The following is a 55,336-nucleotide window of genomic DNA, read 5'->3' as shown; positions in this document are numbered from 1 at the left end:
GCGCCGGGCCGCGCGCCGACCTGGTGGCTGGTTCCACACGACCAGGAGCCCGGTCAACGCGGTCGCGGCGGCCGCGCCCTCGGCGATGGCCGACATGGTCTTCTCCGGGTACCAGAACGGCTCGTACATGTTCGGCAGCGGACCGAAGGCGCCGACGTCCACGTAGCGGTAGACGAGCACGGCCGCGACACCGGCGCCGGCCACGACGAAGGCGATCAGCCAGGGGTAGCGGCGGCGTCGCACGGCGAGCAGGAGCAGGGCGGCGAAGGCCGAGGCGGCGGCTTCGGCCCGGAAGAGGTCGCCCTGGCTGACGGTCGCCCCGACCGGGTCGTAGGACGGGGCGAGGTCGGCGTGCACGTAGGCGTCGATCGCCAGGCCGGCCACCGTGAGCAGGCGCAGCAGCCACAGCGCGGTGGCGGCGTAGGACACGTGGTGCCCGAGGGCGCGGACGTGCGCGGTGGAGGCCACGGGGTGTCTCCTCTCTCCCTTGTGCTTTCGACGGGTTCGGGGCTTCGCGGTTCGAGCCCCGGCTGTGGGGGTGCGGAATGGCGCGGCCTGCGTCAACCGTTGTTGATCTTGTTCCCGCTCGGGTCGAGGACGTACCAGCCGGCGCCGAAGGCGGTGGACCCTTCGCCGTTCGTGTCGCCGGGGCGGTGGTCGCCGGCGAAGTAGTAGAGCGGGTGGCCGTGGTACGTGACCTCCATGCTGTGGTCGGCCCGGGTGACGGTACCGAGGTCGGCGGCACTGACCCCGGTGCCCGCGTGCGGAGTGCCGGTGGTGGTCAGCGGGGGCCAGGCGGTGGCGCAGGTCCCGTCGCAGTGGGAGGCGGTCGGGGTGTCCTTCTCGAAGAGGTACAGCGTGCGGCCCTGACTGTCCGTCAGGATCGTGCCGAGCTTCGAGTCATGGACGGCGACCACGGCCGCGGCGGCGGTCGGTGGGGCGGAGGCCTTCGGCGCGGAGCCGTACCCGCCACCGCTCCCGCCACCACCGCAGGCTGCGGCTCCGAGGGCCAGGGCGGGCAGCGCGGCGGCTGCCCAGGCGAGACGTCGCATGATCGACGCTCCTTCCGGCGGGCCGCAGGCTCCGGTCGGGTGGCCTGTAGGGCGGCCCACACCTGGGTACGCACCGGATCCCGTGACGGTTCACCCGTCTGCCGGGGCGTCCTCGATGCCGGAGATCGGCCGGGTGACCCGGCCCACCGGCCGCACCGGGCCGAGCGCCCCGCCACCGCGGCCCTGACGTGCGCTCCCGGTCACCCCGATGCTCTATCGTGCCCCGGTCGAGTGGAGCGAGGAGCGTGCGCGTGATGGCGGGTCAGCAACTGCGGCGGCGGCTGGGTGTGGGCGATGCGGTGGTGATCGGGCTCGGGTCGATGATCGGGGCCGGGGTGTTCGCCGCCTTCGGGCCGGCTGCGCGGGCGGCGGGGTCGGGGCTGCTGCTCGGACTCGGGGTGGCGGCCGTGGTGGCCTACTGCAACGCGACCTCCTCCGCCCGGCTGGCCGCCCGGTATCCGCAGTCCGGCGGGACCTACGTCTACGGGCGGGAGCGGCTCGGCCCGTTCTGGGGATACCTGGCGGGGTGGGGTTTCGTGGTGGGCAAGACGGCCTCCTGCGCGGCGATGGCGCTGACCGTCGGCTCCTACCTCTGGCCCGCGCAGCAGCACCTGGTGGCGGTGGCGGCCGTGGCGGTGCTGACGGCGGTGGACTACGCGGGGGTGCAGAAGTCGGCCTGGCTGACCCGGCTGATCGTCGCCGTCGTGCTGCTGGTGCTGGCGGGCGTGGTGGCGGTCTGCCTGGGCGGCGGCACGGCCATGGCCGACCGGTTGCGGATCGGGTCCGACAGCGGTGCCGGCGGGGTGCTGCAGGCGGCGGGCCTGCTCTTCTTCGCGTTCGCCGGGTACGCCCGGATCGCCACCCTCGGCGAGGAGGTCCGCGATCCGGCCCGCACCATCCCGCGCGCGATCCCGCTGGCGCTGGGCATCGCCCTGGTCTGCTACGCGGGCGTGGCCGTCGCCGTGCTGGCGGTGCTCGGCCCGGACGCGCTCGCGCACAGCGGCGCCCCGCTGGCGGACGCGGTGCGCGCGGCCGGTGCGCCGGGGCTGGTGCCGGTGGTGCGGGCGGGTGCGGCGGTGGCCGCGCTCGGCTCGCTGCTGGCGCTGATCCTCGGCGTCTCCCGGACGACGCTGGCGATGGCCCGCGACGGCCACCTCCCGCGCGCCCTGGCCGCCGTCCACCCGCGCCACCGGGTGCCGCACCGCGCGGAGCTCGCCGTCGGCGCGGTGGTCGCCGTGGTGGCCGCGACGGGCGATGTGCGCGGCGCGATCGGGTTCTCCTCGTTCGGTGTCCTCGCCTACTACGCGATCGCCAACGCCTCCGCCTGGACGCTCGGCCCGGCGGAGGGCCGCCCGCCCCGGGTCGTCCCCGTGGCCGGCGCGGCGGGCTGCGTGCTGCTGGCCTTCGCGCTGCCGGGCGCCTCGGTGCTGTGGGGCGCCGTGGTGCTGGCGGCGGGCGCGGGGGTGTACGGCGTCCGGCGGTGGGCCGCGGCGCGTGGGTGAGCGGGTGTCCGGGCCGCCGGTGCGCCGGTCCAGGGGCGGCTGACGGACCGTGCCCGCGTCCGCCGCCCGGTCAGCCCAGGGTGAGCCAGCGCAGCCCCAGCCGCTCGACCTCCGCAGCCTCCGCGGCCGTCAGCTCCGCCCGCCCCGTCGCCTTGCGCAGGAAGTCGGCTCCGCCCCAGTCCAGTTCGCGCACCGCGCCGACCTGCTCCGGGCCGACGAGCAGGTCCAGCAGCACCGCCTCGGCGGCGTCGGTCAGCCAGGGCTCGCGCCCCAGCGCGTCGGCCAGGTCCAGGCCGTGCACCGCGACCTCCACCACCCGGGTGAGCAGGAACTCCGGGAGCGGCATGGCGTCGCCGTGCCGGGTGCGGACGGCGCGGGTGGCGGGTTCGGGGCGGCAGCGCCGGTCGAGCTCCTGCCAGGTCGCCGCGAAGTCGCGCAGCAGGGCGGCGCCGTCGGTGTGCTCGGCGGCGAGGTCGCGGGCCAGGTCGATCCGGGCGGCGTTGCCGCTGGAGCTGAACCGGTCGTCGGGCCGGTAGTAGCCGGCCGCCGTGACCTCGGCGGGCTCCGCGGGCTCGGGCGCGTCCAGCATCCCGGGCACCCGGGCGAGCGCCACCCGGATGTGGCCCAGCAGCTCGCGCACCGTCCAGGGCGCGCAGCGCGTCGGCAGCTCCCAGTCGGTCCCGTCGAGTCCGGTGAGGGCGCGGGTCAGCGCCTCGGCCTCCGCGCGGAGGGCGGGCAGTATGCGGTGCTGGTCCATGGTGACCACGCTAGTGCCGCTGCCCCGGCGACGAGTCGTCAGGGCAGCAGTGGCGGGGGCTGATCCGGCCCGGCCAGGGGCGGGGCCGGGCCGGGTCAGCCCGGCATCGACGGCTCAGGCGGAGAGCGCCGCCGGGCTGGAGCCGCGCCGCCAGACCAGAGCGCCGAGCGCCAGCCCGCCCGGTCCGGCGGCGGCGATCAGCAGGAAGGCGAAGCAGAACATGACGGACGGCTCGCCGCCGTTCTGGATCGGCCAGAGCGCGTGCTCCTGGTGCACGCTGAAGTAGGCGTACGCCATCGAGCCCGAGCAGAGCAGCGCCGCCGGGCGGGCCGCCAGCCCGAGCAGCACCAGCACACCGCCGACCAACTGGATCGCGGCGGCCCACCAGCCGGGCCACTGCCCGAACCCGGGGGCCTTGCCGTGCGAACCGCCGAGCACGCCGAACAGGGTCGCGGCGCCGTGGCAGGCGAAGAGCAGCGCGACGACGATCCGGAACAGTCCGAGCACGGCGGGGCGGGCGCGCTCCTGGAGCAGCGCGAGGTCTGTGAACACGTGAACCCCTCGTGTGGGGACGAGAGACCTTGGGGAACCCGAGTGCAGGGAGTCTTCGGGTGACGGGCGGGGAAGGCGCCCATCCGTTTGACGCGATGTGGTCAATCCTGACGCCGCATCAGCGCGCCCCGCCAGGGCGGAAAGCTCTGAGGTTCCTCTGAGTCCACGCACCCGTCCACCAGGTGGACACCGCCGGGAGGAGTGCACCCGCTGCACCCACCCCGAGCCGCCCACCCCGGGCCTCCCGCCCCGCGCACCACGCCCCGCGCACCCCGCCGGCCGCCCGACCGCTTTCCGATAAGTTGATCGCCATGGCACCAGACCCCGCCCCCCGCAAGCCCTCCGACCGCTCCACCGGCGCCGTGACGCTGCAGCAGGTCGCGACCCGCGCGGGCGTGTCGATCGCGACGGCCTCCCGCGCCCTGCACGGCGGGCACGGCCGGGTGGTCAACGAGGAGCTGCGCAGCCGGGTGCTGGCCGCCGCCGCGGAGCTGAGCTACGTCTCCAACGCCCCCGCCCAGGCGCTCGCCCGGTCCCGCACCTCGGTGGTGGGGCTGCTGGTCCACGACGTGGCGGACCCGTACTTCGGCGCCATCGCCACCGGTGTGATGCGGGCGGCCGCCGAGTTCGACCTGATGGTGATGCTGGCCGCCTCGTTCCGCGAGCCGCAGCTGGAGCTGGACTACCTGGTGCGGCTGCGCACCCAGCGGGCCCGGGCGATCGTGCTGGCCGGCAGCGGTTTCACCGACCAGGCGTTCACGGCCCGGCTGGGCGAGAGCCTGGCGGGGTTCGCCGAGGACGGCGGGCGGGTGGTCTGCGTGGGCGACCACGGGGTGGACACCGACACGGTCAACCTGGACAACCGGGACGGCGCCGAGCAGGCCGTGGCCCACCTCTGGGCGCTGGGCCACCGGCGGATCGGGGTGATCGCCGGGCCGCTCGGCCTGGTCACCGTGCGCGACCGGCTCGACGGGGTGCGGCGCGCGCTGCAGCGGCGCGGCGCGGAGCTGCCGGCGGACTGCCTGGTGGAGGCCGACTTCACCCGGGCCGGCGGCCACGCGGCCGCCCTCGCGCTGTTCGCCCGCCGCCCCGACCTCACCGCCGTGTTCGCGCTCAACGACGGCATGGCGGCCGGCGCGCTGGCCGCGCTGCAGGAGGGCCTGGGCCGGTCGGTGCCGGGCGAGGTGTCGGTGGTCGGCTTCGACGACCTGCCCTACTCGGCCGATCTGCACCCGAGCCTGACCACCGTCCGCCTGCCGCTGCGCCGGGCCGGGCAGCGCGCGCTGGAGCTGATCGTCGACGAGCGCCCGCAGCGCGGCGCCCGCCGCATCGTCGAGCTGGAGGCGGACCTCACCGTCCGGGCCAGCACCGGCCCGGCGCCGGCCCACAGCGGCTGAGCCCCCCGCGCCGGCTGGGCCCCTGAACAGGGGGTCGATCAATCAGTGATCGAATGATATAAATCGATACGGTGCGTTGTTCACGCCACCGGGATGACCCAGAGGGGTGGATCACCATGACCATCACGGCCGATCAGCGCCGGGCGCGGATCCTGGACGTGGTCCGGGAGCTGGGCACGGTGCGCGTGGTGGACCTCGCCGAGCACATCGGCCTGGCCGCGGTCACGGTGCGCCGGGACGTCGCCGCGCTGGCCGACAGCGGGCTGCTGCACCGCACCCACGGCGCCGTCTCGCTGCCCGTGTCGGACGCCGAGCCGGGCCTGCCCCAGGGGCTGACCGTGGGCATGCTGGTGCCGGCCGTCGGCTCCTACTTCGACGAGATCATCGACGGCGCCCGCGCCGCCGTCACCGCGGCCGGGGCGCGCCTGGTGCTGGGCATCGCCCCGTACGAGTCGGGCGACGACCAGGCGCAGGTCGAGCAGTTGCTGGCCGCGGAGGTGGACGGCCTGCTGGTCAGCCCCAACTGGCACCCGGACCGGCCGGCCGAGCGCAGCGCCTGGCTGCGCGAGCTGGAGCTGCCGGTGGTGCTGGTGGAGCGGCGGGCGCCGGCCGAGAGCGCCTGCGCGGAGCTGGACGCGGTCGGCTCCGACCACCACCACGGCGTGCTGCTGGCGCTGCGCCACCTCGCGGCGCTGGGCCACGACTCGGTGCTGCTGGCCGCCCGGCACGACACCTGGACGGCGTTCCAGGTGCGCACCGGCTACGCGGAGGGGACCGGGCTGCTGGGCCTGGAGCCGCAGCCGGTGATCGACATCCGCAGCCCGGGCGGCGATCCGGGGGTGCTCGCCGAGCAGATCGCGGCCGGTGTGGCCCGCGGGATCCGGGCGGTGCTGATCCACAACGACCAGGAGGCCATCCGGCTCACCCCGCTGCTGCGCAGCCGCGGCCTGCGGATCCCGCAGGACGTGGCGCTGGTCTCCTACGACGACGTGTTCGCCGCCCTCGCCGCGCCGCCGCTGACCGCGGTCGCGCCGCCCAAGCGCGCGGTCGGCACCGCCGCGGTGGAGCTGCTGCTGCGCCGGATCGGCGGATCCGCGCTGCCGGTCCAGCACGTCCAGCTGCTGCCCGAGCTGAAGGTCCGCACCTCCTGCGGCGGGGCCGCCTGACCCTCGTCGGGCCGGCCCGCCCCGGGCTCCCGCACGTCCTCCACCACCGATCATTCGATCGCTCCTGCGGCGCGTCGCCGACCGTATGACCATTCCCGACCATTCTGAGCAGAATCCGTTGACGGTGATCGCAGTGACCGCCTACGGTCATGCCAGCTCAGCCGGGGGGTTCCGTCTGGTTCGGGGTCTCGTCAAGGAGGACGCCCTCATGAACACGCATGCCGCGCCCGCTTCCGGCGGCAGACCGGCCGCGCTCAGCCGCCGCCGTCTGCTCCAGCTCGGCGCCGCCGCCACCGCGCTGGCCGCCGGTTCCCAACTGCTCCACCCCTCCCCCGCCTGGGCGGACGGCTTCGACTCGATGCGGACCACCTGGGTCCAGCTGCTCACCGGCAGCGGCTTCGACGCGACCGCCGATCCGTACAGAACGGCGCTGGCCACCCTGGGCAGCAGCGCGAGCTCCGCGCAGAGCTCGATGGCGCCGACCACCGGCTCGCTCTGGCCCGATCTCCCGATCGGCACCGTCTCGGCGAACGTCACCAGCAGCTACTCCCGGCTGCGGACCATGGCGCTGGCCTACGTGCAGCCCGGCACCGGCCTGACCGGCAGCGGCGCCCTGGCCACCGCGATCGCCACCGGCCTGGACTGGCTCTGCGCCAATGCGTACGCCGTGACCACCACCACCTACAACAACTGGTGGGACTGGCAGATCGGCGCCCCGCAGCGCCTGCTGGACACCTGCGCCCTGGTCTACCCGCAGCTGACCACCACGCAGATCGCCTCCTACTGCGCGGCGGTCGACCACTTCGTCCCGGCCTCGCTGGTCTCCTCGTACACCGGCACCAGCACCGGCGCCAACCGCCTCGACCTGTGCCAGGTGCTCGCCCTGCGCGGCGTGCTCGGCAAGAGCGCCTCCTCGCTCACCACCGCGCAGCAGGCGCTCTCCCCGGTCTTCCTGGACGTACTGACCGGCGACGGCCTCTACGCCGACGGCAGCTTCATCCAGCACACCTACTTCCCGTACCAGGGCGGCTACGGCGAGGTGCTGCTCGGCGACCTGAGCAAGCTGCTCGCGCTCCTGGCCGGCACCAGCTGGGCGGTCACCGACCCCAACGTGCAGAACGTCTACACCGCGGTGACCGACAACTTCGCACCGTTCCTCTACAACGGCCTGATGATGGACGGCGAGTCCGGACGCGGCATCAGCCGCGGGGTGCAGACCAGCGACCCGCTGGGCGTCCTCCAGTCCGACCACACCCGCGGCCACACGGTCCTCGGCCACATCCTCCGGCTGGCGACCGTAGGCGGCGCCTCCGCCGCCCAGTCGGCCGCCTGGAAGTCCCTGGTCAAGGGCTCGATCCAGCGCGACTACTACCTGCCGTACCTGTCCGACCAGAAGGTCGACATCCCCGAGCTCGCCCGGGCCCAGGCGCTGCTCGACGACGCCACCGTGCAGCCCGCCCCGGAGGCCACCGGCAGCCGGATCTTCTCGATGGACCGCGCGGTGCACCGCCGCCCCGGCTGGGCGGCCCAGCTGAGCACCTGCTCCGCCCGCACCGCCTTCTACGAGACCGGCAACGGCGAGAACCTGCACGGCTGGCACACCAACAGCGGAATGCTCTACTGGTACGGCGACAGCTACGGCGACGGCCAGTACGCGGACGACTTCTGGCCGACCGTCGACCCGTACCAGCTGCCCGGCACCACCGTCTCCACCCTCCCGCTGGCCGACGCCGCCGGCGGTGCCTGGGGCGCCACCCGCCCCACCGCCACCTGGGCCGGCGGCGCCACCGACGGCACCTACGCGGTGGCCGGCCAGGACGTCCAGGGCCTGCTGTCCACCCTGACCGGCAAGAAGTCCTGGTTCTTCCTGGACGACTCGGTCTACTGCCTGGGCGCGGGCATCAGCTGCACGGACAGCCACGGCGTGCAGACCACCGTCGACAACCGCAACCTCGGCACCGGGAACAGCCAGGTCTTCACCGTCGACGGCACCGTCCAGCCGACCACGCTCGGCGGGACCTTCACCGGCAGCCGGTACATGGCGATCAGCGGCATGGGCGCCTGGGTCTTCCCGGGCGGCGCGACCGTCAACGCCAAGCGGGTCGCGAGCACCGCCGCCTGGTCGGGCATCAACACCGGCGCCTCCACCGCCCCGGTGACCCGCAACTACATCTCGATGTGGTTCGACCACGGCACCGACCCGGTCGACGCGACCTACGAGTACCAGCTGATGCCCGGCGCCACCGCCGCCACCGCCGCCGCCCGCGCCGCCGCCCCCAACGTGACGGTGCTCGCCAACACCGCCGCCGCGCAGGCGATCAGCTGCCCCTCGCTCAACCTCACCATGGCGAACTTCTTCGCCGCCGGCACCGCCGGACCGATCACCGCCTCCGGCCCCTGCTCGGTGCTGCTCACCGAGACGGGCGGCACCATGAACGTGGTGATCAGCGACCCGACCCGGCAGGGCAGCACCGTGCAGGTCACCCTCGCCCGCACCGGCTACGCCTCGGCCACCGCGGCCTCCGGCGTCACCCTGCTCTCCGCCTCGGGGCAGGTGGTGCTGCTCGCCGAGACCGGCGGCACCCACGGCGCCGGCCGGACCATCACCCTCTCCACCGCCGGCACCGCCCCGGCCCCGGCCACCGCCGTCCAGCTCGCCGCCACCGCCTCGACCTACGTCCGCAACGGCTCCTACGCCAACACCAACTACGGCAACACCGCGACCATGACGGTCAAGAACGACAACAGGACCGGCAGCGGCTACGCCCGCGAGTCGCTGCTGGCCTTCGACCTCTCCGGGGTCGGCGGCACCGTCTCCCGCGCCGTGCTCTGGGTCTACGGCACCGTCGCCGACTCCGGCGGCACCCAGACCACCCTCCAGGCCTTCGCCGTCGCCGCCGGCTGGTCCGAGTCGGCGGTCACCTGGAACAGCGCGCCCGCCCTCGGCACCGCCCTGGGCACCGGCACCGCCTACAACGCGGCCGACTGGATCGCGCTCGACGTGACCGGCGCCGTCGCCGCCGCCCAGGCCGCCGGCACCGTCGCCCTGGCGGTCTTCGAACCGCTCGGCGCGGCCGGGCTGGCGGTCAACCTCAACACCCGGCTGAACACCGCCAACCCGCCGCGCCTCGAGGTGGTCACCCGCTGAGGGTCCGGCCACCGGGTCCCGCCCCGGGCGGGGCGGGACCCGCCGGCCGTCAGCCCACGGTCAGGGTGACCGGGCCGGCCAGCACCGAGTAGCCGTCGTCGGCCAGGTAGTAGACGTCGTACCGGCCCGGCCCGTTGAGCTTGCCGGTGGAGAGGGTCACCGCGCCGCTCTGGTTCGGGGTGTACGCCCAGGCCGGCGAGGACTTGGAGCCCGGGGTCACGCCGGCCGGGTAGATGCCCACCCAGTTCTTCGCGCTGACCCGGGAGGTGTCCGGCAGGGCGTAGCGGAAGGTGGCGCTGCCGCCGTTGCTCACCGCGGTCAGGTCGGCGGTGAGGGTCGGGCCGGTGGCCGTCGCCGGGGCGAAGGCGGCGTTGAGCGGGGTGGCGTAGGTGTCGTTGGCGGTCAGGCCGGGCAGGCCGAGGGCGTCCTCGATGGTGCGGCCGATGCTGTAGTGGTCGTAGTGCGCCGGGCTGCTGGTGCCGGCCGGCACGGTGCCCTGCGAGCCGACCACCACGGTGGCGACGTGGTCGTAGCCCTCGCTCTCGCTCTCGTCCCAGGTGAGCACGAGCAGCGAGCGCTGCTGGGTCCAGGCCGGGGAGGAGAGCACCGGCGCCAGGGTCTGCTTCAGCCAGCCGTCCTGCACCTGGAGGCTGGTGGCGCTGCCGTTGCCGGAGGCCTCGCCGTCGTAGTAGTCGTCGGCGGCGATCCAGGAGAAGTTCGGCGTGGTGGCGGCCGACCGGAGGTCGGTGGTGAGCTGCGTGGTGTCGAACAGGTGCGCGGCGCAGCGGGCCGGGTTGCCGCTGACGTCGGTGTAGTTGATGAACGGCGCGTCGTCGGGCTGGTACTTGGCGTCGTACTGGGTGGTGGTGTTGCAGGGGGTGCCCATGCCCTGCTCGTAGGCCTTCCAGGTCTTGCCGGCCGCCTCGACGGTGTCGCCGAGGTTGCGCTGCGGGGAGTTGATGTTGGGCCAGTAGGTGGCGCCGGTGGTGTAGGTGTCGCCGCCGGCGACGGCGAGGTAGTTCTCGTCGCTCGGGTGGTAGACGCCGTGGGCGTCGGTGAGGGTGGCGCCTTGGCCCATCAGGCTGTGGATGAACGGGGTGTCCGCCGGGTCGTTCATGATCTGGGAGTAGTCGGTGTTCTCCATCATCACGGTGAACACGTGGTCGTAGCCCGGCACCTGGGAGGCGGGCGGGGCGAGCGGCGCGGGCGGGGCGACCGGGGTGTCCAGGGTGAGCGAGAGGTTGTCCAGGTAGCCGGCCTCGTGCGCGGTGGAGAGGAACTGGACCTCGACCTGGATGGTGCGGGTGCCGGCCGGGACGGCGCCGGTGGTGCTGCGGGACAGGAACTCGCTGGACAGGCCCCGGTCGGTGGCGGAGACGGTCGGCAGCTTGGCGGCGGAGCCGAGCGGGGCGCCGCCCGCGCCCTGGAAGTGCAGGCTGACGGCGGCGTAGCCGCTGTAGGCGCCCCAGCCGCCGAGCCAGCCGGCCAGGTCGTAGTGCACGCCGCCGCCGTCGATGGCCGTGGCGGCGGAGGAGACGTCGACGGTCTGGCTCATCGCGCCGTCGCCGAAGTTGCCGGGGCCGAAGAAGGCCTTGCCGGGCGCCTTGCCGTCGTTCGGCAGGCCGAGCGAGCCGGCGCTCTGGCACATGGTGTCGATGCCGCCGGCCTGGACGGTCCAGCCGGGCACGGTGGTTGCCGCGCTCCAGTCGGCGGTGCAGGTGCCCCCGCTCTCCGCGTCGCCGTTGACGATGAGGTTGCCGCTGGTCGTGGCCGCCTGGGCGGGGGCGGTGACGACCAGCGCGCCGGCGAGCGGGAGGGCGGCGATGAGACCGCCGAGGGTGCTGCGACGCAGTCGCATGGGGTGTACCTCGTCCCGTTGGTGAGGGTGGTGGCGGCAGTTGGTCCGCCACTGGCGGGACAGAAGTACCGGTCGGCGCTGTCCGATGGAAGAACAACCGTCGAACTTGGCCAGACAAGTTTGCGCAAGCACCCGAAGGCCGCACGCGAAGGCGCTCCACTCCGGAAACACATCGACCGATCGACCGGATCGCCGATCAAATGATCAGCCTGGGGGCCCGCCATCTCGGATCGACCAGGGAAAATCAGCCCAGAAGCCACCGGTCGGCCGATCTTTATCGGATCGTGTTGGATCACTTGATCGGAAAGTCTTGACTCCGATCGAACCCGCTCGCCAAGATGAGCCGACCTCCTCGCCGGGTCCCGCTGCCTCGACGAAGCAGGCCATCAGGCGTACCGCCCCCACCCCCCTCCAGGAGCCGAGCCATGACCACCACCCCCCGCCGCAGAGTCCGCCGCCTCGCCGCCGGTGCCTCCGCCGCCACGCTCTCGATCACGCTGCTCGCCGCCTGCGGCAGCAGCGGCGGCAGCGCCTCGGACGGTGCGAACAGCGGCCCGGTCTCCCTCACCTTCTGGGGCTGGGCCAAGGGCACCCAGGACGTGGTCAACGCGTTCAACGCCTCGCACAAGGACGTCCAGGTGGCCTTCCAGCAGATCCCGTCCGGCGTGGCCGGCGGGTACGCGAAGATCTCGGACGCCACCAAGGCCGGCAACGCGCCCGACCTGTTCAACGTCGAGTACGCGGCGCTGCCCGACTTCGTCAGCCAGGGCGCCGTCCAGGACATCACCAAGCTGGTCCCGGCCGACCTCAAGGCGAAGTACCTGCCGCAGATCATGCAGCTCAACACCCTGGCCGGCAGCGTCTGGGGCCTGCCGCTGGACGCGGCCCCGCAGGCGCTCTTCTACCGCACCGACCTGTTCGCCCAGGCCGGCATCACCGCCCCGCCGAAGACCTGGGACGAGTACCGCGCCGACGCCCAGAAGCTCAAGGCCGCCGAGCCGAACAGCCGGATCGGCACCTTCTTCCCGGACGACCCGAGCACCTTCGAGGCGCTGGCCTGGCAGAACGGCGCGCAGTGGTTCGCCAGCTCCGCCGACACCTGGAAGGTCGACATCGCCAGCAGCGCCACCAAGCAGGTGACCGACTACTGGCAGCAGCTGGTCAGCGACGACCTGGTCCGGGTGCAGCCCTCGTTCAGCCAGCAGTGGACCGCCTCGCTGCAGAAGGGCGAGACCGCCGCCTACCTCGGCGCCGCCTGGGGCGGCGGGGTGCTGCAGAGCACCCTGAACAGCACGCCCGGCGCGGCCGGCAAGTGGGCGGTCGCCCCGATCCCGAGCTGGGACGGGCAGCCGGCCAGCGGCCAGCTCGGCGGCACCACCTTCGCGGTCTCCAAGAACAGCAAGAAGGCCAAGGCCGCGCTGGAGTTCGCCGCCTGGGCCACCACCACCCCCGAGGGCATCCAGGCCCGGATCGCCTCCGGCTCCTCCTCGCTCTTCCCGGCCGACCCGGAGCTGGTCCCGTCCGCCAAGGCGGCCTTCAAGACCGACTTCTACGGCGGCCAGGACATCTACTCGGTCTTCGTCGACGCCGCCAAGAGCATGAAGCAGGGCTGGCAGTGGGGCCCGGCGATCAGCGTCACCAACAGCACCATGAAGGACGCCTTCGGCAAGGTGGCCAACGGCGGCACCCTCCAGTCGGGCGTGGACGCCGCCCAGCAGGGCACCGTCTCCGAGCTGAAGAACCGCGGGCTCAAGGTCGGCCAGTGACAGCGAACCGATCCGCGGCCGTCCAGGGCGCTCGCACCACCGGCCCCTCCGGCGCCGCCGCCGTCCGGCGGCGCGGGAGGTACGGGGCACCGGCCCTGCTGCTCGCCCCCTTCTTCGTGCTCTTCACGGCGGCCATGCTGGTGCCGATCGGCTACGCGGCCTACCTGAGCCTGTTCACCGAGCACCGCTCCGGGCTGGGCTTCGGCGGCAGCGAGACGGTCTTCACCGGCCTCGGCAACTACACCCGGGCGCTCGGCGATGCCGCCTACCGCCAGGGCTACGTGGCGATCGCCCAGTACTGCCTGCTCTACATCCCGGTGATGCTCGGCCTCTCGCTGCTGGTCGCCCTGCTGCTGGACTCGGCCCTGGCCCGCGCCAAGCGCTTCTTCCAGCTGGCGCTCTTCCTGCCGCACGCCGTGCCGGGGATCATCGCCGCGCTGGTCTGGACGTACCTCTACACCCCGGGCATCAGCCCCGTGCTCAGCACCCTGGGCTCGGCCGGCCTCCACCTGGACGTGCTGGGCCACCCGCTGCCCGCCGTGGTCAACATGGCGCTCTGGGAGTGGACCGGCTACAACATGGTGATCTTCTACGCCGCGCTGCAGGCCATTCCGCGCGAGGTCACCGAGGCCGCCCTGGTGGACGGCGCCGGCCAGCTGCGCACCGCGCTGAGCATCAAGGTCCCGCTGATCCGCGCCTCGATCACCATGGTCGGGATGTTCACCGTGATCGGCTCGCTGCAGCTCTTCACCGAGCCGATGATCCTGCACGGCGCCGCGCCGGCCGTGGTCACCTCGTGGACCCCCAACATGTACGCCTACGCGGCGGCCTTCGACCACAACGACTACGGACTGGCCGCCGCCTCCTCGGTGCTGCTGGCTCTGGCGGCCGCCGCACTCTCCTTCTTCGTCACCCGGGTCACCCGCGCCCGGTCCGACCGCCGAGCGGAGGCCCGGGCATGACCGAGCTCGCCACCCCCACCCAGGCCGCCGACCGGCCCCGCCGCCCGGCCGCTCCCGCGCCCGGCCGGGCCGCGCGCCGCCCCTGGCCGCTCTCCAGGGCGGCCGTCAACGGCGCGCTGCTACTGGCCGCCGTCTACACCCTGCTGCCGCTGGCCTGGCTGCTCACCGCGGCGGCCAAGAACACCCCGGACCTGCTCGGCGGCAACGGCCTCGGGCTGTCCAACTTCCATCTCGGCGACAACCTCCACCAGTTGGCCACCACCGACGGCGGGATCTACTTCCACTGGTACCTCAACTCGCTGCTCTACGCCGGGGTCGGCGCCGCGCTCTGTGCGTTCGTCTGCGTCTGCGCCGGGTACGCCTTCGAGGTGTACGCGTTCCGCGGCAAGGAGGCGCTGTTCGGCCTGGTGCTGCTCGGCGTGCTGGTCCCGACCACGGCGCTGGCGCTGCCGATGTACCTGCTGGCCTCCAAGGTCGGCCTGGTCAACACCTTCTGGGCGGTCTTCATCCCCAGCCTGGTCAACCCGTTCGGGGTGTACCTGGCCCGGGTGTTCTGCGCCGGGTACGTGCCCGGCGAGGTGCTGGAGGCGGCCCGGATGGACGGCGCCGGCGAGCTGCGGACCTTCTGGTCGATCGGACTGAGGATGGTGATGCCCGGGTTCGTCACCGTCTTCCTCTTCCAGTTCACCGCGATCTGGAACAACTTCTTCCTGCCCCTGGTGATGCTCTCCGACAGCAAGCTGTTCCCGGTCAGCCTCGGGCTCTACTCCTGGAACAGCCAGACCCACTCCGAACCGACCTACTACCCGCTGGTGGTGACCGGCTCGCTGCTGGCGGTGGTCCCGCTGGTGGTCGCCTTCGTCGCCCTGCAGCGGCACTGGAAGGCCGGACTGACCGCGGGGAGCGTCAAGTGACGCACCGTCAGAGCGCCATCGAGAACCGACCGGAGAACCGAGTGCACGACCAACCGCACGAGCCCGCCGCGCGCCGCCCGCGCGCCCTGCTCGCGATGCACCAGGACCTCGCGGCCCAGCTGATCGACCCGGAGACCATGGAGCGGCTGGTCCGGCTCGCGGAGCTCGACCCCGAGCTGATCGTGGAGGACTTCGGCACGCCGGAGGCCGCGGCCGCGCTGGCCGAGACCGAGGTGATCGTCAGCAGCTGGGGCTGCCCGCCGATCGACCGGGCGGTGCTCGACGCGGCGCCGCGGCTGCGCGCCGTGCTGCACGCGGCGGGCTCGGTCAAGCACCACATCACCGAGGCCTGCTGGGAGCGCGGCATCCAGGTGACCTCGGCCGCCCGGGCCAACGCCCTGCCGGTCGCCGAGTACACCGTGCTGGCGATCCTGGCCGGCAACAAGCAGGTGCTGCGGATCAGCGCCGACTACCGGGCCCGGCGGGACCGCTTCGACTGGCGGGCCGAGTACGGGCGGATCGGCAACTACCGCCGCACCATCGGCATCGTCGGCGCCTCCCGGATCGGGCGGCGGGTGATCGAGCTGCTCCGCCCGTACGACTTCGACCTGGTGCTGCACGACCCGTACCTGACCCCGGAGGGCGCCGCGGAGCTGGGCGCCCGGCTGCTGCCGCTGGACGAACTCTGCGCGCTGAGCGACGTGGTGAGCGTGCACGCGCCCCAACTGCCGGAGACCGAGCACCTGATCGACCGGCGGCGGCTCGCGCTGATGCACGACGGCGCCACCCTGGTGAACACCGCGCGCGGCTCGCTGGTCGACCAGGACGCGCTCACCGCGGAGCTGGTGGCGGGGCGGCTCAACGCCGTGCTGGACGTCACCGTGCCCGAGGTGCTGCCGGCCGACTCCCCGCTCTACGACCTGCCGAACGTGCTGCTCACCCCGCACATCGCCGGCTCGCTGGGCAACGAACTGCACCGGATGGGCGCCGCGGCGGCCGACGAGCTGGCCCGCTACACCGCCGGCCTGCCGTTCCGCGACCCGGTGCTGCCGCAGGACATCCAGCGCATCGCCTGACGTCCCCGGGGCCCCTGTTCCGCAGGGGCCCGGAAGCACTTGGAAAGCGCTTACCACCACCCCGAGGCGAGGGAGGCCCCCGGCCATGAGGATCGTCGTCGCCCCCGGCGCCTTCCACGGCGCGGTCACGGCCACCCGGGCCGCCCGGGCCCTCGAATCCGGCTGGCGCACCGTCAGGAGCCGCGACAGCCTGACGCTGCGTCCGATGGCCGACGGCGGCGCGGGCACCCTCGCCTCCGTCGTCTCCGCCCACCCGGGGGCCACGGTGCGAACGGTGCGCGGCTGCACCGGCCCTGACGGGCAGCCGGCGGTGGGGCGCTACGCCCTGCTGGCGGACCGCACGGCGGTGGTCGAACTCGCCACCGCCGGCGGCCTGCCGCTGCCGGCCCGCCCCGCCCCGCTCACCGCCTCCACCCGGGGCACCGGCGAGACCATCGCCGCCGCGCTGGACGCCGGCGCCACCCGGCTGGTCCTCGCGCTCGGCGACTCGGCCGCCACCGACGGCGGCACCGGCCTGCTCTCCGCCCTCGGCCTGCGCCTGCTCGACCGCGAGGGGCACCCGCTACCCGACGGCGGCGGCGCGCTCGCCCGGGCGCATCGGGTCGACATCACCCGGATGCGCTCCGCGCCACCCGGCGGCGTGCGGCTGCTCACCGACGCGGCGGGCCCGCTGCTCGGCCCCGAGGGGGCCGCCGCCGCGCAGGCGCCGGGCAAGGGGGCGGACGCCGAGCAGGTCGAGCGCCTGGAGCAGGGCCTGACCCGGCTCAGCGAGCTCTTCGGCGACCGCCCGGACCGCCCCGGCGCGGGCGCGGCGGGCGGCACCGCCTACGGCCTCTCCGCCGCCTGGGGCGCCACCGTGACCCCGGGCACCGCCGCCGTGGCCGACCTGCTCCGGCTGGACCGGGTGCTGACCCACGCCGACCTGGTGATCACCGGCGAGGCCCCCGGATCGCACGGCCGGGCCGTCGGCGAGGTGGCCGCCCGCGCCGAGCGGGCCGGCGTGCCCGTCCGGGTGGTGAGCGGCGGGTTCCGGCCGCCGGGCGGCTGGGCCGCCGGTGCGCGGGATCCGGAGCGGTGGCTGCACGAGGCCGGCGCCGCGCTGGCCCGGACCGCCTGAGGCCCCCTCCTCAGTCGCCGTCCGCGGCCCTCAGCGACTTCCGGGAGGTCCCCAGCTTGCGCAGCGCGTTCGCCACGTGCTGCTCGACCGTGCGCGGCGAGAGCACCAGGGCGGCGGCGATCTCGTGGTTGGTGGCGCCCTGCCCGAGCAGCGCCACCACCTCCTGCTCGCGCGGCGAGAGCTGGTCGCCGAAGCCGCGCCGGGCCTGCGGCACCGGCGGGGTGCTGAGCCCGTGCTCGCGCAGCGCCTGCTGGCAGCGCCCGGCGGTGGCGGTGGCGCCGAGCGCGGCGCAGGCGTCCCGGGCGTCGGCGAGGTGCCGGGCGGCCTGCTCCGGGCCGGCGGTGACCAGCGCCAGCCCTTGCTGCTCCCGGGCCTCGGCGGCGTGGTAGGGCCGGCCGATCCGCTGCCAGCCCTCCGCCGCCTCCCCGAACCGCTCGGCGGCGGTCTTCGGATCCGTGCTCAACAGCCCTTCGCAGAAGTGAAGTTCAGCGAACCCGGCGGGCGTGTCGCGCCCCGCCAGCTGCTCCCCCGCCTCGGCCACCAGCTCCTCGGCCCAGGTCCGCCGCCCGTCGCCCAGCGCGGCGGCCACGGCGGCCGGCAGCAGTCCGGTGGCCCGGGCCCAGGCGCCGGTGCGGCGGACCAGCTCGACGGCGGGCGCGGCGATCGCCCAGCCGTCGCCGGGCGCCTCCTGCCGCAGCCGCACCGCCGCCCGCCCGGCCGCGGCCCGCAGCGCCACGCTGACCTCGTAGTTCTTCTCCCCGTAGGCCGCCGCGTTGGTGAACTGCCGCAGCGCCTTGGTGTACTGGCCCCGGACGTAGGCCAGGTGGCCTTGCAGGAAGCGCCGTTCGGCGGTGACCAGGGCGTAGTCGGGGTAGCCGGTGACCAGTTCGGCGATCCGCTCGTCCAGGTCGGCCCACCGCCCGGCCAGCAGGTCCAGCCGCAGCAGGCAGAGCTCGGAGCCGCAGACCATGGCCGGGTTGCCGGCCCGTTCGGCCAGGTGGCGGCTCTGCGCGCTGAGCAGCGCGGCCCGCTCGGGGTGCCCGAGTTCGATGGCGATCTCGCCGACGTTGTAGCGGGCCCGGGCATCCTGCCAGAGCACCTCGATGTCCTCGCTCTGCACGGCGAGGGCGTCGATCATCGGCCAGACGGCCGGGTCGCCGCGGCGGGCCAGCAGGGTGAGCCGGGTGGCGAGCGCGGCGGTCTTGATCACCTCGTCGCTGCTCCGCCGCACCGTCTCCTCGGCCAGCTCCAACCAGCTCTGGGCCCGGCCGGGTTCGGCCTTCTCGTCCATCGCCAGCGAGATCATCGCCCGGGCCGCCCGCTCCGGACGGTCCTTCAGCTCCTCGGCGGCCAGCTCGAGTTCGGCGATGCCGGCCCGGTCGCCGGCGATGTTGACCACCGCCAGGGCCAGCCCCATCCGGATCTCGCCCCGGGTCTCCCTGGGCAGTTGGGGGTCGGCCAGGATGCGGCGCAGCACGGTCTCGTTGGCCGGGTGGTGGTCGGGCCGGCGGACCGTGATGACGGCCAGCGCGAGGGCTGCCCGGGAGCGCAGGTCGGCGGCCAGTCCGGGCTGTTCGAGGATCTGCTGGAGCAGCATGGTGGCGGTGCCGGTGTCGCCGACGGCGGTGGCCTGGTTGGCGGCCTCCTCGGCCCGGCGGAACCAGCTGCGCCGGTCGCCGGCGGCCAGCGTGTGGTGCGCCACCTGGACCAGCGGGACGGGGGTGCGCCGGCTCAACTGCTCGACGGCGGCCCGGTGCAGGGCGGTGCGGCGCGGTCCGGCCAGGCGCTCGTAGGCGACCTGGCGGGCCAGTCCGTGCCGGAAGCCGTACTGTCCCTCGCCCTCCTCCTGGAGCACCGAGGCCCGCAGCGCCTCGGTGAGCCCGTCGGCGCCCTCCTCCCGGGCCAGTCCGGCCACGTCGGCGAGCAGTTCCTCGGTGGCGGGCAGGTCGAGCACGGCCGCGGCGGCGACGATGGCATCGCCGGCGGCGGAGAGCGGGGCGAGCCGTTCGGTGACGGCCTCGCGCAGGCCGCGGGGCACCTCGGCGGAGGCCAGCGCGGTGGCGGAGGGCAGGTGGGTGCGGTCGCCGGCCCGCTCCCGCAGGGTGATCAGGTCCTCCTCGGCGACCAGCGGCAGGCCGTCGCTGCGCTGGTGCAGCACCCGGCAGAGCTCGGGGCTGGCGGCGGTGCCGAGCGCGGAGCCGGCCAGCTCGGCGATCTCGGCCCGGCTGAGCGGGGCGAGCGGCACGGTGGTGCCGCTGGTGCCGGGCGGGTGGCGGTAGGCGGCGCCGAGCGCCGGCGTGTCGGGGGCCAGGTCCTCGGCGCGGTAGGTGAGCAGCAGGCTGAGCTGCCGCGGCATGTCGCGGGCGAGCAGCAGCAGCAGGTCGCGGGTGGCCTCGTCGGCCCAGTGCAGGTCCTCGATCACCAGCACCACGGGTCCGGCGGCGTCCAGCAGGGAGCGGACGGCCTGGACGATCGCCAGCCGGCGGCCGGGTGTGTCGGGGCCGGCGGCCGGGTCGGCCTGGCCGGTGAGCAGCTGGGCCAGCGCGCCGCCCGGCCCGGTGCCCTCGGGCAGCCGGACCACCAGCTTGCGCAGGCTGTCGGCGACCGGTCCGTACGGGGAGGGTTCGCGCAGCGGGTGGCAGTAGCCGGTGACCACGGTCCAGCCGCCCTCGGCCAGGTCGGTGCCGGCCTGGTGGACCAGCCGGGACTTGCCCACCCCGGCCTCGCCCTCGACCAGCACGACCGCCGGCGGGTGCCGCAGCGCGGCGGCCAGCAGGCGCTGTTCGCGCCGGCGGCCGACGAAGGCGAAATGGCCTCCGGGACCACCACCGAGCACCTGGGCCACGAGACCAGCCATCCCTTCCCGGGCCCGCCGGCGCTGCGGCGGGCACTGCCAGTACGGCCGACACCCGGTCCGCCTTGGATACGTATACCCAATCCGGCCGGTTCACGGTGCCGATTCCACGATCATCCGGCATGGCACGGCCCGCGGTGACCCGCGGGCCGTGCCGTGCGATCCGCCAGGAGTCGTCGGACGGCTCCTACGGCAGGGACCACTTCTGGTTGGTGCCTCCGTTGCAGCTCCAGATCTCCAACTGGGTGCCGTCGGTCAGGCTGCCGGCCGGGTCGTCCAGGCAGAGGCCGGACTGGACGCCCTTGAGCGAGCCGTCGGACTGCGGGGCCCACTGCTGGTTGTCGCCGCCGTTGCAGCTCCACAGCTCGACCAGGGTGCCGTTGGTCTTGCCCTGGCCGGTCACGTCCAGGCACTTGCCGGCGTGCTGGAGCTGGCCGTTGACCCAGGTCCAGCTCTGTGCCGGGTCGGTGGTGCCGCAGGTCCAGATCACCGCCTTGGCGCCGTCGGCGGTGGAGTTGTCGCTGTCGTCCAGGCACTTGTTGCCGGTGCCCATGGCGACCGGGCCGGTCTGCGCGCTGCCGCCGGTGCCGGGGGTGAGGGCGAAGTTGTCGAACTGGTCGGTCTGGTAGCCGGTGACGCCGAGGCCGGCCATGCCGTTGGTGTAGGAGGCGTCGGTGGCGCTGCCGACGGTGCTGCCGTCGACCGCGGCGGTCAGGGTGGTGCCCTGCATGGTGAGCGCCAGGGTGTGCCAGGTGTTCAGGCCGGGCGCGGTGGCGAGGGTGCCGGCGGCCAGGGTGGTGAAGTTCCAGCTGGTGTCGCTCTTGACGATGGACCAGGCGCCGGTGTTGCTGAGCCGCAGGTGGTAGGCGTTGAGGCCGTTGTTGTTGCGGCCCTGCTGGTTGACCCGGCCCAGCACCTCGGTGGAGCCGGGCTGTTCGAACATGGTGTCGGCGCTGACCGTGTAGTTGCCCCAGGTCTGGTCGCCCATGAAGCTGTAGGGCGCGTTGTAGGGCTCGTTGGTCCAGCGCAGCGGGGAGGCCGGGGCCATCTGGCGCAGGCAGGTGCCGGTCCGGCCGCCGCCGCAGCCGACGGTCTGGAAGGCGCCGTTCATGTCGGAGAAGTACTTGGGGTTGGTGCTGGCGGCCGCGGTCTCGAAGTTGTCGCTGTAGGGCAGCGCGAGCGGGGCGGCGGCGGGCGGGGTGGCGGTGCCCTTGCCCTGGCCGGTGGTGGTGGTCACGGTGTAGACGTAGCCGGGCTGCAGGGTCAGGCTGTAGCCGCCGTTGCTCGGGGTGATGTCCGCCTGCTTGACGAAGTAGTCGGCGGAGTTGGCCGAGTTGACGTTGGTGGCCCAGACGTGGACGGTGCCGGTGGAGAGGCCGCCGGTGACGTTGAGCGCCACGGTCTGCGCCGCGGTGGCGTCCATGGTCTCCATGACGGTGCTGTAGTCCTTGCCGTTCGGGGACTTCAGCGAGACGTAGCTGCCGTTGGCGCGGTTGCCGCCGAAGTAGCCGGAGGCGGAGTCCAGGTACTGCCAGCCGGGCTGGGTGAACTGGGTGGTCTGGGCGGTGACCCAGGTGGTCTTGCCGATGCTGTAGTTGCCGGACCAGGGCTGGGCGGCCAGCGACATGCCGTCGGTGCTGAACGACATGTTCTGGTAGAGCGCGGCGATGACCGGCCAGTTGATGAAGGAGGTCATCTTGCCGTCCAGGTAGCCGCGGTTGACGGCCCGGGCCACGGCGGCAGCGCCGCCGTTCAGGTCCTCGGAGCCGTTCTCGCTGGCCCAGAGCGGCTTGCCGAGCGCCACCGCGTTGGCGGTGGAGGGGCAGTTGCTGCCGCTGCCCAGGTAGCCGCAGGGGTAGTGCACGCCGACGATGTCGACGGCGTTCTTCAGCGCCGGGTCGGTGGTCATGGCGTCGGCGACGCCCCAGCCGCTGTCGGAGGCGACCACCTTGGTGCTGCCGTGGCCGTTGGCGACCAGCGCGCTCTTCAGCTTCTCGTACCAGCCGGCGTTGAAGTCGCGCTCGTTCCAGCCGCCGAGGTAGTCGACGTTGAGGTTGTGCTGGCCGGCGCAGCCGAACCAGCCCATCAGGTAGTCGATCATGTCCTGCGACCAGAAGTACGGCTTCCCGGGGGACGGGTTGCCGGGGTCGTTGGTGCCGATCCAGCCGGGGGCGCCCCAGGCCAGGCCGTAGATCTTGATGCCGGGGTTGCGGAGCTTGGCCTGGGCGGCCAGCCACCACTCGTAGCCCTGGTTGCAGTCGACCGCGCCCCTGCTGTGCTGGTAGCTGGCCTCGGCGCCGTTGGTGCTGTTGGTGTCGCCGCCGATCTCGATCTTCAGGGTCTGCAGGTCGGCGCCGTAGCCGGGCTTGAAGAGGTAGTCCAGCAGCTGGCTGCGCTGCGGCTCCGGATAGTCGATCAGCAGGCGGGAGTTGCCGCCGCCGCCGCTGATCGCGCCGACGCCGTCGAAGGTGCGGCCGCTGCCGGTGCCGTCGACGGAGATGGTGGTGCTCGCGGCGGGGGCGGCGGGGGCAGCGGGGGCAGCCGCGGCGGGGGCCGTGGCCGGTCCGGCGACCAACGCCGCGGAGGTCAGGAGGGCGGCCGTCAGGCCGACCCTCCCCAGCGTGCGTCCGGCGGATGCCAGGACTCGGAGAGTTCCGCGCATAGGGGATTGCCTCTCGTGTGGCGCCGGACGCGTGGTTCCGCACACCGCGTCCGGCGGCCTGGGTGGGGGTCTGATCGCCACATTCAACAGAACCGAACGAATGCGATCAGGCCCGAACAGTAGGCAGGCCGCCGGAACGGGTCAACACCTAGGGGCGCGCCGAACCGAAAATTACGGATACCTACTCCCGGCACCCGCCGCCCGCCCCTGACGGACCGTCACCCCCGGGGGAGCGTGGCCCGATCGTTACCCCGGCCGACTCGCCACAGGTCTGGCGGGAAGCCCTGCCCCGGCGTATGTTCTGGCACACAACATTCAGCCCGGCCGGTGCTCCGCTCTCCACCCCCGGCCCCGCGCGCGGTTGTTGCCCTCCCCCACCCGTGAACTCCCGTGCGTCCGCGGACCGGCCGCACCGCCAGAAAGGACCCTGCCCATGCGCAAGGGGCTCCTCCTCATCGCCGCCGCCACCGTGGCTTTCACCACCGCCCTCGCCGGCTGCGGCAGTTCGTCCTCCGGCAGCGGCGGCACCAAGGCCGGCTCCGGCGGCAAGAAGCCCAAGGTCGGCGTCATCCTCCCGGACAGCAAGTCCTCCGCCCGCTGGGAGACCGCCGACCGTCCGCTGCTCACCGCCGCCTTCAAGGCGGCCGGCGTGGACTACGACATCCAGAACGCCCAGGGCGACAAGCAGGCCTTCCAGACCATCGCCGACCAGATGATCACCAACGGCGTGAACGTGCTGGTCATCGTCAACCTGGACAGCGGCACCGGCAAGGCCGTGCTGGACAAGGCCAAGTCCCAGGGTGTGGCCACCATCGACTACGACCGGCTCACCCTCGGCGGCTCCGCCCAGTACTACGTCAGCTTCGACAACGCCGGGGTCGGCAAGCTGCAGGGCGAGGGCCTGGGCAAGTGCCTCACCCAGGCGGGCGCCAAGAACCCGGTGGTCGCCGAGCTGAACGGCTCGCCGACCGACAACAACGCCACGCTCTTCGCCCAGGGTTACGACGGGGTGCTCAACCCGCTGTACGCGGCGGGCACTTACGTCAAGGGCCCGAACCAGTCGGTGCCGGACTGGGACAACACCCAGGCCGGGACGATCTTCGAGCAGATGCTCACCAGCCAGCCGAACATCGGCGGCGTGCTGGCCGCCAACGACGGCCTGGGCAACGCGGCCATCGCCGTGCTGCGCAAGAACCACCGCAACGGCCAGGTCCCGGTCACCGGCCAGGACGCCACCGTCCAGGGCCTGCAGAACATCCTCGCCGGCGACCAGTGCATGACGGTCTACAAGCCGATCAAGCAGGAGGCCGAGGCCACCGCCCAGCTCGCGGTCAGCCTGGCCAAGGGCCAGAAGGGCGAGACCACGTCGACCGTCCACGACCCGCAGGGCAACCGCGACGTCCCCTCCGTCCTGCTGCAGCCGCAGGCGATCTACAAGGACAACGTCAAGGACGTCGTCTCCGACGGCTACGTCACCAAGGCCGACCTGTGCACCGCCGACTTCGCCGACCTCTGCACCAAGGCCGGCATCCAGTAGTCCCGACGCCCGCGGGGCCCGGGAGCGGCCCGTGCCCCGCGGCCCCACGACCCACGAGGAGCCGTCTTCCCATGACCGCGACCCCGATCCTGGAACTGCGCGGGATCGACAAGACCTTCGGCCCGGTGCAGGTGCTGCACGACGTGGCCTTCTCCGTCCACGCCGGGGAGGTGACCGCGCTGGTCGGCGACAACGGCGCCGGCAAGTCGACCCTGGTGAAGTGCATCGGCGGCATCCACCCGATCGACGCCGGCGAGTACCTGTTCGACGGCAAGCCGGCCACCGTGCACAGCCCGCGCGACGCGGCCTCCCTCGGCATCGAGATCGTCTACCAGGACCTGGCGCTCTGCGACAACCTCGACATCGTCCAGAACATGTTCCTCGGCCGCGAGAAGCGCAGCGGCCTCGTCCTCGACGACGCCACCATGGAGGAGATGGCCGTCAGCACCCTGGCCGGCCTTTCCGTCCGGACCGTCAAGTCCGTGCGCCAGAAGGTGGCCAGCCTCTCCGGCGGGCAGCGGCAGACCGTGGCCATCGCCAAGGCCGTGCTGTGGAACAGCAGGCTGGTCGTGCTGGACGAGCCCACCGCCGCGCTCGGCGTCGCGCAGACCGCCCAGGTCCTGGAACTCGTCCGGCGGCTGGCCGACAACGGGCTGGCCGTGGTGCTGATCTCGCACAACATGAACGACGTCTTCGCGGTCTCCGACCGGATCGCCGCCCTCTACCTGGGCCGGATGGCCGCCCAGGTCCGCACCTCGGACGTGACGCACGCCCAGGTCGTCGAACTGATCACCTCAGGCCGCAGCGGGGACCTCGGCCTGGCCCACACCACCGGAGCCGCCTCATGAACGCCACCGTCGCCTCCGGAAAGCCCGACAGGCCCGAGAAGCCCGAGAAGCCGGAGAAGCCCGGCGCGGCCGGCCAGCCGGACGGCCCCGCCGCGGCGGCCGCCGCCGGACGGCCCGGCGGTCCGGCAGCACCCGCCCTCGGTACCCTGCTGACCGCCTACGGCGAACGCCTGCGCGGCGGCGAACTCGGCTCCCTGCCAGCCGTGTTGAGCCTACTGGTGCTCAGCGTCTTCTTCACCGCGCTGCGCCCGGTCTTCCTCTCCAACCTCAACTTCGCCAACCTGCTCACCCAGGGCGCGGGCAGCATCGCCATCGCCATGGGCCTGGTCTTCGTGCTGCTGCTCGGCGAGATCGACCTCTCGGCCGGCTACGCCAGCGGGGTGTGCGCCGCCGTGCTGGCGGTGCTGCTGACCAACCACGGCTGGCCGTGGTACGGCGCCGTCGCGGCCGCGCTGGTCACCGGCGTGCTGATCGGCCTGCTGATCGGCTTCCTGGTGGCGAAGGTCCGGATCCCCTCCTTCGTCGTCACCCTCGCCTCCTTCCTGGCCTTCCAGGGCATCGTGCTGATGATCCTCAAGGAGGGCACCAACGTCTCGATCACCGACCCGACCGTGCTGGCGATCGCCAACAACAACCTCTCCCCCGTGCTCGGTTGGGTGCTGCTCGCGGTGTCCGTGGGCGGGTACGCGGCGGTCCAGCTGCGCCGCAACCTGGTCCGCACCCGCCGCGGGCTGCCCGCGACCCCGGCGGCGCTGACCGCCCTGCGGGTCGGCTCACTGGCGGTGCTGGGCGCCGTCGCGGTGGCCCTGCTCAACCAGGAGCGCAGCCGCAACGCCCTGGTCACCTCGCTCAAGGGCGTGCCGATCGTGGTGCCGGTGATCGCGGTCCTGCTGGTGGCCGGCACCTTCGTGCTGCAGCGCACCGGCTTCGGCCTGCACATCTACTCGGTGGGCGGCAACGCCGAGGCCGCCCGGCGCGCCGGCATCAACGTCGCGTTCATCCGGATCTCCGCCTTCGTCATCTGCTCCGCCATGGCAGCGGTCGGCGGCATCATCGCGGCCTCCCGCGGCAACTCGGTCGACCCCAACACCGGTGGCAGCAACGTGCTGCTGCTGGCCGTGGGCAGCGCCGTCATCGGCGGCACCAGCCTCTTCGGCGGCCGGGGCCGGATCGTCGACGCGGTGCTGGGCGGCATGGTGGTCGCGGTGATCCAGAACGGAATGGGGCTGATGGGGTACAGCGCGGGCGTCAAGTACGCTGTCACGGGTTCCGTCCTGCTGCTCGCCGCCGGAGTGGACGCGCTGTCCCGCCGCCGAGCCCCACGACAATGAGGTCCACCCACGATGCGAGCCGGTCCTTCCCAGGAGGAGATCCGCCGGCACAACCTCAGCACCCTGCTGCGCCACGTCCACCTCGGCGGACCCGCCTCCCGCGCCGTCCTGGCCGACCGGATGGGCCTCAACCGCAGCACCATCCTGGGCCTGGTGAATGACCTCACCACGGCCGGCCTGGTCGCGGAGGAGACCCCGCGGGACACCGGCCGGGCGGGCCGGCCCTCGCTGGTGGTCCGACCGGCGGCCGACCACGTGTACGCGCTCGCCTTCGACGTGGGGGTGGACCACCTGACGGCGGCTCGGGTCGGACTCGGCGGCGCGTTCCTGGCCCGCCGCAGCACGGCCTGGCCCGGTGCCGGGGAGCGCGAGCCGGGCGGCGCGGCCGACCGGCTCGCCGCCTTCGCCCGGGAGCTGGCGGCCGGGGCCGCACCGGGCAGCCGCTGCGTGGGCGTCGGCGCGGCCGTGCGCGGCCTGGTCCGGCACCCCGACGGCCTGGTCCGGCGGGCGCCCAACATCGGCTGGACCGAGCAGGACTTCCGCGCCGAACTCGCCGACCGGCTCGGCCCGGACACCTCGGTCGCCGTCGACAACGAGGCCAACCTCGGCGCCCTCGCGGAGCACCTGCGCGGCGCCGGCGCCGGCTTCGACGACCTGGTCTACCTGCACGGCGACGCCGGCATCGGCGGCGGCATCATCGCCGGCGGCCGGCTGCTGCGCGGTGCGGACGGCTACGGCGGCGAGGTCGGCCACCTGATCGTCAACCCGCGCGGCGGCCGCCGGTGCGGCTGCGGCTCCAGCGGCTGCCTGGAGGCGGAGGCCGGCGAGCGCGCCCTGCTCGACGCCGCCGGCCGCGGGCCCGAGACCACCGGACCGGCGGCCGTGCGCGCCGTGGTCGACGCCGCCGACCGCGGCGACATCGCCGCCCGCGCGGCGCTGCACCAGGTCGGCGACTGGCTCGGCGTCGGCGTCAGCAACCTGGTCAACCTGCTCAACCCGCGGGTGGTGATCTTCGGCGGCATCCTGCGCGACGTCTACCTCAGCTCGGCGGCGCAGATCCGCAGCCGGATCAACACCAGCACCCACGCCGTGCTGCGCGAGAGCCTCCGACTGCGGGTCAGCGGGCTGGGCACCGACTCCGTACTGGTCGGCGCCGCCGAGCTGGGCTTCGCCGCGCTGCTCGCCGATCCCCTGGAGTCGCCCGCCGGCTAGGGGGCGCCTCCGCTTCTGCCCGGGTCGTCGGGGTGCGGGTGGACGGCGGTGACCGCCGCGGCCGTCCACGGCCACAGCGGCAGTGTGCTGAGCAGCTCCGCACGCAGCTCGGCCTCGTCGACGGCCCGCCAGAGGCCGATGCTGCGCAGTTCGCCCACCGGGCGCCACAGCCTCCCCAGGTGCCCGGCGCGGGCGAGTTCGGCGGCCCGGACGGCCTCGGCCGGGTCGGTCCCCGCGGGCACGGTGGTGGTGAGGACGAACTTGGCCGGGTCGGTGAAGCCGGGGGTGACGAGGATGCCGCCGAAGTGGTGGACCGAGTTGTACAGGGCGAGCAGGGTGGACTCCTGGCCGCCGTGGGCGGTGGCGCTGGAGACGAAGCCGCCGTAGACCTTGCCGGCCGGCCTGCCCTGGGCCCACAGGCCACCGAGGCCGTCGATGAACTGCTTGAGCTGCGCGGCGACGTTGCCGAAGCGGCTGGGGGAACCGAAGATCACCGCGTCGGCCCACTCGATGTCCTCGGCGCTCGCCTCGGGGACGTCCCAGGTGGCGGCGTGGTGGGCGGCCCAGGCCGGGCTGGACTCGATGGCGCCGGCCGGGGCGAGCTCGGCGGCCTTCAGCAGGCGGACCTGCGCGCCGGCCTTGGCGGCGGCATCGTGCAGTTCCTTGGCGATCTCCGCGATGGTGCCGGTGGACGAGCAGTAGACGATGGCGAGCTTCACAGGGGTGGACACAGGCGTGCTCCGTCTCCTGCGGCACCGCCGTAGCCAGGGAAGCGGAGCACGTATGCAGATCGGCGAACTCGCCGCCCGTACCGGAGTGCCGGAGCGGCTGCTGCGGTACTACGAGGAGCGCGGGCTGCTGGCCCCGGAGCGGACGCCCGCGGGCCGGCGCCGCTACCAGGAGGCGGACGTGGTGCGGGTGGACAGCATCCGCGCGCTGCTCGCCATGGGCCTGAACACCGCGACGATCGCCGTCATGCTGCCGTGCGTCGCGAACGACGCGGGCCAACTGCTGGCGCAGTGCCCGGAGATGGTCACCCGGCTGGCCCGGCAGCGCAGGCGGCTGGACGAGTCGATCGCGGGACTGGAGCAGTCACGCCGCCTGGCCGACGGGCTGCTCGCGCAGACCGGGGTTCGACGCCGTCGCGGCGCGGCTCGGAACCGCTCAGCAGCAGCGGTTCGAGCCTGGCCGCCTGACGATCCGTCAGGACATCAGTTCACCGGCAACATAAGCGGTCAGGCGAGGAGCAACTGCCACTGCTGGTTGGTAGCGCTGCTGATGGTCTCTTGTTCGAGCTTGGCGCTGCTGCTCGTGGAGGAGGCAACCACGCCGACGGCCTTGCCGCTGCGGACGCTGACCAGGTTGACGTAGCCGTCGCCGGCGTCCGCGAGGGTCCACTGCTGGTTGCTGCCGCCGGTCGGGGTCCACTGGTCGATGGCCGCACCGTCGGCGGTGCCGCCGCCGAAGACGTCCATCGCCAGGCCGGACGAGCCGTTGAGCAGGGTGTAGGCGCCGCTGCCGGTGGGCTGGAACCGCCACTTCTGGTTGTCTCCGCCGTTGCGAGCGTACTGGATCAGCGTGGTCCCGGCCACGCTGCTGGCTCCCGGGTCGTCGACCGCCTTGCCGCTGTTCCGGTTGACCAGGAAGAAGCTGTCGTAGGTGGCGGTGGCACCAGCGGCCAGCGTGACGCTCTTGCTCCAGGCGCCGGACTCGACGGTGAGGGTAGCGCTCGCGGTGCCGTTGTTGTGCAGGGTCAAGGAGGTGACCTGGCCCGCCTGCCAGCTGAAGTCGACGGTGAGACCGCCGCGCACGCCGACGCCGGCGACGCTCCCGGAGGCCGCCCACGCGGACGGCAGGGCGGGCAGCAACTGAAGCAGGCCGGGGCGGGTGTAGACGAGCATCTCGATCGCGGCCGCCGGGAGGCCCATGTTGGCGTCGATCTGGAAGGTGTCGCCGGAATAGATGTCCATGAAGTTGCCGGCGGTGCCGGTGGCGCCGTTGGTGGAGTAGTGCAGGCCGTTGGTAAAGCAGGTGTAGGCGTTGGCGGCGTTCTTCAGCCGTGCCCAGCAGGCGGCGCGCCAGGCCACGCCCCAGCCGAAGCTGGACATGCCGCGCGCGGTGAGTAGCTTGGTGATGCCGGCGAGCAGGGCCGGGTCCGACTGGTCGGCGGTGATCCGGTCACCCGGGTAGAGACCGACGAGCGGGGAGAGGTGGCGGTGGGTCAGGTCGGAGGTGTCGAGGTTGGCGGGGGTCATCCACTCCTCCAACCACCCGGTGGTGGCGGAGACCTGGGGCAGGTAGAGGCTCGACTGCAGACCGGCGATGGTGGCGGAGTAGGTCGGGTCGAGGTTGAGGATGCCGGCGGCCTGCTGGTAGTTCTGGAAGAGCTGCCAGACCAGCTCCTGGGCGTAGGTGATGCCCTTCTGCTGAGCCGGGCCGTGCTCCGGTGACCAGTCGACGTCGTCGACCAGCTTGCCCGTGGTGGGGTCGGTGACGAGGCGGGCCTCCCAGAACTGGCAGGCGCTCTTCAGCAGGGGGTAGATGCCGGTCAGGTAGGCCCGATTCTGGGTGTACTGGTAGTGGTTGTACAGCTCGTTGCACAGCCAGGCGCCGCCGGGCGGGCTCCAGTCCCAACCCAGGCCACCGAACGGGTTGGCGGAGATCGCCACCGTCCAGCCGGCGATCTTGCCGGAGGAGTTGCGGTAGTTGCCGTTGCCGGTGTCGTTGAAGTGCGCCTGGGTGACCGCGGCCCAGGAGGGCTGCTGGTTGATGCAGTAGTCGGAGAACGGCTTGTAGCAGGAGCCCAGGCCCATCCGGTCGGGGAGCCAGTAGACCATCTGGATGTTGATGTCGGTGTGGTAGTCGAAGTCCCAGGACTCGGAGTTGGAGTCCGCCCACGGGCCCTGGAGGTTGATCGGCAGGCTCGTGCGCGAGCCGGAGATCATCAGGTAGCGACCGAACTGCAGGTAGGTGGCGTGCAGTTCCGGGTCGGGGACGCCCGTGGAGGAGGCGGCACTCAGGCGCGCGTCGGTGGCCATCGCGAGCTGGGCGGCGGTGGAGCTGCCCAGGTTGACGGTCATCGCCTGCTGCAGCGGCTGGTAGTCGGCCAGGTGGTTGCTCAACAGGGTGGCCGCACCCAGGCCGACGGCCCGCGAGGCCTGGCTGGTCGCCACCGCCAGCGGGGTGACCGTGGTGTCCATGAAACCGGCAGCCGTGGGCGAGTAGTTGGTGCCGCCGCTGATCACCAGCAGCACGTCCGAGCAGCCCGTGAACGACACGGCCGACCCCGCGGCACTGACCGTCCCGGTGGCGGCGGCGGCCTGGACGAGCGCGGCGTACTTGAGGCCGTTGCCCAGCGAGGAGTTGAGGGAGGCGGTGCCGGCCGAGGCGGTGGCGGTGGTGGCCTCCGAGCGGGTGCCGTTCAGTGCGAGAGTGCCGGTGTAGGAGCCGCCGCCGGACTGGCTCAGGTGGATCACGATGACGTCGTCGGGGTGGCTGGCCCACACGTCACGCCGGTAGCTCACACCCCCGTAGGTGTAGCTGACCGAGGCGTAGCCGTTGCTCAGGTCCAGCTGGCGCTGGTAGTCGGAGGCCGCCGAGAGCGTGTGCAGCGGGATGCTCAGCACGGCCTTGGCCAGCATCTGCATCGTGCCGAACTTCGTCGTGTCGTACGGGAAGCCGTTGCTGCCGGGCGTGGTGTTCGCGGTGCCCGCCCAGCACGTGACGTCCGTGACGTCGTAGGTCTCGGAGCTCGGGTCGCCGGTGAACAGTGCGCCGATCCGGCCGTTGCCGACCGGCAGGGCCGTGGCCATCATCGCGGAGGTGGAGCCCGGCGAGGTGTACCACATGGTCGTCGGGTTCGACACCGGACCCGTGGCACTGGTCGTGGCGGCGGCCGCGGGCCGCGAAGTGAAGACCGGCAGGCTCGCCAGCGCCGCCAGCGCCCCGAAGGACGCCGCACCGCGCAGTACCGATCTGCGGTTGGGAAGGGACTCGGACATCGTCGTCTCCTAAGACATAGACCCGACCTTTGATTGGTTCTGTCGGATTGTGACGGCGATACCAACCACAAGACAAGGGATGGAACAGGGTTGATGGCTCATCACGCCATCCCCGCTTCCTCTAGACATCCGATCACGACACGAGACGGTCCGCCGCCGACCGTACAACGCGGTCGGCGGCGGGCCGTCGGTGCTCCCGGTCGCTTCCAGTCCACCGAGGGCATGGTGGTCTGGCCGATGGCGAAGGCGGTCACCACCGGGTAGTGGTCGCTCGGCGCATGGGTGTCCGACTGGCCGGTCCAGCCGACTGCGGGTCGAACCCCTCGACGGTCTGCAGCACCGCGCCACCGGACGGCTTCGCCCGGTCCGGGTCGGAGTCGCCGGCTGTGCGGCCGACCTGGCCGTCAAGTCTCGATGTTGAGGTCGCCACCGATCAGCACCGGGCCCTGGGTGCCGACCGTGCTGTTCACCCGGCCTCGGATCTCGGCCATCTGGGCTACCCGGGTGGCCCGGTTGGTGGCCCGCCGCCGGAGCGGACCTGGCCGACGTTCGGGGTGGCGTACGGGTACTTGCCGGCCAGGTCCCTGGGGATCTGGCCGGTGGAGGTCTGGTTGAACAGCTCGTCGAGGATCACCACGTCCGCGTCGTGCTTGCGCTTGACCGCCTCGACGGTCGGGGTGCGGCCGGCCGCGTTCTCGTTCTCCACCGAGTCGACCGCCGAGGTGGCGAGGTCGACGTTGTAGGTGAAGACGGACAGCGGGGTGGTCGGCGGCGGGGTGGACGCAGTCGCGGCCGTGGCACCGATCGCGGAGCCGACGATGAGCGAAGCCGCGAGCGCGGCGGCGAAGGGGCGGAAGCTGGACACCGGGGTGTGCTCCATGGCTGGATGCGGAGAGAGCGGGCCGGAAAGGGCTTTCCCCGGCTCACGCGGACTGCCAGGGTGCGGCTGTGCGCGACCGCACCCTGGCCTGCGAGGTCTCCGACGGCAGCGGCACCGCCCCGCACCTGCGCTGGGCCAGCAGCACGGACGAGAGCGGTCGCGGCACCTTCCTGGTCGGCCCGCTCTCGCATCGCTGGGGCACCCGGCACACCGCGGCCCGCAAGGTGATCTGGTCTGAGCACCTGTTGCCGGAGTAGCCGCAGCGCCACGACTCGCCGCGGGTGTCGCCGCCTTCCGCCGTTCCCGCTCAGCCCGCCAGCCCGGCGAGGTACTGCGCGCCCGCACCGAGCAGCGGCTCCAGCCGGGCCGCCGCCGGGTACCAGGGCGCCTCGTACTCCCAGGCCACCCAGCAGTCCGCCGGCAGCAGGCCGACGCAGTCGCCGATCGGCAGGCAGCCCGCGCCGAGCGGCAGCGGGGTGAGGTCCCAGCGGCCGGCCACGTCCTTGACCTGCGCGTAGCCGAGCCGCGGCCCCAGCGCGTCCCGGCTCGCCGACGGGGTCTCGCCGGCCAGCCGGGTGTGCAGCAGGTCCCAGAGCCCGCCGACGGCCGGGTGGTCGACCTGGTCGAGCACCCGGGCGACGTCCCGGCCGGCCCGGTGCGAGTCATGGGTCTCCAGCAGGATCCGCACGCCCAGCCCGGCGGCCCGGTCGGCGACGGCGGCCAGCCGGCGGACGGCGCGCAGGTCGGCCTCGGCGGCCGGGCCCTCGCCGCCCTGCGGGAAGACCCGCAGGTGCTCCGCGGCCAGGTCGGCGGCCAGCCGCAGGTCGGTGAGCAGCGCGGAGACCACGGGCTCGTCCGGGCCGGGCGCGGCGACACCGGTGTACCCGGCCAGCGTCAGCGGGGTGAGGCCGGCCGCCTCGACGGTGCGCCGGACCTGCCGGCGCTCGGCGGCGGTCAGCCCGCCGTGCACCGGCTCGCCGGCGGCGCTGCGCAGTTCGAGTCCCTGCCAGCCGTGCCCGGCGGCCAGCCGGACCACCTCCGCGAGCGGGCGGCCGGGCAGTCCCAGGGTGGAGAGGGCCAGGCGCATGCTCAGCCCTCCCGTCGCACGGTGACCGTGCCGGGGCCGATCAGCGCGTGGTGGACGCTGCCGTCGGCCCAGGCCACCGCCACGGCCGGGCCGTCGAGCCGGATCCGGAAAGCGGCCTGCGCCTCCGACTCCGCCGGGAGCCTTGCCCCGGAGAGCCTTGCCGCCGAGACGAAGAGTGACGGCCCGTCAGCGGTGCGGCCGGTCAGCGCGGGCAGCGCCGCCGCCCGGCCGAAGACGGTGCCGTCGGGCACCTGGTGGGTGCCGGCCTCGGTGTACCCGGAGACGGCGCGCAGGGTGGAGCGCAGCCCGGTCCCCTCCGCCGCCACCTCGGCCGACGGCCCGGCCTCGGCCCGGGTCCGGACGGCCCGGTCGGCGACGGCCCAGCCGGTGTGCCGCACCTCCGTCCCGGCCGCGGCGCCGGTGACCAGGTGGAGGTGGACCTCCTCGGCGCCCGCCGCCAGCACCAGCGAGGTGACGGTGACCCCCTCGGCGGGCCGGTGCGCCGAGGCGGCCCAGCCGGGCCCGGCGCCCAGCGGCTCGATCCGGCCGCGGTCGCTGACCCGGCCTCCGGCGACCAGGCCGAAGTGGTTGTCGGCGCCGCCGCGGAAGGCCGGCCCGGTGACGGTGGAGTAGCCGAGCCGGGCGTACAGCGGGTCGTCGGGCAGCACCTGGTCGGCCGGCTGGTCGTCGCTGCCGTGGTTGTGCAGCCGCACGATCCCGTCGGCGGCGGTGGACTGCACCAGCCAGCCGGGCCCGGGCAGCCCGAGCACCGCGTCGCCGCGCTCCACCGGCGCGGGCTCCTCGGTCGCGGTCCAGACCGGGTGGTCGGCCGGCAGCAGCAGTCCGAGGAAGCCCTTGCTCGCCCAGTACGGGGAGGCCGGCCCGGAGTACTCCTGCACCAGCGGCGGGTACGGGCCGAACCAGCCCAGCGGCAGCAGGCCCTCGGCGTCCAGCGCGCCGCGGTCCAGGAAGTGGCGCAGCGCCCCGGAGGCCAGCCGGCGGGTGGTGCCGGGCGCGAGCGGGGTGCGGCCGCTCAGCGCGCCGGCCCAGAGCGGCCCGGCGGCGGCGAACCGGTAGATCAGCGAGCGGCCCTGGTGCATGGGCGCGCCGTCGCCGCCGAAGGTGCGGGCGTAGCCCTCCAGGTACTCGGCCAGCCGGCCGCCGTAGCGGGCGAGTTGCTGCTGATCGCCGGTCAGGTGGGCGTGCAGCACCGGGTAGAGGTGGAAGGCCCAGCCGTTGTAGTGGTCGAAGGCGCGCGGGCGGCCGTCGGTGTACCAGCCGCCGCCCAGGTACCACTGCTCGATCTTCGCCAGACCGCGATCGACGGCCGCCCGGGCCGCGCCGTCCTGGTCCATCCCGGCCTCGGCCAGGCTGCCTGTCTCGGCCAAGAAGGCGCCGACGGTGAACGGGAAGAGCCACCAGTTGTTGTCGACCGGCGTGTGCCGCAGGGCGCCGGAGAGCCAGTCGGCGACCCGCTCGCGCACCTCGGCGGGCAGGCCGTCCCAGAGCCACCGGCGGGTCAGCCGCAGCGCCAGCGCGATCGAGGCGGCCTCCACCATCGCCTGGCTGCGCTCGCCGACGACGGGCCAGGAGACCGGGTCCCGGTCGGTCAGCTCGCGCTCGGCGGTAGGGGTGCGGGTGCCGGCGGCCAGGCCCTCGGCGTACCGGGGCAGCAGGCCGTCCGGGTCGGCGCCACCCGCGCCGGCCACCCGGAAGGCGGCGAGCAGGAAGGTCCGGGCGAAGCCCTCCAGACCGTCGGAGCGGGTGCCGGAGACGCTGGGCCGGGGGCCGGGCAGGCCGATCAGCGCGTGCTCCGGTCCGGCGTACGGCCGCACCGCGGCGAGCAGCCCGTCCGCCACCGCCTCCCAGTGCGCGCGGGTCCAGCCGGTGTACGGGCTGAGCGCGCGGTCCTCCGGGGGGAGCGGGATCGAGAGCATCGCTGGGTTTCCCTTGGTCGGGCGCGAGGGCGTGGCGGGAGGCACCGTTCGGGGCGGGGAGCTGCGGGAACGGCGAGGCGGACGGTCGGACCCATCGCGCCTGCGCCTCCACTGTTCCACACCGCGAGCAGCGATGACAGGCCTCGACTTCTGGCTGGGAAAGCGCTTACCATTCCCTCCGCCACCCCACCCCGCACCACCTCCGAGAGGAGCCCCACCCATGTCCCGCAAGGTGATCGGCATCGTGATGAACGGTGTCACCGGCCGGATGGGCTACCGCCAGCACCTGGTCCGCTCCATCCTGGCCATCCGCGAGCAGGGCGGCCTGCGCCTGGACGACGGCGAACTGCTCTGGCCCGAGCCGATCCTGGTCGGCCGCAGCGAGCGCAAGCTCAAGGAGCTGGCCGAGCGGCACAACCTGGCGCACTGGACCACCTCGCTGGACGAGGCGCTGGCGCACCCGCTCGCCGAGGTCTACTTCGACGCCCAGGTGACCCAGGCCCGCGAGGCGGCGATCCGCAAGGCCATCGCGGCCGGCAAGCACATCTACACCGAGAAGCCGACCGCCGAGTCGGTGGAGGCCGCCCTGGAGCTGGCCCGCCTCGCCCGCGCGGCCGGGGTCCGCAACGGCGCGGTGCAGGACAAGCTCTTCCTGCCCGGCCTGCTCAAGCTGAAGCGCCTGGTGGACGGCGGCTTCTTCGGCCGGATCCTGTCCGTGCGCGGCGAGTTCGGCTACTGGGTCTTCGAGGGCGACTGGCAGGACGCCCAGCGGCCGTCCTGGAACTACCGCGCCCAGGACGGCGGCGGCATGATCCTCGACATGTTCCCGCACTGGCGCTACGTGCTGGACAACCTCATCGCCCCGGTCCGCTCGGTCTACGCCCACACCGCCACCCACATCCCCGAGCGGGTCGACGAGCAGGGAACCGCTTACCAGGCCACCGCCGACGACGCCGCCTACGGCATCTTCGAGCTGGAGGGCGGCATCACCGCCCAGATCAACTCCTCCTGGGCGGTGCGGGTGGACCGCGACGAGCTGGTGGAGTTCCAGGTCGACGGCACCGAGGGCAGCGCCGTCGCCGGCCTGCGCAACTGCCGCTTCCAGCACCGGGCCGGCACCCCCAAGCCGGTCTGGAACCCCGACATCCCCGCCACCGAGCCGTTCCGCGCCCAGTGGCAGCAGGTGCCGGACAACGCCGAGTTCGACAACGGCTTCAAGATCCAGTGGGAGCTGTTCCTCAAGCACGTCGTCACCGGCTCGGAGTACCACTGGGACCTGCTGGAGGGCGCCAAGGGCGTGCAGCTCGCCGAACTCGGCCTGCGCTCCGCCGCCGAGGGCCGCCGGCTCGACGTCCCGGAACTGGAGATCTGATGGCCGAGTTGAAGCTTCCCGGTGCCGGCCGGTTCGTGCTGCGCGAGCCCGAGCCGCTGCCCGTCGGCGCCCGGCCCGCCGCCGCCCGCACCGTCTTCGCCGCCGCCCACGTGGTCGCCGACCCGCTGGGCGACAACACCCCGGGCGCGCCGGCCGCCGTGGACTGGCCGGCCACCCTGGCCTTCCGCCACCACCTCTGGGAGCTCGGCCTCGGCGTGGCCGACTCCATGGACACCGCCCAGCGCGGCATGGGCCTGGACTGGGCCGCCACCCAAGAGCTGATCGCCCGCTCCGGCGCCGAGGCCAAGGCCGTCGGCGGCCGCCTCGCCTGCGGTGCCGGCACCGACCAACTCCCCTCCCCCAGCGCCTCGCTGGCCGAGATCACGGCCGCCTACGAGGAGCAACTGGAGGTGGTCGAAGCGGCCGGCGCCCAGCCGATCCTGATGGCCAGCCGGGCGCTGGCCGCCACCGCGCACGGCCCGGACGACTACCTGCGGGTCTACGGCCGCCTGTTGGAGCAGTCCGCCCGCCCGGTGGTCCTGCACTGGCTGGGCGACATGTTCGACCCCGCGCTGGCCGGCTACTGGGGCTCCGCCGACCTGGACCAGGCCACCGCCACCGTGCTGGAGCTGATCGGCGGCCACGCCGAGCGGATCGACGGCATCAAGGTCTCGCTGCTCGACGCCGACCGCGAGATCGCGCTGCGCCGCGCCCTGCCCGAGAGCGTCCGCCTCTACACCGGCGACGATTTCAACTACCCGGAGCTGATCCGCGGCGACGAACTCGGCCACAGCCACGCCCTGCTGGGCGTCTTCGATCCGATCGCGGCCACCGCCGCAGCCGCCCTCCAGGCGCTGGACGCCGGCGACCTCGACCGCTACGACGCGCTCTTCGCGCCGACGCTGCCGCTGGCCCGCCACCTGTTCGCGGCGCCGACCTACCACTACAAGACGGGCATCGTCTTCCTCGCCTGGCTCGGCGGGCACCAGGACCACTTCACCATGGTCAACGCCGCCCAGGCCAACCGCTCGGTGCCGCACCTGGTCGAGCTCTTCAAGCTCGCCGACGCGGCCGGCGTGCTGCCCGACCCGGACCTGGCCGCCCACCGCATGCGCGCCTTCCTCTCGGTGGCGGGGGTGGCAGGCTGATGCGGCTCGCCCTGAACCAGTACACCACCAAGAACTGGAGCCTGCCCGAGGCCGTCCGGGGCTGCGTGGACGCGGGCCTGCCCGCGATCGGCCTCTGGCGCGACAAGGTCGCCGAGACCGGGCTGGCCGAGAGCGCCAAGCTGGTCCGCGACAGCGGACTGGCCGTCAGCTCGCTCTGCCGGGGCGGGTTCCTCACCGCACCCGACGGGGCGGCCCGCGCCGCCGCGCTGGCCGACAACCTGCGGGCCCTGGAGGAGGCGGCCGAACTCGGCACCGACACCCTGGTGATGGTGGTCGGCGGCCTGCCCGAGACCGGACCGGGGCAGCGCAGCCGCGACCTGCCCGGCGCCCGCCGCCGGGTCGCCGAGCTGATCGCCGAACTCGCGCCGCACGCGGCCGACTTCGGCGTGCGGATGGCGATCGAGCCGCTGCACCCGATGTTCTGCGCGGACCGCGCCGTGGTCTCCACCCTGGGCCAGGCACTGGACCTGGCCGAGCAGTTCCCGGCGGAGCAGGTCGGCGTCGTGGTGGACAGCTACCACGTCTGGTGGGACCCGGAGTTGGACCGGCAGATCGCCCGGGCCGGCGCGGGCGGCCGGATCGCCTCCTACCAGACCTGCGACTGGATCCTGCCGCTGCCGGCCGACACCCTGCTCGGGCGGGGGCACGTCGGCGACGGGTGCATCGACTTCCGCGCCCTGACCGACCAGGTCACCGCGGCCGGCTACACCGGCTGGATCGAGGTGGAGATCTTCAACCAGGAGATCTGGGACACCCCAGGCGAGCAGACCCTGCGCACCATGATCGAGCGGCATCTGACCCACGTGGCCGCCCCGTGAGAGTGGTCATCGCCCCGGACTCCTTCAAGGGCACCGTCACCGCCTCCGAGGCCGCCCGCGCCCTCGCGGCCGGCTGGCGCACCGTCAGGGCGCGGGACGAGCTGACGCTGCGTCCGATGGCCGACGGCGGCGAGGGCACCCTCGAGGCCGTGGCCGCCGCCCACCCGGGGGCCGAGCTGCGGACGGTGGAAGGGTGTACCGGCCCCGACGCGCGGCCGGTGCGCGGGCAGTACGCGCTGCTGCCCGGCGGCACTGCGGTGGTCGAACTCGCCACCGCCAGCGGCCTGCCGCTGATGGCGCGGCCGGCCCCGCTGACCGCCACCACCCGGGGCACCGGCGAGACCATCGCCGCCGCCCTGGACGCCGGCGCCACCGGACTGATCGTCGCCCTCGGCGGTTCGGCCTCCACCGACGGCGGCGCCGGCCTGCTCACCGCCCTCGGCCTGCGCCTCCTGGACGGCGACGGGCTGCCGCTTCCGGGGGGCGGCGGTGCGCTGGGCCGAGCGCACCGCGTCGACCGCACCGCCCTGCGCCCGGCTCCGCCCGGCGGTGTGCGCCTCCTCACGGACGTCACCAACCCGCTGCTCGGCCCCGACGGCGCGGCTGCCGTCTACGGACCGCAGAAGGGTGCCGGACCGCTGGAGATCGCCGAGTTGGAGCGGGGCCTGGCCCGGCTCGCCGAGTTGTTCGGCGGCGACCCCGAGCACCCCGGCGCCGGCGCGGCGGGCGGCACCGCCTACGGCCTGTCGGCCCTCTGGGGCGCCCGCTCACTGCCGGGCGCGAGCACGGTCGCGGACCTGCTCCGCCTCGACGCGGCCCTGGCGGACGCCGACCTGGTGATCACCGGCGAGGGCCGCTTCGACGCCACCAGCCTGCGCGGCAAGGCGGTCGGCGAGGTCCTGGCCCGGGCCGAGCGGGCCGGCGCCACCGCCCGGGTGGTAGCCGGCGAGTCCGCGGAACCGGGCCCGCTGACCCTCACCGAGCTGGCCGGCTCACCGCGAGCCGCCCGCGCCGACGCGGTCCGCTGGCTCACCGAGGCGGGCGCGGTGCTCGCCCGGACCTGAGCCCGCCGACCTCTTTCACTCGGCCACCGACCTCACCGACGCCCTACCGACGCCCGTGAGCGGCCCGCCCGGGTCAGGGCGGTGCCGCTCACGGGCGTCGGTAGGGCGTCGGGGCCACGGAGACCCGTCGTCCCTGGTCACCGGCGGGGCGGGGAGCTGGTCCTGCAGGCCGTCGGGCAGCGCGATGACGGTGGAGTGGTGGCCGGTCGAGGGCGGAGGCGGGCTCAGCCGCGCAGGATCCCGCACAGCCGGGCGACCTCGGTCGCGGTCGCCTCCCGCGCCGGGCCCAGGTAGCGGCGGGTGTCCACCAGCACGGGGGCCGCCGCCAGCACCTCGCGCACGGTCGCGGTGAAGACGCTGTTGAGGTGGGTGGCGATGTTGACCTTGGTCATGCCGCGGCGCACGGCCTCGCCCAGGTGCTCGTCCGCGACGCCCGAGGAGCCGTGCAGCACCAGCGGCACCGGCACGGTGGCCCGCAGTGCGGCGATCAGCTCGAAGTCGAGCGCGGCGTCCCGGGTGAGCATCGCGTGCGAGCTGCCGACGGCGACGGCGAGCGCGTCCACGCCGGTGGCGGCGACGAACTCGGCCGCCTCGCCCGGGTCGGTGCGCACGCCGGGCGCGTGCACCCCGTCCTTGCCGCCCACCTCGCCGAGCTCCGCCTCGACCCAGCAGCCGGCGGCGTGGCAGCGCTCCACCACCTCGGCGGTCGCCCGCACGTTCTCCTGGTACTCCAGCGTGGAGGCGTCGAACATCACCGAGCCGAAGCCCAGCGCGACAGCCTCGGCGACCAGCTCCGCGGAGGTGGCGTGGTCCAGGTGGACGGCGACCGGTACGGCGGCCGCCTCGGCGATGGCCAGGGTGGCGCGGCCGATCGCGGTCAGCGAGCCGTGGTAGCGGACGGCGTTCTCGCTGATCTGCAGCACCACCGCCGCGCCCGCGGCCTCGGCCCCGGCGACGATGGCCTGGGCGAGTTCGAGCTGGATGACGTTGAAGGCGCCGAGGCCGCGGCCGTGGGCCGCCGCCTCGGCGACCAGCTCGCCGGTTCCGATCAGGGGCATGGCAGGACTCCTCGGTGCTGACGGTCAGTCGGGTATGCGGTCGAACGGGAGGACGGCCACCTGCTCGCACAGCCGCCGGTAGAGCCCGGCGTCGTAGCTCCCGGCGAGCGGCGCGGCGACGGCGGCCGCCGACAGCGCCACGGCGCGGGCCAGCAGGGCGGGCCAGGGCAGGCCCGCCACCAGCCCGGCGGCCAGCGCCGCCACGGCGGCGTCCCCGGCGCCGGTGGGGTTGCCGGTGATCCGCGCCGGCGGCCGGGCGCGCCAGCTCCCCTCGGGCGTGACGGCCAGCAGGCCCTCGGCCCCGAGCGAGGCGATCACGCTCCCGGCGCCGGCGGCGCGCAGCCGGGCGATCGCCGCCGGCGGGTCCGACTCGCCGGTGGTGGCGGCCAGTTCGTCGGCGTTCGGCTTGATCAGGGTGGGCCGCTCGGGCAGTGCCGCGAGCAGCGGCTCGCCCTCGGCGTCCAGCAGCACGGGCAGCCCGCGCCGCCGGGCGATCCGCAGCAGCTGTGCGTAGCCGTCCGCCGGCACGCCGGGCGGCAGGCTGCCGCTGAGCACCACGGCGTCGGCGCCGGCCGCGAGCGGGGCGAAGGAGCCGGTGAACCGGGCCCATTCGGCGGGCGTGACCTGTGGTCCGGGCTCGAGCAGCATGGTGGTCCGGTCGGCCCGCCGGTCCACCACCGCGACCGTGCGGCGGCTCTCCGCGGCGACCTCGGCCATCGCGTCGGGCAGCCCGGCGGCGGCGAGTTCACGGCGCAGGGCGCGCCCGGTCGCGCCGCCGGCCAGTCCGGTGACGGTGGTGTCCACGCCCAGCGCCCGCAGCACCCGGGAGACGTTGACCCCCTTGCCGCCGGCCCGTTCGGCCACCTCGGCCACCCGGGTGCTGGCGCCGACCCGCAGGCCGTCCACGCCGTAGGTCAGGTCCAGCGCGGCGTTGAGGGTGACGGTGAGGATCATGCGCCGGTGGGCTGGGCGAGGACGATGGAGCGGGTGAGGTTGCGGGGCTGGTCGGGGTCCAGGCCCTGGGCCTCGGCGAGGGCGACGGCCAGGCGCTGGGCGCGGACCAGGTCGGCCAGCGGGTCGAGGTCGCTGAGCACCGCGGTGGCGCCGGTGGCGGCGATCTGCTCGAGCAGCCCGTCGGGTGCCTGGCCGAAGATCCACACCAGCCGGCCGGGGGCGCTGATGCTGATCGGGCCGTGGCGGTACTCCATCGCCGGGTAGGACTCGGTCCAGGCGCCGGCGGCCTCGCGCAGCTTGAGGGCGGCCTCGTTGGCCAGGCCGATGGTCCAGCCGGTGCCCAGGAAGGTGATCTGGCCGGCGGCGAGGGCCGCGGCGGGCAGGTCTTCGGCGGCGGCGAGGGCCGCCTGCTCGGGCAGGTCGGCGGGGGTCAGGCCCAGGCTGCTGCGCAGCAGGACCAGGGCGGTGGTGGCGAAGCGGGTCTGGACCACGGACTTCTCGTCGGCGAAGGAGAGGTCCACCACGGTGTCGGCGGCGCCGGTGACCGGGGTGTCCAGGTCGCCGGTGAGCGCGGTCGTGGCAAGGCCGGCCGCGCGGGCCCGGGCGAGCGCGTCCAGCACCTCGGTGGTGGTGCCGGAACGCGTGATCGCCACCAGCCGGTCATAGCGCCGGGCGGCCGGGTACTCGGAGGCGGCGAACGCGTCGGTCTCGCCCTGGCCGGAGCCCTCGCGCAGCACGGCGTAGGCCTGCGCGATGTAGAGCGAGGTGCCGCAGCCGACGACGGCCACGCGCTCGCCCGTGGCCGGGAGGCCCGCCGGCTCGAGCTCCGTCGCGCGCCGCCAGCAGTCCGGCTGGCTGGCGATCTCGGTGGCGACATGGGTCATGGGGCGGTTCCTTCCACGGCATGCCGCTCGATGCGGCCGGACTGCTTAAAGCTGATTCTTTTATAGTGCAAACGAGCACGTTTGAGCAATCACCCGTGGAGCGAGCCGTTCGGCCCGCGACCGATGAGTCCGGGGAGGCCGGTTCGTCTCAGCTGACGACCGGGAAGCTGGAACTGGGAAGGAGCCGGACATGCGGATCAGGGCCAACGGTGTCGAGCTGTGCGTGGAGACCACCGGGGAGCCGGCGGATCCGCCGGTGCTGCTGATCGGGATCACGGTGCAGAGCTGGCCGGACGAGCTGTGCGCGGCACTGGCCGGGCGGTACGTGGTCCGCTACGACCTGCGGGACACCGGCCGTTCGGCCTTCGTCGATCCGGAGGCACCCGGCTACGGCCTGCGCGACCTGGTGGCGGACGCCTCGGAGCTGCTGGTGGCGCTGGGGCTGGGGCGGGCGCACGTGGTCGGGCTGGGCGTCGGCGGTTTCGTCGCGCAACTGCTCGCGCTGGACCACCCCGAGCAGGTCGCCTCGCTGACCCTGGTCTCCACCCGCCCGGTCGCCCCGGGCCCGGCCGACCCGGACCTGCCCGGCCACGACCCTGCGGTCATGGGGCAGCTCTTCGGGCATCCGGAGCCGGACTGGTCGGACCGGGGCAGCGTGGTCGACTACCTCACCGCCGCCGCGCGGCTGACGTCCGGCTCGGCCGGCTTCGACGAGCAGGAGGCCCGGGCGGCCGCCGGCGCCGTCTTCGACCGCTCGGCCCCCACCGCGAAGGCCCAGCGCGCGAGCCACCTGGGCACCGTCTTCGCGGCCCTGGACTGCGGGCCGCGCTGGCGCGAGCGGCTGGGGCGGATCACCGCGCCGACCCTGGTGGTGCACGGGGACGAGGATCCGTTCTTCCCGCACGGCAACGGGGCCGCCCTGGCCGCCGAGATCCCGGGTGCCACCCTGCTCACCCTGCCGGGCATGGGGCAGGGCCTCCCGCGCCCCACCTGGCCGGTGGTGGTGGACGCCCTGCTGCGCCACACCTCCTGACGGTCGATCGGCTCGGCCCGCCGCCGCACCGGAGCCGGACGCACCGCTGCCCGGCGGCTCCGACCTGGGGTCGGGGGCGCCGGGCAGCGGCAGGAGGCGGGATCAGTGCAGGATCGCGTGGGTGATCGCGCAGGAGTGGGTGTCGTTCGACCAGCTGGCCTGCTCGGTGAAGGTGCCGGTGCCCATGGCCACGTTGGCCGCGCCGCCGGCCTGGCCCGCGTTGATCCAGGCGCACTCGTCCGAGTTCTCCTCGCCGGTGCTCGGGTTGGTCCACCCGCCGGCCGGGAACTGGTCGGACATCATCTCGTGCCACTCGTGGCCCAGGGTCATCGTCCAACCGTCCAGCGTGCCGGGCGAGTTGACGAAGCCGACGCCGCAGGAGGCGCCCATGTCCATGTTGTACGGCTGGTTGCTGAAGGCCAGCGGGCCGTACGGGGAGCTGACCGCGCCGCCGGTGAGCGTGGAGTCACCGGTGTAGTCGTGCCAGGCGCAGTAGTTGTTGAAGTAGCCGTCCGGGTTGGTGTTGTGCGGCGAGAGGATCACGTAGTACGTGTGCCGGTTCGAGGCGGCGGTGGTCTTGCCGAAGTGCGCGGCCGCCTTGACCGCCTCCGCGCCGAGCTGGTGGCCGGTGGCCGCACTCGGCGAGGCCGCCGAATTGTCGTACCAGACGCCGGCGAGCACGCCGCCGGTCTGGTAGGGCACGAAGCTGGCGGTCGACGGGCAGCTGCTGGCGCCGGCGGACACGTTCGGGCCGTCGCACCACTGGGTCAGGTCGGCGGACCACTTCTCGCCGCCGGTGCCGATGCCCTTGAACATCTTCTGGGTGGCGGCCGCGGCGCCGTCGGGGTCCTTGCTGAAGGTGGTGTTGCCGCCGCTGTCGGTCCCCGCGGTACCCCATTGGGTGCCGTAGAACACCAAGTACACCTGCGAGTGGCCGTCGTTCACGCCGACGCCGCTGATGCCGCCGCCGTAGGTCAGGTCGTTGGCGTTGGCCAGCTTGGCGCGGTTGGCCGCGGCCTTGTCGACCGTGGTCATCACGCCGTGGCGGGCGTGGGCGGCCGGGGCCTCCTGGGCCGAGGCCGGGGTGACGGCCAGGAAGGCACCCGCGGCGAGCGAGAGCGCGGCGACACCGGTGAGTGCGGCGCGGGCCGTGCCGCGGAAGGTGGGGTTACCCATTGTGGGGGAGGTTCCTCTCTGGACGGAGCCGCATCGCGGGGGTGGGCGGTGCGGTCGATCAGGCGGTGCGAGGAGCGGCGGCGGGCAGCACCGGGCCGCGCCCGTGCGTCGTGAGGCAGTGCGTTGCTCAGGGCAGTGCGTTGCTCAGGGCAGGGCGCGGCCGTGGTCGGAGGCCGTGGATCGCAGAGGCACGGCCACTCCGACTCCCTTGGGGGAACCGGTGTTCCGGTTCCGGTGCGGGGTCGGGGCGGCTCGCCGTGAATCGAGGAAAGCAGAGTTGTCAGCACGCAGTCAATGCTGTGGACACGGTGGAAATCCCGGGCCTCGTTAATTAACACAACGAAGTGGCCAAGGGTCCGTCAGGTCACGCGCGGATTTCCGAAAGCTGACCGGCCGTCAGCTCACCGTGCCGTCCGGCAGAGGGAGTTCGCACCAGATCACCTTGCCCTCGGCGGTGTACCGGGTGCCCCAGCGGTGCGCGAGCTGGGCGACCAGGAAGATCCCCCGGCCGCCCTCGTCGGTGGTCGCCGCCCACCGCAGGTGCGGCGCGGTACTGCTGCCGTCGGCCACCTCGCAGACCAGGCTGGTGTCGTAGAGCAGCCGCACCCGCACCGGCACGGTGGCGTACCGGATGGCATTGGTGACCAGCTCGCTGAGGATCAGCTCGGTGGCGAACCCCAGCTCCTCCAGCCCCCAGTGCGCCAGCCGCTCGGCCGCCGCGGCCCGGACCCGCGCCACGGCCGCCGGGTCGATCGGCACCTCCCACTCGGCGGCCCGGTCGGCGCTCAGCAGCCCCGTCCGGGCGACCAGCAGCGCCACGTCGTCGGCCGGGTGCCCGACCAGCATGGAGCGGGTCACCGCCTGGCAGATCTCCTCCGGCGTGCCCCGGGCGTGCTCGGCCAGCACCGTGCGCAGCCGCTCCAGCCCGACGTCGATGTCGCGGCCCCGGCTCTCCACCAGCCCGTCGGTGAAGAGCACCAGGCCGGAGCCGCCCGGCAGCCGCAGCTCGGTGGTCTCGAACGGGTGGCCGCCGATGCCCAGCGGCGGCGAGACCGCCACCTCGGGGTAGTCCACCGTGCCATCCGGCGCGATCAGCGCGGGGCGCAGGTGGCCGGCCCGGGCCAGCGCGCAGTCGCCGGTCACCGGGTCGTAGACCGCGTAGACGCAGGTGGAGCCGGAGATCTCCAGCCCGGTGTTCTCCTCGTCCAGCTGGGCGACCAGCTCGTCCAGCCGCCCCAGCACCTCGTCCGGCGGCAGGTCCAGCGCGCTGAAGTTGCGGATGGTGGTGCGCAGCCGGCCCATCGCCACGGCCGCGTTGATGCCGTGGCCGACCACGTCGCCGACCACCAGCGCGGTCCGGAAGCCGGGCAGCGGGATCACGTCGAACCAGTCCCCGCCCACCCCGGCGTGGGCCGGCAGGTAGCGGTAGGCGACCTCCAGCGCGGTGCGCTCCGGCAGGGTGCGCGGCAGCAGGCTGTGCTGCAGCGCCACCGCCAGGCCGTGCTCCCGGGTGTAGCGGCGGGCGTTGTCGATCGAGACGGCGGCCCGGGCGGCCAGCTCCTCGGCCAGCACCAGGTCGTCGGGCTCGAACGGCCGCCCGTCCGGCGCGCGCCGGAACTCCACCACCCCGAGCACCGCCCCGCGCACCGGCAGCGGCGCCACCAGCGCCCGGGGCTGCTCCCCCGCCTCCGGCACCGCGACGCCCAGCAGCAGCGCCCGCTCGCCCGGCGAGCCCTCGCCGAGCTGGAAGGTGGCGCCGACCGGCACCGGCTCCGCAGCGCCGATCGCCCCGCGCACCGCCATCCGCCGCAGCTGCCCGCCCGCGCCCTCCGGCTCCTCGCCCTTGGTGACCAGGTCCAGCAGGTCCACCGCCGCCCCGTCGGCGAAGCCGCCCCGGGCCACCTCGGCCAGCTCCTCGCAGGTGCGGGTCATGTCCAGGGTCCGGCCGATCCGCATGCCCGCCTCGTGCAGGAGCCGGCTGCGCCGCCCGGCGGCGGCCACCCGGCTGGTCAGCTCGTGCAGCTCGGTGGAGTCGCGCAGCGTCACCACGGTGCTGGGCAGGCCGCCGTACGGGGCGGTGGGCCGCTTGTTGATCGCCAGCAGCCGGTCGCCGGCCGGCTGGATCGCGTCGGTGACGTCGCCGTCCGAGGCCAGCAGCGCCGCGGTGTCCGGGTCCAGGCCGAGCTCGGCGAGCGGGCGCTGCTCGGCGTCGGCGGGCAGGTCGAGCAGCCGCCGCGCCTCGTCGTTGGCAAGCAGCAGCACCCCGTCCGCGCCGATGATCAGCACGCCCTCGCGGACGGCGTGCAGCACCGCGTTGTGGTGGTCGTACATCCGGGCCAGCTCGGTCGGCCCCAGCCCCCGGGTCTGGCGCTGCAGCCGGCGGGCCGCGAAGGCGGTGCCGATCGCCGCCAGCAGCACCGCGGCCCCGGCGGCGGCGAGCAGCACCTGGACGTGCGAGCCGACCACCGAGTTGACCTTGCTGACGGTGATGTTGACGGCCACCACGCCCTCGGGCGCGCCGTTCGGCCCGAAGATCGGCACGGCGGTCGCGATCGAGTGGTAGCCGGACTGGTCGACGTCGAAGGTGACCGTCCGCCCGGCGAGCAGCCGCGGCAGCACCTCCCGGGTCACCTCGGGCGGCGGGGTGTAGGGCTTGCCGACGTAGTCGGGGTAGGGCGAGGTCAGCTGCACGAAGGAGGTGTTGATCACCACCACCGAGTCCACCCCGGTGGCCTGCCGCACCGCCTCGGCCTGCGGCTGCAGCACCGCGGACGGGTCCGGGCTCTGCAGCGCCGCCACCACCCCGGCCGAGTGCGCGAAGGTCGCCGCCACGCTGTGGGTGACCCGCCGGGCGTCGGTCTCGGCGCTGGACCGCGCCTGCAGCACCATCGCGGTGACGGCGCCGGCTACCAGCAGCAGCACGATGACCAGTTCCACCAGGAAGATCCGGCCGGCCAGGTTGTGCACCGAGAGCAGCGAGCGAGCGCCGCCGATCTCCCGCGTCGGCGTCGCACCGCGGTCACGGTGCGACGGGGTACGGCGCCGGAGGCTCACCACACCCCATCATCGGCATCCGCCGTGCCCTCCCGCAACGCGCGCTCACCCGTCCCGGCCTGCGGCGGGACCCTCGCCGTCGGCCTGTGCCAGGGCCCGCCGCAGCTCCAGCGGCGCCACGCCGTGCCAGCGCCGCACGGCGCGCCGCAGCGCCCGCTCGTCGGCGAACCCGACCCGGCGGGCGACCTCGCGCAGCGTCACCGCCGGGTCGCGCAGCAGCCGCTCGGCCTCGGCCCGGCGCACCCCGTCCACCACCGCCTCGTAGGTGGTGCCGGACTCGGCGAGCCGGCGGCGCAGGGTGCGCTCGCTGACCGCCTGCCGGCGGGCCTGCTCGGCGATCGGGGGCGGGTGGGGCAGAGCGCTCGCGATGGACAGCTCCAGGGCGGAGGTCAGCGCCTGCCGCACGGGCCGCTCGCGCCGGGCGGCGGACTCGGCCTCCAGCATGGCCACGGTGGCGCTGAGCACCCGCGGGTCCCGGGTCGGCATCGGGGCGCGGGCCCAGTTCGCGGCGACCAGGCAGCGGTTGGCGGGCGCGCCGAACCGCACCGGGCAGCGGAACAGGGCGCTGTGCGGGCCGTCGTCCGCCGGCCGCGGGTAGGCGAGTTCGACGGCCAGCGGGGCGAAGCCGGCGCCGAGGCCGTGCCGGATGAAGGTGACGGTGTTGGCCAGCGCCTCGTCGACCAGGAAGACGGCGACCCCCGGGTCCGGTTCCGGGGCGGGCAGCTCGACCCTCAGCGCGAACTCGCCGCCGTCGGCGCCGGGCCGCTCGGCGGTGAAGCGCACCATCGCGCCGGCCAGGTCCTGGTAGCGGATGCCGAGCTCGACCGCGTCCCACATGGTCTCGGCGGCCAGCAGCGCGAAGCCGACCTGGCCGCGGGCGGTCAGGCTCTGCCCGGCGCCGACGGCCAGCCCGAGCTGCGGATCCCCGGTCAGCTCCAGCGCCCGCCGGATCACCGCCGTGCCCTGCCGGTGCGAGATCCGCAGCTCGGCGCGGTGCAGCAGCTCCGGGCCGAGGCCGACCGCGTCCAGCGCGGGCTGCAGGTCGATGCCACGCTCCGTGACCGTGGAGATCAGATACCAGAGGATGCTGGGGCGGATCGTCGCGGCGTCGGCACACGCCTTCCCAGCTGGGGCTGCCGGTGGGAGGCTGTTCGACGTCATGCTGCACCGCTTCCGGGACACGTCCCCCCGAAGGCCCACTATACGGGCGGCGGCCACGCAGCGTGGCCGCCGAGGCCCGCAGCCAGGCCGGTGCGGCCCTGCCCGGCGGGGCGCGGTCTGCGTACCGTCGGCGGTACCGAACGGACCCCGCCCGCTCGGTTGCGCGCCGGGCGGGCCGTCAGAGGGAGCAGCCCCCCATGCACTCCTCCGGCACCGCTGCCGTGTTGCGCCCGGCGGCCTACCTGCGTGCCATCCCGGCCAGGCCCGGGGCAGCGGACCTCCAGCGGGAGGCGCTGCGCCACTTCGCCGCCCAGCTGGGCCTGCCGGTCCCGGCGTACTTCCTCGACGACGGCCTGCCACCGGCCGCCGGCCTGCCACCGCAGCCCGGCTTCGAGGCGCTGGTCCGGTCGGTGCTGGACGGGACGCACCGGATGCTGCTGATCCCCGGCCCCTGGGTGCTGGCGGCGGGCGAGGGCCGGGTGCAGGTGGCGATGCGGCTGCTCACGGCGGCCGGCTGCACCCGGATCCTGGCCCTGCCCGGGCAGCGCCCCGCCCGGCCGCGGCCGTGACGACCGTGCCGCACCTGCCGCCACGCTCCCCGCGCTCGGGCGCGGCGGCGATGTACCTGCGCTGCTACCCGTACGACCAGTGGCACATGTCGGCCCACCGCGAGGCCGTCCACCGCTTCGCCGGACTGCGCGGGGTGCGCGACCCGCTGGTCTTCCTGGACAACGGCTACCGCGCCGGCGAGCCCCGCCCGGCCCTGCGCCGGCTGCTGCACGAGATCCGCCACGGGCGGCTGGACGTGGTGCTGGTGCCCGGCTGGTTCGTCTTCGCGCTGGACGACGCGGTGGCGGCCCTGATCGCCGGCCGGATCACCGCCACCGGCTGCCGGCTCTGGGAGCTGCCGCCGCGCACGGCCTAACGGGGCGTTCGTGTACCATCCTCGCGGTCGACGTACAGGTGTACCGGGGTGGGGGCGGCGTGTTCAGGGGTTCTGCGGTGGCGGTGGCGATGGCGGTGCTGGCGGCCGGCTCGGTCCTGGCGGGGTGCTCGGCGTCCGAGCGCAAGGCGGCGCAGCCCGCGCCGGTGGCCGTCAAGTCCCGGGCGGACGCGGAGGCCTGGATGCCAGGTCTTCGGCCAGGTGCGGGACGCGGCCGCGCCGCAGGGCGAGCCGGGCATCCCGACGACCTGGTTCGTCAAGTGCCGGGGCACCGTGACGACGGCCCAGCCGCAGGAGCCGTACGTGCTGAACTTCTCCGCCCTGCTCGACGTCCCGCCCGCCCAGCGGGTGGGCGTGGTGCGGCGGGTCCGGGACGCGCTCGGCGCCCGGGGGCTGACGATCAGCCAGTACCAGGAGTCCCCGCCGAAGTCCGCCACCGACGTGCCGACCGCCTCCTTCCGCGCCGACCACGGCACCGAGGGCAGCGCCGACCACTACACCGTGCTGCTGGACAGCGGCTACCCCGGCACGGCGGTCTCGGTCGCCGTCAGCACGCCCTGCCTGGCGCCGACGGCTGCCTAGCCTCGGTACCCGGCGGCGGGCTGCAGCAGGCGCGGGCCGCCGGTGTGCGGCTGCCGGAGGTAGCCCTCGGGCGGCGTCGGCAGCGCCTCGACGCACTGCGCCGAGCAGGCGTTGACCAGCAGCGGCAGCACGTCGGCGGAGGAGGTGCGCAGCGAGATCCAGACCTGGCGCAGGTCCGCCGCGGCCACCGGGCCGTCGCAGACGCTGCAGCTGCGGATCGCCGTCGCACCCCGGCGTCCCGGGTCCAGGTCGGCGAGGTCGGCGAGGTCGGCGGCTTCAGCCCGCGAGAGCTCGGGGAACGGCGGGCGGTACTTGCGGTTGCCGTACAGCGCGCGGGTGCTGACGGTGCTGCGCTTCAAAGCGGGGCAGCGGGTCAGCTCGTAGGGGAACCAGTGCAGCCGGTACGAGGTGTACGGGGTGAACTCCTCCAGGCCGGCCATGGCGCCGATCTCCGGCGGTATCCGGACCAGGTTGCTGCCGTACAGCGACAGGTGCTTGACGGCGGTGAGCCTGGCGATGCTCGGCGGCAGGGTGACGATCTGGCGCCGCTGCTCATTGCTGAGCTCGCGCAGCGGCTCGAACAGCTCCCGCCGGTCGGCGGCGGCCTCCTCCACCAGCTCGAGCAGCCGCAGCCAGCCGGGCGCGGTGGGGTCCTGACGCTCGGCGTGGAAGCTGGTGGACTCCACCGGCTCCTCGTACTCCTCGCCCTCGTCCAGGCAGCGGCAGTCGTCGGTCCGTCTCTCGGTCATGCGCCCAGACGCTAGCAGCGGGGGTTTGGCAGTGAGCGGCGGACGGCCTCAGTCGTCGAACCACACGACGAGGCGCACGTTGTCGTCACCGTGCTGTGCCGCGAGTTCCTTCATGGCATCCCAGACGGGCCGCCATTCGCCGCTCTCGGTGACGGCGTCCCTGCGGCGGAGGGTGACAGAACGGTAGAGGGTGTCCCCGACAAGCCATTCACTGCCTTCGGGCCACTCCCGCACGTCGCCCCGTTCGAGACCCATGGCCCCGGCGAAGGCCGGGTTCCAGGCGGCTTTGCCGAAGAGCCTGAGCCCGTCCGGGGTCTGGCGGTATTCGTGGAGCCTGCTGTCGGGCTTCTCCGCGGGCTCGTCCCAGTCGACCGCCTTCACCTCGGCCCAGCTGATCCAGGTGGTGCCGTGGAAGCCACTGTCGCCGTACCACTCGGTCAGCCGCGCGAACCGCGCGCTCACGGCGGCCGAGGCATCGGCGGGCAGACCCCGGCCCGCGGCCAGGGGGCGGAAGTTCGCGTAGTTGCGGACGCCGAAGAGACAGCCGAACGCATCGTAGTCACGCCCCCCGTAATGTCGAGACGGACCACCACGGTGGTGTTCCACGGCCAGCCGCGCACCACCACGTCCCGGACCGTGGAGCGCAGTGTCGGGAACCGTTCCATCAGCTCGCCGAACCATCGCTCGAAGGCGTCCCGGCCGGTGAGGCGGGCGCTCACCGGGGTGTCACCGTGGAAGTGGAAGTGCAGGTCGGGGGCGGCGGCGCCGACGGCCGCGCGGTAGTTCCCCGCGTTGACCTGGCGCCAGAGCGAGCGGACCCGGGCGCGCGTGATCGCGTGGTACATGGCAACAACCTCCGTGCTCGTCCTGGTGCTCACGCCAGGCGGGTGCCTTGCAACATGCAAGGGACTAGGCCGGCGGTGTGGACCGCAACCGCTTCGCCGCCATTCACTGCTCGGTCGCCCGCGCCGCCGGGGCCGTCGCCGACCCCTGGACCCTGCTGGTGCTGCGGGACCTCTTCCTCGGGCTGCGCCGCTTCGAGGAGTTGCGCCAGGACCTGGGCATCGCGACCAACATCCTCACCGACCGGCTCGACCGGCTGGTGGCCGAAGGCCTCGCCGAGCGCCGGCCGTACAGCAGCCATCCGCTGCGCCACGAGTACCACCTCACCCCGGCCGGCGAGGACCTGCACGGTGTCGTGCTGGCGCTGCTCGCCTGGGGCGACAGGCACCGGGCGGGCGGGGACGGTGTGCCGCTGGTGCCCGAGCACACGGTGTGCGGGCATCCGGCGGTGGCGACGGTGGTCTGCGACCACTGCGGGGGCACGCTCACGGCGGACAGCGTCAGCTACCGCCCCGGGCCCGGCGGGCGGCAGGCGCCGGGGACCTCGCTGGTGGCGACGCGGCTGGCGCACGGGGACTGACGCTCCCTCGGACTGGCTGCGGGCCGGGCCGGTGCGCGATCATGTGCGCGAGGCGACGGCGGTCCGGAGCGGGGGAGACGCGGTGGACGGGAACGTGGTGGCGCTGCTGGTCGCGGCGGTCGGCATGCTGGGCACGCTCACCTCACCGGTGATCGGCCAGCGGCTCACCGCCCGCACCAAGCGCGAGGAGGCCGAGGCGACCCACGAGCGCGCTCGCCGCGAGGCCGTGCACGGGGAGCGCAAGGCCGCGTACATCGCCTTCAACGCGGCCTCCCGGTGGTACCGGGTGGAGATGATGAACTTCCTGCACGCGGTCGACGAGGCGGCGGTCGGCGACACCGAGCGCACCGAGTTGCGCGCCTCCCGGCAGGCCTACCAGGCCGCCCTCGCCGAGATCCAGATCCTCGCCACCGACGAGGTGCTGGCCGCCGTCGGCGAGATCAGCACCCGCCTGACCCCGGCCTTCCACGCACTGAAGCGCCTGGAGATCGGCGCCCCGCTGCCCGGCTGGTCCTTCGCGGAGACCCGCGACTTCCTGCTCGGAGCCTGGGAGCACTGGTTGGCGATGCACCGGGTGATGCGCAGCGATCTGGGGCTGGAGGGCTGACGCTACCCGGCAGCAGCGGTCCGATAAACTGACCTTCCATGGCACTCAGCACCGCACTGTGGTCCTTCACGCTGGTCGTCGGCCTCCTGACCCTCACCCCCGGCCTGGACACCGCCCTGATCCTGCGCACCTCGGCGCTCGGGCGGCGGCGCCGGGCCTGGGGCACCGTCCTCGGCATCCAGACCGGCACCCTGATCTGGGGCGGCCTCACCTCGCTCGGCATCACCGCCCTGCTCACCGCCTCGCACCTGGCGTACGAGACGCTGCGCTGGGCGGGCGCCTGCTACCTGCTCTGGACGGGCGTCCGGATGGTCCTCAACTCCCGTCGCCCGCAGCCGAGTCGACCGTCTGCCGCGGAGGCCGGCGAGCCGGCGGTCGCGGACACCCTGGCCGGCGGCTGGCGCCAGGGCACCCTCACCAACCTGCTCAACCCGAAAATGGGCGCCTTCTACGTCGCCCTGCTCCCCCAGTTCATCCCCCCGGGCGTGCCGCACCTCAGCATGGGACTGCTGCTCACCTGCATCCACATCACCCTCGGCCTGCTCTGGTCGGCGGTGCTGATCGCCTTCACCCGCGTGGTCCGCGGCTGGCTCCGCAAGCCGCAGGCGCAGCGGGTGCTGGACCGGATCACGGGCACGGTGGTGGTGGGGTTCGGCATCCGGCTGGCGCTCGGCGAGTAGCGGAGGCTGCGCGGGTCGATGCCGGGCAGCGTGCGCTGCGAGACCTCGACCAGCGAGCGCGGGGTGGTGCGGCAGCCGCTCTCCCCCGCGATTTGCAGCCCCCCGCCCTCCACCTGGCATGATCGACACATGGTCGAACGAGTCATCGCAGCGTGTGACGGAGCCGCCAAGGGCAACCCCGGGCCGGCCGGGTGGGCGTACGTGGTCGCCGACGGCGACGCCGTGCCGCAGCGGTGGGAGTCCGGGGCGCTGGGGCACAGCACCAACAACATCGGCGAGCTGACCGCGCTCCAGCAGCTGCTCGCCTCGACGGACCCCGCCCTCCCGCTCGAGGTGCGGCTCGACAGCACGTACACCCGGGACGCCGTGACCAAGTGGCTCAAGGGGTGGAAGCGCAACGGCTGGAAGACGGCGGCGGGCAAGCCGGTGGCCAACCAGGAGCTGATCCAGCGGATCGACGCCCTGCTCGAAGGACGGGACGTCACCTTCGTCTACGTCGCCGCCCACCAGGTGAACGGCGATCCGCTGAACGCCATCGCGGACAAGGCCGCCAGCGATGCCGCGCGCACCCAGCAGGGGGCCTCCGGGACCGCCGCCGATCTGCCGGTGCCCGACCCGCAGGGCGCGACCGCAGCGACCGCCGGCGCCGCGAGCAAGCCGCGTCGCGCCGCCGCCAAGAGCGGTGGCACCGGCCGGACCCTCGCCGCCCGCTTCCCCGGGACCTGCCCGTGCGGGCGGGCCTACCCCAAGGGCGCCACGATCACCAAGGTCGGCGCGGGCTGGGGCCACCCGGAGTGTGCGACGGCCGGCTGAGCGAGGCGCGTCAGCGGCGCCAGTCCGGGGTTCTGCACGTAGGTGGCGCGCGGGTGCGTCAGCCGTTCCGGGCGCGCAGTTCGAGCAGGAACGGCGGAGGTGCCAGGGCGGAACCCAGTTGGGCCTCGCTGCCGAGGGGTTCGACGGTGATCCGGTAGCCGTCGAGGAGGTGGCCGAGCA

The 55,336-nt window shown here is 74.0% G+C and carries 48 protein-coding genes and 1 pseudogene (2 of these 49 cut by a window edge); 27 read left to right on the top strand and 22 right to left on the bottom strand.

Features of this window, described 5'->3' with window-relative positions; translation table 11 throughout:
- Both ACFYNO_RS17925 and ACFYNO_RS17920 read right to left on the bottom strand, forming a co-directional pair.
- A protein-coding gene (locus ACFYNO_RS17925) for a hypothetical protein (protein ID WP_388012446.1) crosses the window boundary here: on the bottom strand, positions 1-468 show its 5' portion. 6 nt of this gene lie to the left of the window's left edge; the window shows 468 of its 474 coding nt (coding positions 1-468); its start codon is at positions 466-468; its stop codon lies beyond the left edge, outside the window.
- 92 nt (positions 469-560) lie between these two features.
- The gene (locus ACFYNO_RS17920; RefSeq protein WP_388012443.1) at positions 561-1,052 is read right to left on the bottom strand and encodes a hypothetical protein; all 492 of its coding nucleotides are present in this window, start codon (positions 1,050-1,052) and stop codon (positions 561-563) included.
- 254 nt (positions 1,053-1,306) lie between these two features.
- Between ACFYNO_RS17920 and ACFYNO_RS17915 the strand changes: the two genes are divergently transcribed.
- Positions 1,307-2,554 carry an APC family permease gene (locus ACFYNO_RS17915; protein WP_388012440.1) on the top strand — a complete coding sequence of 416 codons (1,248 nt, stop codon included), beginning with the start codon at positions 1,307-1,309 and terminating at the stop codon, positions 2,552-2,554.
- A 70-nt stretch (positions 2,555-2,624) separates the two neighbouring features.
- Here the strand turns inward: ACFYNO_RS17915 and ACFYNO_RS17910 are convergent, their stop codons facing one another.
- Positions 2,625-3,311 carry a maleylpyruvate isomerase N-terminal domain-containing protein gene (locus tag ACFYNO_RS17910; RefSeq protein ID WP_388012437.1) on the bottom strand — a complete coding sequence of 229 codons (687 nt, stop codon included), beginning with the start codon at positions 3,309-3,311 and terminating at the stop codon, positions 2,625-2,627.
- 114 nt (positions 3,312-3,425) lie between these two features.
- The gene (locus ACFYNO_RS17905; RefSeq protein ID WP_388012434.1) at positions 3,426-3,863 is read right to left on the bottom strand and encodes a DoxX family protein; all 438 of its coding nucleotides are present in this window, start codon (positions 3,861-3,863) and stop codon (positions 3,426-3,428) included.
- A 311-nt stretch (positions 3,864-4,174) separates the two neighbouring features.
- On the opposite strand from ACFYNO_RS17905, the gene ACFYNO_RS17900 reads away from it, so the two are divergent.
- From ACFYNO_RS17900 to ACFYNO_RS17890, 3 genes are all read left to right on the top strand, one after another.
- Positions 4,175-5,260, top strand: coding sequence for a LacI family DNA-binding transcriptional regulator (locus ACFYNO_RS17900; protein ID WP_388012431.1), 1,086 nt, complete (start codon positions 4,175-4,177; stop codon positions 5,258-5,260).
- 116 nt (positions 5,261-5,376) lie between these two features.
- Positions 5,377-6,426, top strand: coding sequence for a substrate-binding domain-containing protein (locus ACFYNO_RS17895; RefSeq protein WP_388012428.1), 1,050 nt, complete (start codon positions 5,377-5,379; stop codon positions 6,424-6,426).
- A 208-nt stretch (positions 6,427-6,634) separates the two neighbouring features.
- Positions 6,635-9,574, top strand: coding sequence for a polysaccharide lyase family 8 super-sandwich domain-containing protein (locus ACFYNO_RS17890; RefSeq protein ID WP_388012425.1), 2,940 nt, complete (start codon positions 6,635-6,637; stop codon positions 9,572-9,574).
- A 49-nt stretch (positions 9,575-9,623) separates the two neighbouring features.
- On the opposite strand, the gene ACFYNO_RS17885 is transcribed toward ACFYNO_RS17890, so the two are convergent.
- A complete protein-coding gene (locus ACFYNO_RS17885) occupies positions 9,624-11,432 on the bottom strand; it encodes an alkaline phosphatase family protein (RefSeq protein ID WP_388012422.1) in 1,809 nt (602 codons plus the stop codon).
- A gap of 425 nt (positions 11,433-11,857) precedes the next feature.
- Between ACFYNO_RS17885 and ACFYNO_RS17880 the strand changes: the two genes are divergently transcribed.
- The 5 genes from ACFYNO_RS17880 to ACFYNO_RS17860 all read left to right on the top strand — a co-directional run bounded on the left by ACFYNO_RS17880 (position 11,858) and on the right by ACFYNO_RS17860 (position 17,267).
- Entirely contained in the window at positions 11,858-13,198 is a 1,341-nt protein-coding gene (locus tag ACFYNO_RS17880; protein WP_388012419.1) for an ABC transporter substrate-binding protein, read from the top strand.
- A gap of 95 nt (positions 13,199-13,293) precedes the next feature.
- A complete protein-coding gene (locus tag ACFYNO_RS17875) occupies positions 13,294-14,160 on the top strand; it encodes a carbohydrate ABC transporter permease (RefSeq protein WP_388012590.1) in 867 nt (288 codons plus the stop codon).
- Positions 14,157-15,074, top strand: coding sequence for a carbohydrate ABC transporter permease (locus ACFYNO_RS17870; RefSeq protein ID WP_388012416.1), 918 nt, complete (start codon positions 14,157-14,159; stop codon positions 15,072-15,074). Before ACFYNO_RS17875 ends, ACFYNO_RS17870 begins: the two co-directional genes overlap by 4 nt.
- Before the next feature lie 95 nt (positions 15,075-15,169).
- Entirely contained in the window at positions 15,170-16,150 is a 981-nt protein-coding gene (locus ACFYNO_RS17865; RefSeq protein WP_388012587.1) for a hydroxyacid dehydrogenase, read from the top strand.
- An 85-nt stretch (positions 16,151-16,235) separates the two neighbouring features.
- On the top strand, positions 16,236-17,267 hold the full coding sequence (locus ACFYNO_RS17860) for a glycerate kinase (RefSeq protein WP_388012413.1): 1,032 nt from the start codon (positions 16,236-16,238) through the stop codon (positions 17,265-17,267).
- A gap of 10 nt (positions 17,268-17,277) precedes the next feature.
- Here ACFYNO_RS17860 and ACFYNO_RS17855 read toward each other — a convergent pair whose 3' ends face one another.
- Together ACFYNO_RS17855 and ACFYNO_RS17850 are read right to left on the bottom strand one after the other, a co-directional pair.
- On the bottom strand, positions 17,278-20,124 hold the full coding sequence (locus ACFYNO_RS17855; protein WP_388012410.1) for an AAA family ATPase: 2,847 nt from the start codon (positions 20,122-20,124) through the stop codon (positions 17,278-17,280).
- A gap of 184 nt (positions 20,125-20,308) precedes the next feature.
- On the bottom strand, positions 20,309-22,783 hold the full coding sequence (locus ACFYNO_RS17850) for a ricin-type beta-trefoil lectin domain protein (protein WP_388012407.1): 2,475 nt from the start codon (positions 22,781-22,783) through the stop codon (positions 20,309-20,311).
- Between the two features lie 433 nt (positions 22,784-23,216).
- On the opposite strand from ACFYNO_RS17850, the gene ACFYNO_RS17845 reads away from it, so the two are divergent.
- From ACFYNO_RS17845 to ACFYNO_RS17830, 4 genes are all read left to right on the top strand, one after another.
- Complete coding sequence (locus ACFYNO_RS17845; RefSeq protein WP_388012404.1) at positions 23,217-24,320, top strand: sugar ABC transporter substrate-binding protein; 1,104 nt, start codon at positions 23,217-23,219, stop codon at positions 24,318-24,320.
- Positions 24,321-24,391: 71 nt separating this feature from the next.
- Positions 24,392-25,168, top strand: coding sequence for an ATP-binding cassette domain-containing protein (locus ACFYNO_RS17840; protein WP_388012401.1), 777 nt, complete (start codon positions 24,392-24,394; stop codon positions 25,166-25,168).
- On the top strand, positions 25,165-26,499 hold the full coding sequence (locus ACFYNO_RS17835; protein ID WP_388012398.1) for a sugar ABC transporter permease: 1,335 nt from the start codon (positions 25,165-25,167) through the stop codon (positions 26,497-26,499). The genes ACFYNO_RS17840 and ACFYNO_RS17835 overlap by 4 nt, the downstream gene beginning before the upstream one ends.
- 12 nt (positions 26,500-26,511) lie before the next feature.
- On the top strand, positions 26,512-27,711 hold the full coding sequence (locus ACFYNO_RS17830; protein ID WP_388012395.1) for an ROK family protein: 1,200 nt from the start codon (positions 26,512-26,514) through the stop codon (positions 27,709-27,711).
- Here ACFYNO_RS17830 and ACFYNO_RS17825 read toward each other — a convergent pair.
- Positions 27,708-28,442, bottom strand: a complete 735-nt coding sequence (locus ACFYNO_RS17825) for a muconolactone Delta-isomerase family protein (RefSeq protein ID WP_388012392.1) — start codon at positions 28,440-28,442, stop codon at positions 27,708-27,710. The genes ACFYNO_RS17830 and ACFYNO_RS17825 overlap by 4 nt on opposite strands.
- On the opposite strand from ACFYNO_RS17825, the pseudogene ACFYNO_RS17820 reads away from it, so the two are divergent.
- Positions 28,417-28,632: pseudogene (locus ACFYNO_RS17820) on the top strand (MerR family transcriptional regulator); the annotation flags it as partial. The gene ACFYNO_RS17825 and the pseudogene ACFYNO_RS17820 overlap by 26 nt on opposite strands.
- A 314-nt stretch (positions 28,633-28,946) precedes the next feature.
- On the opposite strand, the gene ACFYNO_RS17815 reads toward ACFYNO_RS17820, so the two are convergent.
- Positions 28,947-31,712, bottom strand: coding sequence for a glycoside hydrolase N-terminal domain-containing protein (locus ACFYNO_RS17815; RefSeq protein ID WP_388012389.1), 2,766 nt, complete (start codon positions 31,710-31,712; stop codon positions 28,947-28,949).
- Between the two features lie 496 nt (positions 31,713-32,208).
- Entirely contained in the window at positions 32,209-32,592 is a 384-nt protein-coding gene (locus ACFYNO_RS17810; protein WP_388012386.1) for a hypothetical protein, read from the bottom strand.
- A 68-nt stretch (positions 32,593-32,660) separates the two neighbouring features.
- Between ACFYNO_RS17810 and ACFYNO_RS17805 the strand changes: the two genes are divergently transcribed.
- The gene (locus ACFYNO_RS17805; RefSeq protein ID WP_388012383.1) at positions 32,661-32,849 is read left to right on the top strand and encodes a hypothetical protein; all 189 of its coding nucleotides are present in this window, start codon (positions 32,661-32,663) and stop codon (positions 32,847-32,849) included.
- Between the two features lie 50 nt (positions 32,850-32,899).
- On the opposite strand, the gene ACFYNO_RS17800 is transcribed toward ACFYNO_RS17805, so the two are convergent.
- Together ACFYNO_RS17800 and ACFYNO_RS17795 are read right to left on the bottom strand one after the other, a co-directional pair.
- Entirely contained in the window at positions 32,900-33,679 is a 780-nt protein-coding gene (locus tag ACFYNO_RS17800; protein ID WP_388012380.1) for a sugar phosphate isomerase/epimerase family protein, read from the bottom strand.
- Positions 33,680-33,681: 2 nt separating this feature from the next.
- Positions 33,682-35,616 carry a DUF2264 domain-containing protein gene (locus tag ACFYNO_RS17795; RefSeq protein ID WP_388012377.1) on the bottom strand — a complete coding sequence of 645 codons (1,935 nt, stop codon included), beginning with the start codon at positions 35,614-35,616 and terminating at the stop codon, positions 33,682-33,684.
- A 220-nt stretch (positions 35,617-35,836) separates the two neighbouring features.
- Here ACFYNO_RS17795 and ACFYNO_RS17790 point away from each other — a divergent pair, with 220 nt between their 5' ends.
- Genes ACFYNO_RS17790 through ACFYNO_RS17775 form a run of 4 tightly spaced genes read left to right on the top strand, consistent with a single transcriptional unit; the run spans position 35,837 to position 40,039 of the window.
- On the top strand, positions 35,837-36,988 hold the full coding sequence (locus ACFYNO_RS17790) for a Gfo/Idh/MocA family protein (protein WP_388012374.1): 1,152 nt from the start codon (positions 35,837-35,839) through the stop codon (positions 36,986-36,988).
- The gene (locus ACFYNO_RS17785) at positions 36,988-38,136 is read left to right on the top strand and encodes a dihydrodipicolinate synthase family protein (protein ID WP_388012372.1); all 1,149 of its coding nucleotides are present in this window, start codon (positions 36,988-36,990) and stop codon (positions 38,134-38,136) included. The genes ACFYNO_RS17790 and ACFYNO_RS17785 overlap by 1 nt, the downstream gene beginning before the upstream one ends.
- A complete protein-coding gene (locus ACFYNO_RS17780; protein ID WP_388012369.1) occupies positions 38,136-38,975 on the top strand; it encodes a sugar phosphate isomerase/epimerase family protein in 840 nt (279 codons plus the stop codon). Before ACFYNO_RS17785 ends, ACFYNO_RS17780 begins: the two co-directional genes overlap by 1 nt.
- Positions 38,972-40,039 carry a glycerate kinase gene (locus tag ACFYNO_RS17775; protein ID WP_388012366.1) on the top strand — a complete coding sequence of 356 codons (1,068 nt, stop codon included), beginning with the start codon at positions 38,972-38,974 and terminating at the stop codon, positions 40,037-40,039. Before ACFYNO_RS17780 ends, ACFYNO_RS17775 begins: the two co-directional genes overlap by 4 nt.
- Before the next feature lie 224 nt (positions 40,040-40,263).
- Here the strand turns inward: ACFYNO_RS17775 and ACFYNO_RS17770 are convergent, their stop codons facing one another.
- From ACFYNO_RS17770 to ACFYNO_RS17760, 3 genes are read right to left on the bottom strand one after another with little or no spacing between them, the layout of a single operon-like run.
- A complete protein-coding gene (locus tag ACFYNO_RS17770) occupies positions 40,264-41,097 on the bottom strand; it encodes a ketose-bisphosphate aldolase (RefSeq protein ID WP_388012363.1) in 834 nt (277 codons plus the stop codon).
- A 24-nt stretch (positions 41,098-41,121) separates the two neighbouring features.
- Positions 41,122-42,051 (bottom strand): 1-phosphofructokinase family hexose kinase, encoded by a 930-nt coding sequence (locus ACFYNO_RS17765; protein WP_388012360.1) that lies wholly within the window; start codon positions 42,049-42,051, stop codon positions 41,122-41,124.
- Entirely contained in the window at positions 42,048-42,935 is an 888-nt protein-coding gene (locus tag ACFYNO_RS17760; protein ID WP_388012357.1) for an SIS domain-containing protein, read from the bottom strand. The genes ACFYNO_RS17765 and ACFYNO_RS17760 overlap by 4 nt, the downstream gene beginning before the upstream one ends.
- A 190-nt stretch (positions 42,936-43,125) precedes the next feature.
- On the opposite strand from ACFYNO_RS17760, the gene ACFYNO_RS17755 reads away from it, so the two are divergent.
- Entirely contained in the window at positions 43,126-43,968 is an 843-nt protein-coding gene (locus tag ACFYNO_RS17755) for an alpha/beta fold hydrolase (protein WP_388012354.1), read from the top strand.
- 102 nt (positions 43,969-44,070) lie between these two features.
- Here ACFYNO_RS17755 and ACFYNO_RS17750 read toward each other — a convergent pair whose 3' ends face one another.
- The 3 genes from ACFYNO_RS17750 to ACFYNO_RS17740 form a co-directional block, all read right to left on the bottom strand.
- The gene (locus tag ACFYNO_RS17750; protein ID WP_388012351.1) at positions 44,071-45,144 is read right to left on the bottom strand and encodes a hypothetical protein; all 1,074 of its coding nucleotides are present in this window, start codon (positions 45,142-45,144) and stop codon (positions 44,071-44,073) included.
- Between the two features lie 396 nt (positions 45,145-45,540).
- A complete protein-coding gene (locus ACFYNO_RS17745) occupies positions 45,541-48,198 on the bottom strand; it encodes a SpoIIE family protein phosphatase (protein ID WP_388012348.1) in 2,658 nt (885 codons plus the stop codon).
- Positions 48,199-48,243: 45 nt separating this feature from the next.
- Entirely contained in the window at positions 48,244-49,359 is a 1,116-nt protein-coding gene (locus ACFYNO_RS17740; protein WP_388012345.1) for an AraC family transcriptional regulator, read from the bottom strand.
- Between the two features lie 197 nt (positions 49,360-49,556).
- Between ACFYNO_RS17740 and ACFYNO_RS17735 the strand changes: the two genes are divergently transcribed.
- The 3 genes from ACFYNO_RS17735 (at position 49,557) to ACFYNO_RS17725 (ending at position 50,884) form a co-directional block, all read left to right on the top strand.
- Positions 49,557-49,928 carry a recombinase family protein gene (locus ACFYNO_RS17735; RefSeq protein ID WP_388012342.1) on the top strand — a complete coding sequence of 124 codons (372 nt, stop codon included), beginning with the start codon at positions 49,557-49,559 and terminating at the stop codon, positions 49,926-49,928.
- A complete protein-coding gene (locus tag ACFYNO_RS17730; RefSeq protein WP_388012339.1) occupies positions 49,925-50,284 on the top strand; it encodes a hypothetical protein in 360 nt (119 codons plus the stop codon). Before ACFYNO_RS17735 ends, ACFYNO_RS17730 begins: the two co-directional genes overlap by 4 nt.
- 219 nt (positions 50,285-50,503) lie before the next feature.
- The gene (locus tag ACFYNO_RS17725) at positions 50,504-50,884 is read left to right on the top strand and encodes a hypothetical protein (RefSeq protein ID WP_388012336.1); all 381 of its coding nucleotides are present in this window, start codon (positions 50,504-50,506) and stop codon (positions 50,882-50,884) included.
- On the opposite strand, the gene ACFYNO_RS17720 is transcribed toward ACFYNO_RS17725, so the two are convergent.
- From ACFYNO_RS17720 to ACFYNO_RS17710, 3 genes are read right to left on the bottom strand one after another with little or no spacing between them, the layout of a single operon-like run.
- Positions 50,881-51,633 carry a leucine-rich repeat domain-containing protein gene (locus ACFYNO_RS17720; RefSeq protein ID WP_388012333.1) on the bottom strand — a complete coding sequence of 251 codons (753 nt, stop codon included), beginning with the start codon at positions 51,631-51,633 and terminating at the stop codon, positions 50,881-50,883. The two genes, ACFYNO_RS17725 and ACFYNO_RS17720, sit on opposite strands and share 4 nt — an antisense overlap.
- Before the next feature lie 48 nt (positions 51,634-51,681).
- Entirely contained in the window at positions 51,682-52,095 is a 414-nt protein-coding gene (locus ACFYNO_RS17715) for a hypothetical protein (protein ID WP_388012330.1), read from the bottom strand.
- Positions 52,092-52,478: a nuclear transport factor 2 family protein gene (locus ACFYNO_RS17710; RefSeq protein ID WP_388012327.1), complete on the bottom strand. Its 387-nt coding sequence runs from the start codon at positions 52,476-52,478 to the stop codon at positions 52,092-52,094. The genes ACFYNO_RS17715 and ACFYNO_RS17710 overlap by 4 nt, the downstream gene beginning before the upstream one ends.
- A gap of 77 nt (positions 52,479-52,555) precedes the next feature.
- Between ACFYNO_RS17710 and ACFYNO_RS17705 the strand changes: the two genes are divergently transcribed.
- The 4 genes from ACFYNO_RS17705 (at position 52,556) to ACFYNO_RS17690 (ending at position 55,156) form a co-directional block, all read left to right on the top strand.
- Positions 52,556-53,056 (top strand): winged helix-turn-helix transcriptional regulator, encoded by a 501-nt coding sequence (locus tag ACFYNO_RS17705; RefSeq protein WP_388012324.1) that lies wholly within the window; start codon positions 52,556-52,558, stop codon positions 53,054-53,056.
- Positions 53,057-53,138: 82 nt separating this feature from the next.
- The gene (locus tag ACFYNO_RS17700; RefSeq protein WP_388012321.1) at positions 53,139-53,663 is read left to right on the top strand and encodes a hypothetical protein; all 525 of its coding nucleotides are present in this window, start codon (positions 53,139-53,141) and stop codon (positions 53,661-53,663) included.
- A gap of 38 nt (positions 53,664-53,701) precedes the next feature.
- The gene (locus ACFYNO_RS17695; RefSeq protein ID WP_388012318.1) at positions 53,702-54,343 is read left to right on the top strand and encodes a LysE family translocator; all 642 of its coding nucleotides are present in this window, start codon (positions 53,702-53,704) and stop codon (positions 54,341-54,343) included.
- Between the two features lie 129 nt (positions 54,344-54,472).
- Entirely contained in the window at positions 54,473-55,156 is a 684-nt protein-coding gene (locus tag ACFYNO_RS17690) for a ribonuclease H (RefSeq protein WP_388012315.1), read from the top strand.
- Between the two features lie 58 nt (positions 55,157-55,214).
- Here ACFYNO_RS17690 and ACFYNO_RS17685 read toward each other — a convergent pair whose 3' ends face one another.
- Positions 55,215-55,336 carry the 3' end of a cytochrome P450 gene (locus ACFYNO_RS17685; RefSeq protein ID WP_388012312.1) on the bottom strand. 1,018 nt of this gene lie beyond the right edge of the window, so 122 of the gene's 1,140 nt are visible here — the last part of the coding sequence; its start codon lies off the right edge, out of view — the gene reads right to left on this strand; it ends in the stop codon at positions 55,215-55,217.

The organism is Kitasatospora sp. NPDC006697 (genome assembly GCF_042869935.1).
GTDB lineage: Bacteria > Actinomycetota > Actinomycetes > Streptomycetales > Streptomycetaceae > Kitasatospora.
This window is presented reverse-complemented; position numbering and strand designations above follow the sequence as displayed.

What these genes read in the sequence shown, in the direction of transcription:
- ACFYNO_RS17920 (WP_388012443.1), bottom strand. Translation starts at nt 1,052, where the DNA reads ATGCGACGTCTCGCCTGGGCAGCCGCCGCGCTGCCCGCCCTGGCCCTC.
- ACFYNO_RS17915 (WP_388012440.1), top strand. Translation starts at nt 1,307, where the DNA reads ATGGCGGGTCAGCAACTGCGGCGGCGGCTGGGTGTGGGCGATGCGGTG.
- ACFYNO_RS17910 (WP_388012437.1), bottom strand. Translation starts at nt 3,311, where the DNA reads ATGGACCAGCACCGCATACTGCCCGCCCTCCGCGCGGAGGCCGAGGCG.
- ACFYNO_RS17900 (WP_388012431.1), top strand. Translation starts at nt 4,175, where the DNA reads ATGGCACCAGACCCCGCCCCCCGCAAGCCCTCCGACCGCTCCACCGGC.
- ACFYNO_RS17895 (WP_388012428.1), top strand. Translation starts at nt 5,377, where the DNA reads ATGACCATCACGGCCGATCAGCGCCGGGCGCGGATCCTGGACGTGGTC.
- ACFYNO_RS17890 (WP_388012425.1), top strand. Translation starts at nt 6,635, where the DNA reads ATGAACACGCATGCCGCGCCCGCTTCCGGCGGCAGACCGGCCGCGCTC.
- ACFYNO_RS17885 (WP_388012422.1), bottom strand. Translation starts at nt 11,432, where the DNA reads ATGCGACTGCGTCGCAGCACCCTCGGCGGTCTCATCGCCGCCCTCCCG.
- ACFYNO_RS17880 (WP_388012419.1), top strand. Translation starts at nt 11,858, where the DNA reads ATGACCACCACCCCCCGCCGCAGAGTCCGCCGCCTCGCCGCCGGTGCC.
- ACFYNO_RS17870 (WP_388012416.1), top strand. Translation starts at nt 14,157, where the DNA reads ATGACCGAGCTCGCCACCCCCACCCAGGCCGCCGACCGGCCCCGCCGC.
- ACFYNO_RS17865 (WP_388012587.1), top strand. Translation starts at nt 15,170, where the DNA reads ATGCACCAGGACCTCGCGGCCCAGCTGATCGACCCGGAGACCATGGAG.
- ACFYNO_RS17860 (WP_388012413.1), top strand. Translation starts at nt 16,236, where the DNA reads ATGAGGATCGTCGTCGCCCCCGGCGCCTTCCACGGCGCGGTCACGGCC.
- ACFYNO_RS17855 (WP_388012410.1), bottom strand. Translation starts at nt 20,124, where the DNA reads ATGGCTGGTCTCGTGGCCCAGGTGCTCGGTGGTGGTCCCGGAGGCCAT.
- ACFYNO_RS17850 (WP_388012407.1), bottom strand. Translation starts at nt 22,783, where the DNA reads ATGCGCGGAACTCTCCGAGTCCTGGCATCCGCCGGACGCACGCTGGGG.
- ACFYNO_RS17845 (WP_388012404.1), top strand. Translation starts at nt 23,217, where the DNA reads ATGCGCAAGGGGCTCCTCCTCATCGCCGCCGCCACCGTGGCTTTCACC.
- ACFYNO_RS17840 (WP_388012401.1), top strand. Translation starts at nt 24,392, where the DNA reads ATGACCGCGACCCCGATCCTGGAACTGCGCGGGATCGACAAGACCTTC.
- ACFYNO_RS17835 (WP_388012398.1), top strand. Translation starts at nt 25,165, where the DNA reads ATGAACGCCACCGTCGCCTCCGGAAAGCCCGACAGGCCCGAGAAGCCC.
- ACFYNO_RS17830 (WP_388012395.1), top strand. Translation starts at nt 26,512, where the DNA reads ATGCGAGCCGGTCCTTCCCAGGAGGAGATCCGCCGGCACAACCTCAGC.
- ACFYNO_RS17815 (WP_388012389.1), bottom strand. Translation starts at nt 31,712, where the DNA reads ATGTCCGAGTCCCTTCCCAACCGCAGATCGGTACTGCGCGGTGCGGCG.
- ACFYNO_RS17810 (WP_388012386.1), bottom strand. Translation starts at nt 32,592, where the DNA reads ATGGAGCACACCCCGGTGTCCAGCTTCCGCCCCTTCGCCGCCGCGCTC.
- ACFYNO_RS17800 (WP_388012380.1), bottom strand. Translation starts at nt 33,679, where the DNA reads ATGCGCCTGGCCCTCTCCACCCTGGGACTGCCCGGCCGCCCGCTCGCG.
- ACFYNO_RS17795 (WP_388012377.1), bottom strand. Translation starts at nt 35,616, where the DNA reads ATGCTCTCGATCCCGCTCCCCCCGGAGGACCGCGCGCTCAGCCCGTAC.
- ACFYNO_RS17790 (WP_388012374.1), top strand. Translation starts at nt 35,837, where the DNA reads ATGTCCCGCAAGGTGATCGGCATCGTGATGAACGGTGTCACCGGCCGG.
- ACFYNO_RS17785 (WP_388012372.1), top strand. Translation starts at nt 36,988, where the DNA reads ATGGCCGAGTTGAAGCTTCCCGGTGCCGGCCGGTTCGTGCTGCGCGAG.
- ACFYNO_RS17780 (WP_388012369.1), top strand. Translation starts at nt 38,136, where the DNA reads ATGCGGCTCGCCCTGAACCAGTACACCACCAAGAACTGGAGCCTGCCC.
- ACFYNO_RS17770 (WP_388012363.1), bottom strand. Translation starts at nt 41,097, where the DNA reads ATGCCCCTGATCGGAACCGGCGAGCTGGTCGCCGAGGCGGCGGCCCAC.
- ACFYNO_RS17765 (WP_388012360.1), bottom strand. Translation starts at nt 42,051, where the DNA reads ATGATCCTCACCGTCACCCTCAACGCCGCGCTGGACCTGACCTACGGC.
- ACFYNO_RS17760 (WP_388012357.1), bottom strand. Translation starts at nt 42,935, where the DNA reads ATGACCCATGTCGCCACCGAGATCGCCAGCCAGCCGGACTGCTGGCGG.
- ACFYNO_RS17755 (WP_388012354.1), top strand. Translation starts at nt 43,126, where the DNA reads ATGCGGATCAGGGCCAACGGTGTCGAGCTGTGCGTGGAGACCACCGGG.
- ACFYNO_RS17750 (WP_388012351.1), bottom strand. Translation starts at nt 45,144, where the DNA reads ATGGGTAACCCCACCTTCCGCGGCACGGCCCGCGCCGCACTCACCGGT.
- ACFYNO_RS17740 (WP_388012345.1), bottom strand. Translation starts at nt 49,359, where the DNA reads ATGACGTCGAACAGCCTCCCACCGGCAGCCCCAGCTGGGAAGGCGTGT.
- ACFYNO_RS17735 (WP_388012342.1), top strand. Translation starts at nt 49,557, where the DNA reads ATGCACTCCTCCGGCACCGCTGCCGTGTTGCGCCCGGCGGCCTACCTG.
- ACFYNO_RS17720 (WP_388012333.1), bottom strand. Translation starts at nt 51,633, where the DNA reads ATGACCGAGAGACGGACCGACGACTGCCGCTGCCTGGACGAGGGCGAG.
- ACFYNO_RS17710 (WP_388012327.1), bottom strand. Translation starts at nt 52,478, where the DNA reads ATGTACCACGCGATCACGCGCGCCCGGGTCCGCTCGCTCTGGCGCCAG.
- ACFYNO_RS17695 (WP_388012318.1), top strand. Translation starts at nt 53,702, where the DNA reads ATGGCACTCAGCACCGCACTGTGGTCCTTCACGCTGGTCGTCGGCCTC.
- ACFYNO_RS17690 (WP_388012315.1), top strand. Translation starts at nt 54,473, where the DNA reads ATGGTCGAACGAGTCATCGCAGCGTGTGACGGAGCCGCCAAGGGCAAC.